Here is a 52,145-nt window from a genome sequence, read left to right on the forward strand (position 1 = left end):
ATCGGTTCCAGAACTTTAAGAACCTGACGGGTATCGACATGCTTGCAACAGCCATTGAATCGATCGAGACGATCATCGTCGATCTGCCGACCATCCGCCCGCACAAGCTGGCGATGCACACCATGCAGAACCAAACGCTGGTGATCATTCGTGTGCGCTGTGCCGATGGCATCGAGGGCATTGGTGAGTCCACTACTATCGGCGGACTGGCTTATGGCAACGAAAGCCCTGACAGCATCAAGACCAACATCGACAGACACTTTGCGCCGCTGCTGTTTGGCCAGGACAGCGCCAATGTGAATGCCGCGATGTTGCGCCTTGAGCGCAGCATCCGTGGCAACACCTTCGCTAAATCAGGTATCGAAACCGCCTTGCTCGACGCTCAGGGCAAACGCCTTGGGTTGCCGGTCAGCGAGCTGCTGGGCGGCCGCGTTCGCGATGCCTTGCCGGTGGCGTGGACCCTGGCCAGTGGCGACACCGACAAGGACATCGCCGAAGCGGAAAAAATGCTCGACCTGCGCCGCCATCGGATCTTCAAACTGAAAATTGGTGCGGGTGAGGTCAACCGCGACCTGGCCCATGTCATCGCGATCAAAAAAGCCCTGGGCGATCGCGCCAGCGTTCGGGTGGATGTCAATCAGGCCTGGGATGAAGCGGTCGCACTGCGCGCCTGCCGGATCCTGGGAACCAACGGCATCGACCTGATCGAACAGCCGATCTCGCGCAACAACCGCGCCGGCATGGCGCGCCTGAACGCGATGAGCCCGGCGCCGATCATGGCCGATGAATCCATCGAATGCGCGGAAGATGCCTTCAACCTGGCGCGGGAAGGCGCGGCCTCGGTGTTCGCCCTGAAAATCGCCAAGAACGGCGGCCCGCGCGCCGTGCTGCGAACCGCTGCCATCGCCGAAGCCGCCGGTATTGGCCTGTATGGCGGCACCATGCTTGAAGGTGGAATCGGCACACTGGCCTCGGCCCATGCCTTTATTACGCTGAATAAATTGGCGTGGGACACCGAGCTGTTCGGCCCATTGCTGCTGACTGAAGACATTCTCAGCGAGCCGCTGGTCTATCGCGATTTTGAGCTGCACGTTCCGAAAACACCGGGCCTGGGTTTGAGCCTGGATGAAGAGCGCCTGGCGTTTTTCCGTCGCGACAAGCCATCCACTTCCGTTCATCAAGCCTGAGGAGAGCATCATGCTATTCCACGTAAAAATGACCGTGGATCTGCCAGTCGACATGAATCCGGAAACGGCCACGCAGCTGAAGACCGACGAGAAAGCCCTGGCCCAGCGCCTGCAAGAGCAAGGCAAGTGGCGTCACCTGTGGCGCATCGCCGGGCACTATGCCAATTACAGCGTTTTCGACGTCGACAGCGTTCAGGAACTGCACGACCTGCTGATGCAATTGCCGCTGTTTCCGTACATGGCGATCAAGGTCGACGCGATGTGCCGGCATCCTTCTTCCATTCGCGAGGATGACCGCTGAATCCAGCCTGTTCAGTTCGCTACGCTAATAATTACAAGATGAGGAACCCACCAAAATGAACGTCAAGATTTCCCACACTGCCAGTGTCCAGAAGTTTCTCGAGGAGGCCAGCGGCCTGCACAACGAGGCTGGGGACCCGCGGGTCAAGGCCCTGGTTTACCGCATCCTGCGTGATTTGGTGAACATCATTGAAGACCTGGCCGTGACCCCGGAAGAGTTCTGGAAAGCCGTCAACTACCTCAACGTGCTGGGTGCGCGTCAAGAGGCCGGGTTGGTGGTGGCCGGGCTCGGCCTGGAACATTACCTCGACCTGCTGATGGACGCCGAAGACGAGCAAGCCGGCAAGGCTGGCGGCACGCCACGGACGATCGAGGGCCCGCTGTATGTGGCGGGTGCGCCGTTGTCGGAGGGTGAGGCGCGACTGGATGACGGTGTCGATCCAGGTGTGGTGCTGTTCATGCAGGGCCAGGTCAAGAACACCGCCGGCGAACCGTTGGCCGGCGCGGTGGTGGATGTCTGGCACGCCAACACGGGCGGCACTTACTCCTACTTTGATACCACCCAGTCGGAATTCAACCTGCGTCGTCGTATCGTCACCGATGCCGAAGGCCGCTATCGCTTTCGCAGCATCGTCCCGTCGGGCTATGGCTGCCCGCCGGACGGTCCGACCCAGCAACTGCTGGATCAACTGGGCCGTCATGGTCAACGGCCGGCGCACGTTCACTTCTTTATTTCCGCGCCAGATCATCGTCACCTGACCACCCAGATCAACCTCGACGGCGATCAATACCTGCACGACGATTTCGCTTATGCCACACGGGATGAGCTGATCGCGAAAATCACCTTCTGCGACGATCAAGCGCGTGCGGCGGCCCATGGTGTGAGCGGTCGCTTTGCCGAAATCGACTTCGATTTCACCTTGCAGGTCTCCGCGCAACCCGACGAGCAGCAACGTCACGAACGGGTCCGCGCACTCGAGGACTGATATCTTCGAACAGCGGAACCGGGCCACGAGAAACCGACCGTTTATCTCGTGGCCTTCTGCGTTTCGATCATTGCCCTGGTATGGCCCGACGCAACCGATAACAACAATGAGAGTGACCCGATGATGCAAGCGCAACTGTTGAGTCAGCGCAGCACCGTATTCGACCACGCCGATCCTTACGCGGTGTCGGGCTACGTCAATCAGCATGTCGGTAACCATTGCATTCTGATGCCCCGGGCCGGGCGACCGCTGGCCAGCCTCAATCACCGCAAGTTTGCCAGCCTCGACCTGTGCCGCATCAGCTATGGCGGCAGCGTACGGGTCACCTCCGGTGCCCTGGAAAGCATCTATCACCTGCAAGTATTGCTGCGCGGCCACTGCCTGTGGCGCGGCCACGGCCAGGAACACTACTTCGCGCCCGGCGAATTGCTGCTGATCAATCCCGACGATCCGGTGGACCTGACCTACTCCGACGATTGCGAAAAAATTCATCCTCAAAATCCCCACCCCGTTGCTGGAGTCCGTGTGCGATGAGCAGCGCTGGCGGTATCCGGGGCAGGGCGTGCGGTTTCTGGAGAACCGCTATCAGCTCGATGACCTGGAAGGCTTTGTCGGTCTGTTGGCGATGATTTGCCAGGAGGCCGAGGCCACCGAGCAGATTCCCAAGGTCCAGGAGCATTACGCACAGATCATCGTCAGCAAGATGCTCAGCCTGATGAAGACCAATGTCAGCCGAATCAGTCTCGGCTCACAGACGGCTACGTTCGAGGTGATTGCGGACTACATCGCAGGCCACCTCAAACAGGACATCGACAGCGAAGAACTGGCACGCCAGGCGCGGATGAGCCTGCGCTCGTTGTATGGATTGTTCGAACGCAATGCCGGCACCACGCCGAAAAGCTACATCCGACAAAAACGCCTTGAGCGTATCAACGCCTGCCTGAGCGACCCGACCTGCAACGTGCGCAACGTCACGGAAGTGGCGATGGATTACGGCTTCCTGCACCTGGGCCGGTTCTCCGACAGCTACCGCAAACAGTTCGGCGAATTACCGTCCGACACCCTCAAACGCCGGCACTGAAACACCGCAAATCACCTGTAGCAGCTGCCGAGCCTGCGAGGCTGCGTTCGAGTGCGAAGCGCTCGCAAAATGGCTCGCACGGTATTTCTGGCAGACCGCATTGATCCTTGGCGAGCGCTACGCACTCGAACGCAGCCTCGCAGGCTCGGCAGCTGCTACAGGTAGTGGGCCGTTTGCAGTAAACGGATACAGGTCTGCACCCATCGGATAGTCCGCCACATCCCCCCGTCCTAGCATGGCCCTGCCTGAATAAAAACAATGGAGGCGGCGGCCATGACCCTGCGACCCGAATACCTTCACTCCCTGCTCGAAGATGACAAAGAACAGGGCATCTATCGCTGCAAGCGCGAGATGTTCACCGACCCGCGGCTGTTCGATCTCGAGATGCAGCACATCTTCGAAGGCAACTGGCTGTACCTGGCCCACGAAAGCCAGATCCCCAACAAAAACGACTTCTACACCACCACCATGGGGCGCCAGTCGATCTTCATTGCGCGCAACAAAGACGGTGAGCTCAATGCGTTCCTGAACGCCTGCAGCCATCGTGGCGCAACGCTGTGCCGGCACAAGTCCGGCAACAAGAGTTCGTACACCTGCCCATTCCACGGCTGGACTTTCAACAACTCCGGCAAGCTGCTCAAGGTCAAGGATCCGGCCGAAGCGGGCTACCCGGCGAGCTTCAACTGCGAAGGCTCCCACGACCTGACCAAGGTTGCGCGTTTCGAATCCTATCGTGGCTTCCTGTTTGGCAGCCTGAAGGCTGATGTTGTGCCGTTGGTAGAACACCTGGGCGAGTCGGCAAAGATCATCGACATGATCGTCGACCAGTCCGCTGATGGCCTGGAAGTGCTGCGCGGTTCTTCCAGCTACATCTACGAAGGCAACTGGAAACTCACCGCCGAAAACGGCGCCGACGGCTATCACGTCAGCTCCGTGCACTGGAACTACGCGGCCACCCAGAACCAGCGCAAGCAGCGCGAGGCCGGCGATTGCAATCCGACCATGAGTGCCGGCAGTTGGGCCAAGCAGGGCGGCGGTTTCTACTCGTTCGACAAGGGCCACATGCTGCTCTGGACCCGTTGGGCCAATCCAGAAGACCGTCCGCTGTACGAGCGTCGCGATGAATTGGCCCAGGATTTTGGCAAGGCTCGCGCCGACTGGATGATCGAGAACTCGCGCAACCTGTGCCTGTACCCGAACGTGTACCTCATGGACCAATTCAGTTCGCAGATCCGTATCGCCCGGCCGATCTCGGTCGACCGCACGGAAATCACCATTTACTGCATCGCCCCCAAAGGCGAAAGCGACACCGCACGTTCGAGCCGGATTCGTCAGTACGAAGACTTCTTCAACGTCAGCGGCATGGCCACGCCGGACGATCTGGAAGAGTTTCGTTCCTGCCAGACCAGTTACCAGGGCAGCGTGACCGCCTGGAACGACATGTCCCGTGGCGCCGAACACTGGGTTGAGGGCGCCGATGAGGCGGCCAAAGAAATCGACCTGCATCCATTACTCAGCGGCGTGCGCACCGAAGACGAAGGCCTGTTCGTGCTGCAACACAAGTATTGGCAGCAGACCATGCTCAAGGCCTTGGCCGCCGAGCAGTCCGAACTGATTCCTGTGGAGGCCGTGCAATGACCATCACTTATGACGCCGTGCGCGATTTTCTCTACCGCGAAGCGCGCTACCTCGATGACCGGCAATGGGACGACTGGCTGGAGTTGTACGCCGCCGATGCGACGTTCTGGATGCCGTCCTGGGACGACAACGACGAGCTGACCGAAGACCCACAACGGGAAATCTCGCTGATCTGGTACGGCAACCGCACCGGTCTGGAAGACCGCGTCTTTCGCATCAAGACCGAACGCTCCAGTGCAAGCATTCCGGACACCCGCACCTCGCACAACATCAGCAACATCGAACTGCTCGAACAGGCCGACGGACTGTGCAAGGTGCGCTTCAACTGGCACACCCTGAGCTTTCGCTACAAGACCGTCGACAGCTATTTCGGCAGCAGTTTCTACACCCTCGATGTGCGCGGTGAGAACCCGCTGATCAAGGCCAAGAAAGTGATCCTGAAGAACGATTACGTTCGCCAGGTCATCGATGTCTACCACCTCTGAGGCAGCGGTCATGACGCATTCCATTGCATTCAATTTCGAAGACGGCGTCACCCGATTCATCGACGCCAACGCCGGCGAAACCGTGGCCGATGCCGCGTACCGCCAGGGCATTAATATTCCGCTGGATTGCCGCGATGGCGCCTGCGGTACCTGCAAATGCTTCGCCGAGGCCGGCCGATATGATTTGGGCGAGGAGTACATCGAAGACGCCCTCAGCCCGGAAGAAGCCGAGCAAGGTTTCGTCCTGACCTGCCAGATGCGCGCCCAGAGCGATTGCGTGATTCGCGTGCCGACCTCCTCGCAGGTTTGCCGTACCCGTCAAGCCAGCTATGACGCCACCATCAGCGCCGTGCGCCAGTTGTCCGACAGCACCATCGCGCTGTCGATCAAGGGCGAGGCGCTGAGCAAACTGGCGTTCCTGCCGGGGCAATACGTGAACCTCGGGATTCCCGGCAGCGAGCAGACCCGCGCTTATTCGTTCAGCTCGTTGCAGCGTGACGGCGAGGTCAGTTTCCTGATCCGCAACGTGCCCGGCGGCTTGATGAGCAGCTTCCTTACCCACATGGCCAAGGCGGGTGACAGCATGAGCCTGGCTGGGCCGTTGGGCAGTTTCTATCTGCGCGATATCCATCGTCCGTTGTTGCTGCTGGCCGGTGGTACGGGGCTGGCACCGATCACGGCGATGCTGGAAAAAATCGCCGAGCAGGGCAGTGAACATCCGCTGCATTTGATCTACGGCGTGACCAACGATTTCGACCTGGTGGAACTCGATCGACTCGAAGCCTTTGCCGCACGAATCCCGAACTTCAGCTTCAGTGCGTGCGTGGCCAACCCAGACAGTCAGCACCCGCTCAAGGGCTACGTGACCCAACACATCGAGCCGCAGCATTTGAACGAAGGTGACGTCGATGTCTACCTGTGCGGCCCGCCGCCGATGGTCGAAGCGGTTAGCCAGTTCATCCGTGAGAAAGGCATCGCGCCGACAAACTTTTACTACGAGAAATTTGCCGCCAGCGCGGCCTGAGCCGCGCTGTTGTGGGAGAGAGACATGAACAGATTTCACGAAAAAGTCGCGCTGATTACCGGCGCCGCCCAAGGCATCGGTCGGCGTGTTGCTGAACGCATGGCGGCAGAAGGTGCTCGGTTGATTCTGGTCGACCGCTCCGAGCGGGTGTTCGACGTACAAAAGCAATTGGGGCAGAGCAGCCAAGTGCTGGCGCTGACCGCTGATCTTGAGCAATACAGCGAATGCAGCCGCGTAATGCAAACCACTATCGAGCGTTTCGATCGTCTCGACATTCTGATCAATAATGTCGGCGGGACGATCTGGGCCAAGCCCTTCGAGCACTACGACGCGGCGCAGATCGAGGCTGAAGTTCGCCGCTCGCTGTTCCCGACGCTGTGGTGCTGTCATGCCGCGCTGCCGTTCATGCTTGAACAGGGCAGCGGCGCCATCGTCAACGTTTCGTCCATCGCTACTCGCAGTGTCAATCGCGTGCCGTACGGTGCGGCGAAGGGGGGGGCAACGCGCTGACTGCTTGCCTGGCCTTCGAAACCGCCGGTCGTGGGATTCGGGTCAATGCCACTGCGCCTGGTGGTACCGAAGCGCCGCCGCGGGTCATTCCGCGCAACAGCGCTGAACAGAGCGCGCAAGAGAAGGTCTGGTATCAGCAGATTGTCGACCAGACGCTCGACAGCAGTTTGATGAAGCGCTACGGCACGCTGGATGAACAGGCGAGCGCTATTCTGTTTCTGGCCAGCGACGAAGCGTCCTATATCACCGGCATGATCATGCCGGTCGGTGGCGGCGACCAGGGTTGACACGCAATCAACCCTACGGACACCATCCGGCGCGACGTCTGGTCGGCACTTCAATGAAGGTCGGGTGTAAGGTATTCAGGTGAATCCAGGATCATCACTGCCGAGATGGAGGTGACTATGAGCGTTCCGATGCTGACCAAAATGCACATGAACGGTTATGACGTACTCAGCGTGAACAATGGCCCGTGGCGGGTGTGCACCAAAGGTGACCGGCTTGGAGCCTTTGGCAGCAGAGAGGAAGCACTGGCCTTTGCGGCCTCTCTTCCCGGCTACAAGGCCAGATCAAGCCGGCCTGCACGCAGCCAGAAGTCAGATTGATAGTGCGCCTGCAGCCCCGGTTCGCCGGGGCTTTTTCGCATGGCGTTAAGGTCTGGGGCTAATAACCGCCACCACCGGAGCTGCGGGAAGGCTCTCGGGCTTTTTGTAGTCAAAGCACGTGCCTGGCTCAGCCGTGCGATCCGTTATCGATAAAGGCTGGCCGCCGATCTGCTGGACTTGATCCTTGCTCATGCCGGTCTCCACCTTTGCGACCAACGGCCGATCCCGATAGATGCGCGACTCAGTGCTGCAGCCACTCGACGCTGCCAGTACGACGACCAGCGCGCCTATCGGCTTGCTCATGGCAGCGCTCCTGCTAATGAGATTTCGTTCGAGTGATGAACTTGGCTTTCACTTCCTCGGCATAACCCTTCAGTCGTTCTTCATCTCCCTGAAACAACTCGCACAGCTTTTGGGCTGCTTGCGCATCCACATCATTGCCGAGCTGGCGTAGCTGCTCTGCGATGCGCAATAGCTCTACCGCTGACCATCTCAAGTCCGACGCAACGCCTTGCAGGTCACGCCGAAGTTCGTTTTCAGATTCGTTGAGCCACATGATGACCTCCTGAGAATCTCTGCTACGAAATTTTAGCCCCATTTCCCACTTCATGGCGTTTTGTTCGTCAGGGCCGTTGGCGTTGCCTTTTGTCGGGAAAATGAACGCGAACGAGCAGATCTGATGTCGTAGTGAGGTAGTGAACTTTCGCGAGGGCGAGGCAACTTCCAATGACGACCACCGATGACTTTCGATCTCATGCCCATGAGCTGATCGTTGACCTGGACGCGGCTACCACGGAGATGATGAAGCTGATTTCCGCACATCAGCTCAGCGGCCCGGAATGGGAGCGGGTCACTCAATGGCAGCATGAAGCGTACGAAAGATGGATGACCTATCTCAACGAGAGGTCATACCCGGGTCCGGGCGATAACAACGCGCCTCGCTGAGTGCAGTTCAGCGGATGGATGTCTGGGCAGCGACGCGCTACATTCCTCTTTTTCGGGATAAGGAAGCGTCATGCGCAAGTTGATTGGGGGAGCAGGGTTGGCGTTGCTGGCGGGCTGTTCGTTGCCCGCGTCCTTGGTGCCGGGTGAGCCCAATGTCAGCAAGTACAGCAACAAGGCGCCAAAAGACTATGCCGCGTGCGTTCTGCCGGCGTGGCAGCAGGAAATACCCAATACAACCCAATCGGCGATTTCCAACGGCTACCGGCTCACGGCGCCGAGCATCATCACGGTCGACGAGATCGTGGATATCGTGAAATCGAAGGAGGGCAGTCACGTATCGCTTTATCAGGGGCCGCCGTGGGCGAAATCAGGGGCGCTGCGCAAGACAGTGCGTGATTGCCTGTAAGGTTTAGCCGGTGATATCGGTCACCTGGATGATGTCGTCGATTGCCTGAGTGCTCGCACTGGTTTTCTTTTCCCGACGTTCGTTCATCCAGTCGTCCACCTGAGCATTGAATTGCGCCGGCGCTTTTCGTCCGACCTTCCTGGCGAGATCAAGAATGGTCTGCTGGGCGAGGGCGTCTTCCATACGTTTCTGCGCGATCATCATGGCGGCATGGACTGAGCAGTGATCAGCCACCGCCCACGCCGGCGCGGAACCTTCGAACAAGGCGCAACGCCCCCGAATCTCTCGGCAATCGAAGATGAGCTTCTGGCCGTCGATGGCATTGACGATATCCAGAAGGCTGATTTCGTCAGAAGGCCGGGCCAGCTTGAACCCCCCGCGCACGCCTTCAGTGGCGACCACCAGTTTTGCCTTGGCCAGTTTGGTGAAGATTTTTGCCAGATAGTCCTGAGGGACGCCTTGCAGTTCAGCAAGGTCGCGCACGCTCGCCTCACGGGTGTCACCGCAATTTCCCACCAAAAAAATCAGGCAATGAATGCCGTACTCAACGCCCGCGCTGTAAAGAGACATATCGATCTCCGACTAAAGTAGTCGTAAATGTTAGCAGTGGAAAGTGAGCTGAGCAATGAATCGATCCCGTATTCACTGCGTCTGCTCAAACTTCATACGCTGGTTGGACGATTTATTGCTCCTCCTGAGGACAAATCAAACTTTTCGATGGTAACCATCAGTAATTTCGTTTGTGCTAAGAAACTGGGATCAATATAGTCGTAGTTATCAGGTCGGCAGCCGCTACCGAAGAGCGTGACCTTTAACGAATTCATCACTTGGTCTTCTCCCCCGGAGTTAAAAATGAAACAGCACATCTTGGTTATCGGCGCAGGTTTCGGTGGCATGTGGACGGCTTTGAGCGCCACGCGCCTGTTCGACATTCATGGTCACAACGACGTTGAAGTGACTGTTCTGGCCCCTCAGGCCGAGTTGCGTGTACGTCCGCGCTTCTACGAGCCGAATGCGCACCAACTGGCCGCGCCGATTGGCGAACTGTTTGATGCGGTCGGCGTGAAGTTCATCAAGGGCGCTGCAGAGAGCATCGACGTCGCGCAAAAACGCGTCGGTTACGTCGATGCATCGGGCAATCAGCAAGTGTGCAGCTACGACAAACTCGTTCTGGCGACCGGCAGCCGTCTGGCACTGCCGAACACTCCAGGTGTGGTGGAACACGCCTTCGACGTCGACCAGATCGAACAGGCCGTACGCCTGGAAAATCACCTCAAATCCCTGGTAAACCTGCCAGAAAGCAAAGCCCGCAACACCGTAGTAGTTGCCGGGGGTGGCTTCACCGGGATTGAAACGGCGACTGAAATGCCTGGGCGTCTGCGTGCCATCCTGGGTGATCGTGCCGGCATCGAAGTGATCATCGTTGATCGTGGCGAGAAAGTTGGCGGGTCCATGGGTGACGAGATTGCCAAGTCGATCGCTGAAGCCAGTATTGAAACCGGCGTGAAATGGCGCTTGAAATCGTCGGTGGTCGCCGTCGACGATAGCGGCGTGACCCTGGCCGATGGTCAGCGCATCGATGCCAAAACCGTGATTTGGACCACCGGTGTGCGCGCCAGCTCGCTGACCGAGCAGATTCCGGCCGAACGCGATCACCTCGGTCGTCTGCACGTCGACGCGCACCTGAAAGTCATTGGTCAGGAAGACATTTTCGCCACCGGCGACGTCGCCTGCGCCGCCAGCGATGACATCGGTAACTTCGCGTTGATGACCTGTCAGCACGCCATCTCGCTGGGTCGTCATGCCGGCAACAACGTTGCCGCACAGATCCTGGGTGTGGATCCGACTCCGTATAGCCAGCCTAAATACGTGACCTGTCTGGATCTAGGCGCCTGGGGAGCGGTCTACACCGAGGGTTGGGACCGTCAGGTGAAGTTGATCAAGGCGGAAGCCAAGGCGCTGAAAACCCAGATCAACACGACGTGGATTTACCCACCTGCGGCTGACCGTGTCACTGCGCTGGCTTCAGCGGATCCGATGATTCCTGTTGCCTGAAGCGTCGGCAGCGTTGCGTCGATAACGCTGTCGGCTTGAAAAAAATCCCGCCCGGGTTCTCTTGCGCGGGATTTTTTTTGCGCCTTGAACGGTTGCGGTCGTGAAATTTAACGTGTACTTTTTCATGAAATTATAAGTATAGAAGTTCACGAGGCCCGCATGTTTCAGCAATCTGCCCAGCACGTCGCCAGCTATTACGCTCACTCCTGTGCGGATCGTCTGTTGGATCGAGCCCCTTTGCAGGGCGAGCAGGACACCGAGGTGTTGATCATCGGGGCTGGCTTCAGTGGATTGCATACGGCGTTGCGTCTGGCCCTGGCTGGCAAACGCGTGACGTTGCTGGAAGCCAGTCGGGTGGCTTGGGCAGCCTCGGGCCGCAATGGTGGTCAGGCCATTCTCGGTTGGTCGTGTGACATGCCGCCATTGGAGGCGGCGCTGGGTTATGAGCGCGCGCGCCGGTTATGGGACGGCATGCGCTGGGCTGCACGAGAGTTGCGAGCGTTGCCTGCACGCCATGATTTCGATTGCGACTATCGGCCCGGCCACCTCTGGACATCGGTGATGCCGCGACGGGTGAGTCTGCTGACAGAATGGCAACACGAGGCCAGCCACAAGTGGGGTCACGATGGTTTGCAGTTCATTGAGCGCGAGGCGTTGCCGGAATGGGTCGCCAGTGAGCGCTACCAGGCGGGCCTGTTTGATCCTGAAGGCGGGCATTTGAATCCGCTGAAACTGGCGCTCGGGCTGGCTGCCGCGATTGAACGTGCCGGTGGATGCATTCATGAACACAGCAAGGCGCTGAGTTATCGCGAAGAAGGCGATCGTTACGTGGTCACCACTGAGCGCGGTCGCATTCAGGCGGACGTGTTGGTGCTGGCGTGCAACGCCTATCTGGATCGGCTTGATCCGAAACTGTCGAGTTGTGTGTTACCGGTCGGCACCTATCAGGTGGCCACCGCGGCACTTTCAGAGGAACAGGCAACCGCATTGCTACCGAGCAATGTGTGCGTCACCGACAATCAGTTTGTCCTCGATTATTTTCGTCGTACGCCGGACAACCGCCTGCTGTTCGGCGGTGGATGCACCTATCTGGGTGGCATGCCGAAGGACATCGCGGCCGCGACGCGGCCTTATCTGGAGCGCGTATTTCCCCAGCTAAAGGACGTCGAGCTGGATTTTGCCTGGGGAGGGCACATCGACCTCACCCTCAAGCGCACGCCAGACATCGGTCGACGTGGCGATCTCTACTGGCTGCAGGGTTACTCAGGCCACGGCGTGCTGCCGACATTGGCCGGGGCCCGCGCCGTGTCCGACGCGATACTTGGCCAGCCGGATGAGTTGGCGTTGTACCAGGGTTTGATCAACGGCAGTTTTCCCGGTGGTAAGTATTTGGCAGCACCGCTGGAAGCCATCGGCAAGGCCTGGTATCGGCTGCGCGACAGTCTTTGAAGCATCAATTTCTGGAAGCCTTTAGATGGACATGCAAGAAGAAATATCGGCGCTGGCGATCCTGATCCAGGACCTGCGCAAGCACAAAAAATACACGCTGAAAGACCTGGCAGACAAAATCGGTCGTTCGGTCGGCTTTCTCTCGCAAGTCGAGCGGGGGCTGTCACGTCCCACGGTGGCGGACTTGACCGCCATCAGCGAAACCCTTGGCGTGCCGACCACTTATTTCTACAGCTTGCCCAAACCCATGGCATTGCCTTGGGTGACCCGACCGGATGAGCGACGCACGCTGTATTACGCCGACGGGATTACCGACATCCTCGTCTCCCCGAAGATGAGGGCGTCCTTTTCAATGCTTGAAAGCCAACTGATGCCCGGCGCCAGCAGTGGTGATCGGCACATGAATGACAGTTCGGAGCAGGGTGGCTATGTCCTCGAGGGGGAGTTGACGCTGTGGCTGGATGACGATCAACCGGTGACATTACGTACCGGCGACAGTTTTCAACTGGCCAGTCACACGCATTGTCGCTACGGCAACCTCACGGATCAGCTCACCCGAGTGCTTTGGGTTTACACCTGATAAAAACAACAAGGAACACTAACGATGGATGCTGTCTGCTCTGATCTGGTTGCTGAGGTTCGCGCGTTTCGTCAGCGCTTCCCGCAGGTACGTTACGTTGACCTGATTTCCCTGGATATTCCCGGGCATTTTTACGGTAAGCGCTACCCGATAGAAATGCTCGAGAAGGTCGCCGCCGGCAGCGTGCTCAAGCTGCCGCAAAACTGTGTGTTGCTGGGCACGCAGGGCGGTCTGTTCAAAATCGGCGACTACTGTTTTAACGACGGTGATCCGGATGCTCCCCGCCGACTGGTGCCCGGTACGCTCAAGCCAGTGAGCTGGGAAAAACAACCGCTGGGGCAGATGCTGATTACCTCAAGCGGTACTGAAAAACCTATCGTCTTCGAGCCGCGAGAAGTGTTGGCGCAGGTGCTCGAGCGCCTTGGCCGAAAAGGGATTTTTCCCGTGGTCGCGTTCGAGTTGGAGTTCTATCTGTTCGATCGCCAGCTGCGTGACGGCTTGCCACAGTTCCCTCGCGATCAGATGACGGACGATGCCGATGATCAGCCGAATATGCACATCGAACGGCTGTCGAGATTTTCACCGGTACTCGATGAAATGGTCGAGACCGCGCGGGCGCAAGGCATCGACGCAACGGTGATCACTGCAGAGCTGGGCCCAGGCCAGTTCGAGATCAATTTTGGTCACCTTGACGACGGCCTGCGCGCGGCCGACTGGGCGGCCCTGTTTTGCCGCAGCACACGGGGGGTGGCCCTCAAGCACAACCACCGCGCCAGCTTCATGGCCAAACCCTACTTGCAGCACCCCGGTAGCGGCATGCATGTGCATGTGAGCCTTTACGACAAGTCGGGGAATAACCTGTTGGCGGCTAACGATCAGCAGGCGCTGCGCCATGCGGTGGCCGGCTGCCTTGAAGTGTTGCCGCATTGCATGCCGATCTTTGCACCAAATCACAACGCAATGCGTCGCTTGAGCGGCACAGTGAACGTCGCGACGCGCGCCAGTTGGGGGTTTGAAGATCGTGACGCCTGCCTGCGGGTGCCTGAGTCGGACGCTAAAAATCTGCGCATCGAACATCGCCTGGCGGGCGCGGATGCCAACCCTTATCTCGTGTTGGCGGCGATTCTGGTAGGGCTGGAGCAAGGGCTGGAAATCGGTCGTGAACCGATTGCATCCCTCAACGAAGATCGTGGCAGCGGTATCGACTTCCCGCTGGAGATGCTGGAGGCCGTGCGTTCGATGCAAAACAATGCGCAGTTGCGCGAAGGTTTGGGGTCGGAATTTGTGGATGTCTACTGCGAAAACAAGCGCCAGGACCATTTGGCATTCCTGCAGGACATCAGTGCGCGGGAGTATCGCTGGTACCTCTAAATTAGGCCTTGTCGACGCTCATCCGTTAAAATTGTGTGGGTATTTAATGGGTTAGACGTTTTAGTAACTCGATAGTGAATCAAAGTATCTTGTTACAGGCAGAAGTATTAAGTAATATTCGCCCCGCGTTCACCACCACGGTTTATGCATTTTGAGTCCCAGGCTTCCATCAGCTGCCTGGGATTTTTTTTGCCTGAAATTCGGCACTTGCTCAATCTAAGTGGACCGCTCGCCGCGCAGGTAAGCCTGCTCGGCGCCCCAGGGAAGGGCAAGTGATGGGAGACGACCGTTCAGCATTGGACTCGACCCTACACGTCAACGGATCACGCTTAAATGATGGGGTGGTAAAAAATGAGACTGGTTGTGGTGGTCTGCGGATTCCACGCCATCCGCAGTGGCCGTTGCAGCGTGAATTTGGTCAATAGGGGCCCTGTATCGGAGATGCCGAGCAGCGCTGGTGGCCTGTTTTACGGCAGTGCCGTCCGAGATCAGCCGAGTCCGCCCCCTGATGCCAACCAAGAATTTTCTGCCGGGTCTCATCCTGGCGTTCTGCGCCGTCGCGTCGCTTTGCTCGGTTGCTGCCGAGCGCAGAGCGCCCTCGCAAAGTAACAGCGCTTCAACCACCCTAATCGAAACCGCCTCGCGGCAGTATGAAGATGGCCAGTTGGACCCAGCCGCTGCCACGCTGGAGCGTGCCCTGCCTATCCAGCCGAACAATCCCGCTACGCTGCATTACCTCGGAGTGTTGCGTCTTCAGCAGGGGCAATACCAGCAGGCTGAAACGTTGGCGGTGCGCTCGAACATGCGGGTTGGTCGTGACGTCGAGTTACGCAACCGCAACTTGCAATTGATCCAGGCAGCGCAGCAGGCCAAGCGCTACAGTCCCTCAGCAAAACTCCCATTGAACATGCACTCGATACTTTGAACGACTATCAAGTACTTGGATGGACTAATAAGGCCCGCACCTCTGACGTCCGTTTTTAAAGGTATTAACTGTTGCGTGTAGTGCCGGCGCCAATAAATAGTTAATAAAAAATTGACATGTTTCATTCGCTTTACACTCTGCGATGAATTTAATGGCTGCGCTTACAATGTTGTAGCGTTGGCGTTGCACCGTGTCAGGGTTTTAGGCATGTCTGTGCAGCAAGTACCGTAAGCGCCTGCTTATTTTTGGTGCGTGGATATATTTTTTGTTCAAGTTGCCAGTCTCGATAACTTTTATATCTGGCTGATTTTAGTAGTGATTTTTCTAAACGTTAACGTGTTGTCGATTTTGGCACTCGCTTTGCTGATCTCACTGCACATGTTGTCGGCGCGAAGTGTTCGAAATATTTTTAAAAAATGACAGTGTCAAAGTGATGTTTGTCTACACTCAAGTTCTTCGAGTGTGGTCAAGAATCAAGTTGTACCTAACTGCCGGCTAGTTGGCGCGGTAGAGCGACTGTCGGTCTGCGTGGCATGCCGATGGCCTTCCTGAATCAGGGTAACGGGGGTATTCACCGATGCGTATCAGCATTTTTGGTTTGGGGTACGTGGGCGCTGTATGTGCGGGCTGTCTCTGTGCTCGCGGACATGACGTAATCGGGGTGGATGTCTCGCAAGTCAAGGTCGACCTGATCAACCAGGGTAAGTCGCCCATCGTTGAGCCGGGCCTGGAGACGCTGCTCGAGCAAGGGGTAAATTTTGGGCGGCTGCGGGGTGGCGGTGATGTGAAGGCCGCAGTGATGGGCACGGATATGTCGTTCATCGCCGTCGGTACGCCCAGCAAGAAGAATGGCGATCTGGATTTGGTCTACATAGAGTCGGTCTGCCGCGAGATCGGCGAAGCCCTGCACGACAAGGACAGTTGGCATACGGTCGTGGTGCGTAGCACGGTGCTGCCGGGCACCGTGAAGAACGTGGTGATCCCGATACTTGAAGACTGTTCCGGCAAGAAGGCCGGGGTCGACTTCGGCGTGGCGATCAACCCGGAGTTCCTGCGCGAAAGTACCGCGATCAAGGATTATAACTGTCCGCCCATGACGGTGATCGGTGAACTCGACCAGCGCAGCGGTGACATGCTCGCCGCGCTCTATCAAGAGCTGGACGCGCCGCTCCTGCGCAGGAGCATCGAAGTGGCGGAGATGATCAAGTACACCTGCAACGTCTGGCACGCGACCAAAGTGACCTTCGCCAATGAGATCGGCAATATCGCAAAGGCCGCCGGCGTCGACGGTCGCGATGTGATGGACGTGATCTGCCAGGACACCAAACTCAACCTGTCGCGTTATTACATGCGCCCCGGCTTCGCGTTCGGCGGTTCCTGCCTGCCCAAGGATGTGCGTGCGCTGAACTATCGCGCCGGGCAAATGGACGTCGAGCACCCGCTGCTCGCCTCGATCATGCGCAGCAATGCGGTGCAGGTACAGAGAGCCTTCGACATTATCAGCAGTTATGGCAAGCGGCGTGTCGCGCTACTCGGCCTGAGCTTTAAGGCGGGCACCGATGACCTGCGCGAAAGCCCGCTGGTGGAGTTGGCCGAGATGTTGATCGGCAAGGGCTACGACCTGCATATCTTCGACCGCAACGTTGAGTACGCGCGTATTTACGGGGCCAACAAGGAATACATCGAGTCGAAGATTCCGCACCTCGCTTCGCTGTTATGCGCTGACCTTGCGAAGGTGATCGAGCAGGCGGACGTGATCGTGCTGGGTAACAGTGACGAGTCCTTCGAAGCCATTGCGCTTCAGGTGCCCGAGGGCAAGCAGGTGGTCGACCTGGTGGGCTTCATGCCGCACGCCAGTGGCGATCGGCTTGAGGGTATCTGCTGGTAAGCGAGGCGCGCGAGCGGGGCGCGGAGCTGGTGCGCCCCGAGCAACATGGGTTTATCGAACAGGGCTCACATCTATGGCTGATTCCAGGGTTTACTTGCGCGAAGCGGCGGGCTGGTTGTTCTACGTCACCGCGCTGATGGGGCTTGCACTGTTGCTGCCGCGCACAGTGCTTGATCCCGAATCCAGGGACTTTCTCCTGTTGCTGGGGGCGGTCGGTATCTGGCGTTATTCGATGGGCGCGATCCATTACCTGCGGGGGGTGCTGTTCCTTTATCTGGTATTCCCTTATTACAGACGCAAAGTCACCAGGCTGGGCAGAAGTGCCGATCCGTCGCAAGTGTTTTTGCTGGTCACCAGTTTTCGTATCGATGCGTTGACCACGGCGCAGGTCTACCGCTCGGTGATCGAAGAGGCCATTGGTTGTGGCTACCCGACCACGGTGGTCTGTTCCATCGTCGAGCTGGCCGATGAACTGCTGATCAAAGCGCTCTGGGACAGCTATACCCCGCCGGAGCAGGTCAAGCTGAGCTTCGTGCGGATTCCCGGCACCGGTAAGCGCGATGGCCTGGCCCATGGTTTTCGGGCGATCTCCCGGCATTTGCCGGATGCCGATGCGGTGGTGGCGGTGGTCGATGGCGACACCGTGCTTTCGCCCGGGCTCGTGCGTCAGACCGTGCCCTGGTTCAAGCTGTTCCCGAAAGTCGGCGGGCTGACCACCAATGAGTTCTGCGAGGTGCGCGGAAGCTACCTGATGAGCCAATGGCACAAGCTGCGGTTCGCCCAGCGGCACATCAATATGTGTTCGATGGCACTGGGCAAGCGAGTGCTGACAATGACCGGGCGGATGTCGGTGTTCCGCGCCCAGGTGGTGACCGACCCCGGCTTTATTCAAGACGTTGAGAGCGATTATCTGCAGCACTGGCGCCTGGGGCGTTTCCGCTTCCTGACCGGTGATGACAAGTCCAGTTGGTACAGTCTGATGCGGCTGGGCTACGACACCTTTTATGTGCCCGATGCGGCGATCAACACGGTTGAGCACCCACCGGAAAAGAGCTTCTTCAAGGCCAGCCGCAAGCTGATGTTCCGCTGGTATGGCAATAACCTGCGGCAGAACTCGCGGGCCCTGCACCTGGGCGTGCAGCGGTTGGGCTGGTTCACCTCGCTGGTGCTGTTCGACCAACGCGTATCGATGTGGGCCAGCCTGCTCGGGCCGTCAATAGCGATCATTGCCAGCCTCAAATACAGCGTGGCCTACCTGCTGATCTATGTGCTCTGGATCGGCGTGACGCGCTTGATCCTGAGTCTGCTGTTGCTGGCTTCGGGGCACCCGGTCGGGCCGGCTTATCCACTGATTATCTATTACAACCAGTTGGTCGGCGCCATGGTGAAGATCTATGTGTTCTTCCGCCTCGACCGGCAATCGTGGACGCGCCAGAAAACCAGACTCGACCGCGGGCTGGCCAGCTATCAGCGCTGGTTCAATACCTGGTCGTCGCGGGCCATGACCTTTTCGGCCGGCAGTGTGTTTTGCGCGCTGCTGATGTGGGTGGTGTAACGCGGGTATCAGGGTAGTCGGCGTGCCGTGTCGGTCTGCTCGACGGTAAAAAATAGAGGTGAGCACCGGCACTGACCTGCCGGATCGGTCTGAATCGTGGATGGGAAGGGACGCGTTATGAACACAGCCGTTTTTGCTGTTGATGACAATGTCGTGCATGAGTCAGAGGTGCAGCGTCAGCATGCGCGGCTGAATCTACCGGCACGGATCAAGTTTAATGGGCCGGACCGGGAGAAGTTCGATTGCGAACTGATCGACTTGTCGGCCGGTGGCTTCAGCCTGAGTCAGCCGGACACTCCACTGATCGCGGGCCGCCATCACAAAGGCAAACTGGTGTTCCAGGTCGATGCGCTGGGGTTTGCCATCGACGTGGAATTTGTCGTGCGCTCGGTCAGCAGCGAGGGACTGCGGGTGGGTTGCGAGTTCCACAACCTGCCTCCGCGCGCGATCTCCGCATTGCGTTATCTGATCACCTCCTACCTCTCGGGAGGGGTGATCAGCCTGGGTGACATGCTCGCGACCCAACAACGCGACAACTTCACCAAGCCGCGAAAGCACGAAAGCGGCAATGGCATGGGCTTTTTCGCACGATTGCGGGCGACCACGGTGAGCCTGCTGATGTTTCTGGTGGGACTGGTTGCCTTTGGTTATGTGCTGAACCAGTTGTATGGCATTTATTTCGTCACTCACGCCGAATCGGCGCGGGTCAATGTGCCCGGTCAGTTGATCGGCCTGCCGCGCGACGGCAGCGTCAATTCGTTGGTCAAGGTGGGCGCGGTGGTGTCCAAGGGAGCCCCACTGGCGACCTTTTCTGCCTCGCTGCTGGATGTGATGAAAGGCAATCTGCCGCCCGGGCAGGCGACCCCGGAAAACCTTGAGCGCCTGTTCAGCCGCACCCTGCAAGGTTCGCTGACCAGCCCTTGCGATTGCCGGGTGGTGGCGCAGTTGGTGCCGGACGGGCAGGTCGTCGGCAAGGGCACCACGGTGTACGAGTTGATGCCGATCGACGGTGTGGCAACCATCGAAGCGCGCTTCCCCTATAAGAATTTTGCCAAGATCCAGCCTGGCAAGTCAGTGAGCTTTCAACTGATCGGAGAAGAACAGCCACGCACGGGCAAAATCGCCGCCGTGGCGCTGGACAACGGTGGCCTGGCCTCCGACCTGCGGGTGACCATTGAGCCTGACAGCCCGTTGCGGACCGAACTGGGCGGGCGTCCGGTGGAGGTCAGTGTCGAAGATCTGCAGGACAATGTCTGGGTGCAGAATGCCGTGGCGGCCAACACCTGGGTGAAGAGCGCCTGGGAGAATAAAGTCATGGCGGCCGGAAAATGAACGGCGTATGGCGATCGGGGCTGCGGTTTTCTGCGCTGGCCGCTGCTCTGACGATGAGTCATGGGTGTGGCACCCTGCCGGATCAGGGGGTGGCGCGCGAGGCCATGTTGCGCGGCGATTATGAAACAGCACGCAAGCACTACGCGGCGCTGGCGGAAGACGGCTATGCCGATGCCCAGGCCGGGATGGGCGACTTGACGGCGTCGGCGGGTGACCCGACAAGCCTGAAAGAGGCGGAAGTCTTGTACCGGCAGGCCGCGCCGGAATCGGTCAAGGCGCAGTCACGTCTGGGCCGTCTGTTGCTGCGTCAGAGCCCGAGTGATCCCCAGCAAGTGCACGAGGCCCGGCAATTGTTGGAAGGCGCGCTGGATAAAGGCGAGTTCACTGCGGTGGTGCCGCTGACGTTGTTGTACCTGGGCTACCCGCGAATGGCGCCTGTGGTGGAACCGCAGCAGAAGGTCGACAGTTGGCGCGCCCAGGGCATTGTCGAGGCGGACCTGGCGCAGATTCTGATATACCGCAATCAGGGCACTTATAAGGCTCACCTGCCGCAGATCGAGCAGATGTGCCGGGCGCGGCTGGCGGTACTCGATGCCTGTTATGTGGAGCTGGCCACCATCAACCGAATGCGCGCCCAGCCCAAGGCGCAAGCGGACTTGCTGGCGCAGTTGCGCCAGGGTTGGCGCGAGGGACGAGTAGCGCCCTTGCGGGTCGAGTCGGTGGCGCGCGTTCTGTCCTCGCCAGCCCTCGAAGGCCCGGCCGACCCGCAAAGCGCCCAGCGCCTGCTCGAGGAACTGGCACCGGTCTATGCGCCGGCCTGGACCAGCCTCGCACGGTTGATCAACGACTATCCCGTGCAAGGCGATGCGCCGCAATTGCTTTCGGCCTTGCAACGCGGACGCGAGGCGGGCGACCCACGGGCGGAACTGCTGACCGGGCGGCTGTATTACCTCGGCAAATGGTTGCCACAGGATCCGCGCCTGGCTGAAGAGCATTTGCTCAAGGCGACCGCGGCCGGTGAAGTCGGGGCGCATTACTACCTGGGCCAGTTGTACCGGCGCGGTTATCTGGGCCAGGTCGAACCACAGAAAGCGCTGCTACATTTGTTGCTGGCAGCCCGCAACGGCTCAACCAACGCCGACCTGGCCCTGGCCCACATGTTTTCCGACTCCCGTGGGATCAAGGTCAATCGGGTCAATGCTTTTGTCTTTGCGCAACTCGCGCAACGCCAGGGCGTGGTAAATGCAGAGCCAGTACTGTCGGCCCTGCAGTCGGGGCTGACCCCGGCAGAAAGGAAAATCGCGCAGCCCTTGCTTGAGGAAGAAGCCCAGGCCCGTCTGACGGGCGCGGCTTTAGCCAGGTTGCAAACTCCGGAAAATGGACAGGACTTACTATGAAGCAAGCATTGTTGGCAGGATGTGGTCTTGGGGTTTCGCTGATGTGCAGCGTCGGTCTGGTGCTGGCGGCGGAAGTGGCACCGAAGAACTTCGGTCTGGATGTGAAGATTACCGCTGAGTCGCAGGAGGACCGTGACCTGGGCACCGCGTCCGGTGGCACGGTCAACGGTATCGGCATCGACGTGCGCCCTTGGGCCTTTGGCCAGTGGGGAAACTGGAGTGCCTATGCGATGGGGCAGGCGGTAGCCGCGACCGATACCATCGATACCGATACGATCAACAACGGTGTCGACGCCACTAACGCCCGTGAGACGGATGACAGCTACCTCGCGATGCGCGAGTTCTGGGTCGATTATGCGGGCATCACCGCTTATCCGGGCGAGCATCTGCGTCTGGGGCGCCAGCGTCTGCGTGAGGACAGTGGCGAGTGGATGGACACCAACATCGAAGCGCTCAACTGGACCTTCGAAACCACTCTGCTGCGCTCCCACCTTGGCGCTGCTCAACGCTTTTCCGACTACCGCACCGATGTGGACGACCTGTCGCCCGAAGACGAAGATCGTTCCCATGCCTTCGCCGACATCTCTACGCAATGGACGCCCAATAATTGGGTAGGCCTGCGGGTACATCACTCAGAGGACAGCGGCAATCTGCCCGACGCCGGCGAGCAGATCGATGCACTTGACAAGACCAACACCGGCAGCCTGACCTGGGTCGGCCTCGAAGCGAACGGTGACGGCTACAACTATCGCTCGACGATGCCGGTCAATTACTGGCTCAACGCAACCTGGCTGACCGGCGATCGCGACACCCTCACCACCGTGGTGGGCCCTGACGGCGATCGGGTCGCGACGGGCCACACCAGTGGCGACGTCAACGCCTGGGCCGCAGACTTGGGTTTGCGCTGGAACATCGATGAGAGCTGGCGCCTCGGTGCGGCCGCGGCCCGCGGCGACGGCGGTGGTCGCGACCAGGAGAATCAGTTCCAGCAAACCGGCCTGCAGAGCAACCGCTCGAACTACACCGGCACGCGTTCGCGCGTACACCGCTTCGGTGAAGCCTTTCGCGGTGAACTGAGCAACCTCCAGGTGGCTACCGTGTTCGGCTCCTGGCAGTTGCGCGAGGACTATGACGCCAGCCTCGTCTACCACCGCTTCTGGCGGGTCGACGACCAGCAGGACACTGGCGACGACGGGATCATCAATGCGGCTCTGGTGGACGGTGAGAAGGACTTGGGCCAGGAAGTCGACCTGGTCATGACCAAGTACTTCAAGCAGGGTCTGTTGCCCGCGAGCATGGTGGATTGGGTTGACGAACCCTCGGCACTGGTCCGCTTGCGCCTCGGCGTGTTCTTCACGGGCGACGCTTACGCCAGCGACACCGATTCGAGCATGCACCGGGCGTTCATTGATTTCGTTTGGAAAATCTAGGTCCGGGTTGTTGCCCGCAGTGATGCCATTGTGGGCAACAACGCCTTTATCACACCAGATTGCATTTATTTTGATGGGTGAGACTTATGGACAGTGTCGTCAAGATCACGCTGTTGCTCGCCGGACTGCTGTTGGTGCAGGCCGCGGGTGTCAGCGCGGCGGGTCTCGTCGAACCGCCGCGCTATACCATCAGCGAGGCTCCGGGAAAGCCTTTGCTGATCAGCGAGCCGAAGATCCCCGACCTGTCCGGCTATACGGCCGAGGCAGCCATGGCGAAGATTTCCTACAAGCCCGCCGGCCGTGCCTTGATCCAGCCGATGCTCAAGGAAAACTCGCTCGACGAGTTCATCGGCGGCAAGGAGCGACTCAAGGAGTGGGTGGTGCGCCAGCAGCGAATGCCGGTGGCGATCTTCATCGACCGTGGCTACATGAGCCTGACGCAACTGGCGCGCAGCCTGCCACCGACGGCCTTGCGCGAAACTGCGCCGGGGGTGTTTCTGGCACGCTTGCCAATCGTCATACGTCCCGGCGGGACCCTGCATATCGACAAGTCGGTCAAGGAATTGCGATTGTCCCAGGAGGGCGGTTCCTTCCTGGTCAATGACGGCAAGCTGTTTATCACCGACACCAAGGTCAGCGCCTGGAGCGAGAAGAACAACAGCCCGGCCTGGTACAAGAAAGAGGGCGAGTTCCGACCCTTCCTGGTGTCTTGGGGTGGCACCGAGACCTACATCGTCAACAGCACCATCGCCAGCTTCGGCTACACCGCGAGCAAAAGTTATGGGGTGAGTATTTCCCAGTACAGCCCGAGCATGGCGCCGAAGATGAAACGTAAACGACCGACCGGCTGGCTGCTCAATTCGGAGTTCGTCGACAACTGGTACGGCTTCTATTGCTATGAGGCCGACGACGTGGTGATTCTCGGCAATGCCTATCGCGACAACATCGTCTATGGCATCGACCCGCACGATCGTTCGCGCCGGTTGATCATTGCCCACAACGATGCCTTCGGTACCCGCAAGAAGCACGGCATTATCCTCTCGCGCGAGGTCAATGACAGTTGGATCATCTACAACCGCGCCTACAACAATCACCTGTCGGGCATTGTCCTGGACCGTTCCAGCGTCAATAACCTGCTGGCCTACAACGAATCCTACAAAAACCACTCCGACGGCATAACCCTGTATGAGAGCGGCAATAACCTGCTCTGGCGCAACCGCGCAATCGACAATAACCGCCATGGGATTCGGGTGCGTAACAGTACCGGTGTGCGGCTGTATGAAAACGAGCTGATGGCCAATGCCCTGACCGGCATCTACGGCCACATCAAGGATTTGCGCGGCACCGACCGCGATCTCAAGGAAGACCCCTTCGACGCCAAGCTGTCGCTCACCGTGGTCGGCGGCAAGCTGATCGGCAACGGTTCCAGTCCTATCACGGTGTTTTCACCCTCGCGTCTGGAACTCTACGACTTGACCTTTCTGGCGCCGCAGAAACAGGACGGCCTTGCCTTCACCGGTTTGTTGGGGGAAGTGCAGGGCGACTTGATGGACATTCTCCTGCGCCGCCGTGAAGCCGCATTGATTCTGCCGGTGAAACTTTGAGGAGCCTGCTGATGAAGACAATCCATGGGTATGCCGCGCTATGCATGCTGTCTGTGCCGGCGTGGGTCCAGGCGCAGCCGGAGTACACGGCCGAGGCCTGCTGCAAACTGTGCCCGCAAGCGGCGCAGGCGGCACTTTACGAGCAGCCGACGCTGAAAAACTACGCGACCCTGGTGGAGGCCAAGGACCAGTGGCTCTTTCGCACCCAAAGCGATTTCCGCACTGACTTCGGCCTCGATGAGAGCGGTTACAAGGCCCTCAAGCGCTTGCGCGACGGGCTGGCCCAGCGCGGGGTCGAGCTGGTGCTGGTGATGCCACCCAGCCGCGGCTTGCTGCATGCCGACCGCCTGACGCCGCAGGAACTGGCCAGATTCGATCAGGCCAAGGCCCGGCAGAACTACGTGCAAACGCTGGTCCGGGTGCGTGACTTGGGCGTTCAGGTCCCCGACTTTACCAACCTGCTGAGTGCGCCACAGCCAGCGGGGCAGCCCTTCTACTTCAAGGGCGATCACAATTGGACGCCCTATGGCGCCGAACGCAGCGCACAGTTGGTGGCCCAGGCGCTCAGGGGCAACGATGTGCTCAAGGCATTGCCGCATCAGGTCTTTGCCAGCCAGCCAGCCGGCCTGCTGGGACGCTCTGGCACGTTGCAAAAAGTCGCCGCACAGATCTGCGGCAACGGTTATGCGGCGCAGTTTGTCACCCGTTATCAAACCCGGGCCCAAGGCGATTCCAAGCTTCCCGCCAAAGTCGCATTGATCGGTACCAGCGCCAGCGGCGAGGCGTTCAACTTTGCCGGTTTCCTCGAACAGTATCTACAGACGCCGGTCAGCAACTTCAGTGTTCCGGGCGGTGGCTACGATGATTCGTTGATCGCCTACCTGCTCGGCGACGACTTTCAGAAGCGCCCGCCGACGGTGCTGGTGTGGGAAACCGATAATCTCGACAGCATCCAGAAATCCAGCTTCTACCGGCAGGCGATGGCGGCGCTGAGCGATGGCTGCGACAACCAGGCGCCGCTGCTCAAAAGTCATTCGACCTTGCACAGCGGGCGCAATCAAGTGTTGTTCAACGGCGGTGGCGGCACGGTGTATCCGATCAAGGGCAATCGCTATCAGGTCGACCTTCAGTTCGCCGATCCTGGCGTGCACCTGATGAGCGCGACCCTGACCTACATGAACGGTCGCCAGGAAAACATCAGCTTGAGCCGTGCGCCGACGGTCAATACCCAGGGCCGCTTCGCCTTTGAGCTGCGAGCCGATGCAGACTGGGACGAACTGACTTTTCTTTCAATGGATGTGCAGCCACCGCCTGGAACGGCCTCCATGGAACTCTCGGCCCGCTTGTGTGCCAAGCCAGTCATCTCTGCGGCACCATCCCTGCGCACCGCGCAGATGGAGGGGCACTGATGCGTCAGGCGCACTGGGCCGCCGTTGGCGTGGCCTTCATTTTGATGGGGCCGATCGTGCAGGCGGCGGCCGCTCAACTCCGCCCGCCGCAGGGCTATTACGCGCCGGCCGTGGACAAAGATGGCGACGCTCCGAGCTGTCCGGCGGCACCCAAACCTTATACCGGTGACCTGTTGATCCCCAGCAAGTACGAGGGCTCTGGCAAGGCACGTGATCAGTTCAACGCGCAATCCAACCAACGCTACAAGCAAATGTCAGCCGATATCAACGAACTGGAGAAGGGCGTCAACAAACACGTCGCAGCCTATTTACGGCTCGGCCGCGCAGGCCATGTGGAATGCACCCTGAGCTGGCTGGGCGAATGGGCCAAGACGCAGGCGCTGCTGAGTACCACCTACACCCATACCGGCAAGTCGATGCGCAAATGGGCGCTGGGCAGTATTTCTTCAGCCTATCTGCGGCTCAAGTATTCGCGTTCGCAGCCATTGAAGGGCCGCGAGGCGCAGACCCGGCCGATCGAGGCCTGGATCGGCCAAGTCGCCGATCAGGTGGTACGGGACTGGCGCGACCAGCCGCTGGACCGGCTGAACAATCACCAGTATTGGGCGGCCTGGGCCGTCATGGCGGCCTCGGTGGTGGTCGACCGGCGCGATCTGCTCGATTGGTCGGTAGCGCAGTTCCGCATCGGCGCTTCCCAGGTCGATGCAGACGGTTATCTGCCCAACGAACTGAGCCGCGAAACCCGCGCACTGGCTTACCACAACTACGCGATGGGGCCGCTGATGATGATCGCTGCCTTTGCCCGAGCCAATGACATCGACCTGCGCGAAGAAAACCACGGCGCCATGCGGCGTCTGGCGGCGCGGGTGGAGGAAGGGATCAAGGATCCACGCTCGTTTGAACGCAAGACCGGCTACAAGCAAGAACTCGAGGACCTCAACGAGGACGGCAAGTTTGCCTGGCTGGAACCTTACTGCGCGCTGTACGACTGCTCGGTGCAAACCAACCGCTGGCGCCAATCGATCGAACCGATGAAAACCTATCGCCTGGGCGGCGATATCACCCAGCTATTTGCTGGTCAGAAAGAATAAATGCAACAGCCAATACGCACTGGATACCCGGTGGGGCCATTCGTAAATGGGCTTGTGTTGCAAAAGGGAAGGCAATCCTTCGCTGTTCGAAGAGCCTTCATGTCGAGTGATGAAGGTGCGGGAGGAAAGTGAAAATGATTCCAGTCATTCTGTCCGGTGGCACTGGTTCGCGGTTGTGGCCGTTGTCGCGCAAATTGTATCCCAAGCAATTCCTGAGTCTGGCAGGCGAGGGGTCGCTGTTTCAGCAGACCCTGCAGCGCCTGGCGTTCGAGGGTGTCGGCAAGCCGATCGTGGTCTGTAATCAGGAGCATCGCTTTATCGTCAATGAACAACTCGCCGCCATCGGCTGTACGCCTCAGGCGATACTGCTCGAACCCTTCGGCCGCAATACCGCACCGGCGGTGGCGCTGGCGGCCCTCAAGCTGATCGCCGAGGGTCGCGATGAGCTGCTGCTAGTGCTTCCGGCTGACCATGTGATCAGTGACGTGCCCGCCTTGCGCGCCACGCTGTCACATGCGCAGGAAGAGGCGCTCAAAGGCAATATGGTGCTGTTCGGCATTCCAGCGACGCGTCCGGAAACCGGCTTTGGGTATATCAAGGCCGCCTGCGGTGATGCTGGCGCCGGCGCCTTCAAGGTCGAGAAGTTTATCGAGAAACCCGACCAGCAAACCGCCACCGAACTTGTCCGGTCCGGCGAGTACTTCTGGAACAGCGGCATGTTCTTGTTCCGTGCCAGCCGCTATCTCGACGAGTTGCGCACTCACGAACCCGACATGTACGACACCTGCGTGCTGGCCCTTGAGCGCAGCCGCAGCAGCGAAGGCGTGACCAGTATCGATCGGGTCACCTTTGAATGCTGCCCGGACAACTCCATCGACTATGCGGTAATGGAGCGCACCAGCCGCGCCTGCGTCGTCCCGCTAAGCGCTGGCTGGAGTGATGTCGGTTGTTGGTCTTCGCTGTGGGATGTGCATGACAAGGACGCCGATGGCAATGTGCTCAAGGGCGATGTGGTCAGCTACAACAGCCGCAATTGCTTCGTGCATGGCAGTAGCAAGCTGGTGACCCTGCTAGGGCTGGACGATTTGGTTGTGATAGAAACCAAGGATGCATTGATGGTCGCGCACCGCGATGCCGTGCAGGACGTGAAAAAACTGGTCAATGCGCTCGATGCCAAAGGCCGCTCGGAAACCCAGAGCCATTGCGCGGTGTATCGCCCCTGGGGCAGTTACGATTCGGTGGACAGCGGCACCCGTCACCAAGTCAAGCACATCACCGTGAAACCTGGCGCGCAGCTTTCCCTGCAGATGCATCACCACCGTGCCGAACACTGGATCGTGGTGTCCGGCACCGCCCAGGTGACGTGCAACGAAAAGGTCTTCCTGCTCACTGAAAACCAGTCCACCTACATCCCGATCGCTTCGGTGCATCGCCTGTCCAACCCCGGCAAGATCCCGCTGGAAATCATCGAGGTGCAGTCCGGCAGTTACCTGGGTGAGGACGATATCGAGCGCCTGGAAGATGTCTACGGCAGGAACCAACAGGTCAAGAGTTGAGCCCGTCGCACCTCGTACCTCGCCGGGTTGTTGAAAAGCCTAGTGAGCAGCCACCGAATCCGCCCTCTACGACCGGGGGCGGGTTAGGGCTGACTGCTTATTTCTTATGCACGTCCAGGTAGTCCCTGTGCCAGGAGAGTGGCCTATTTCTGCGTGAATGACATATTTATTACAAAAACCATATATACTTCCCCTCAAATATTATGAAGCGCCCCCCCCCAAGCAATTTACGTATATCACGCCATTGCGCGTGGCTTTAAGTGCAGGCGAATGGCGGCGTCCTATCGCTTCAATGGATTAATTTACCGCTGAGTGTTTATCTTGCATGCGGAAAAACATATATTCGTTAAACCGCATGAGCTGAGATTTCACTATGACCAGCAAAGCCCGTGTCCTGTTTGTCTGTACCGCCAATGCTGCACGCTCCCAGTTGGCCCAAGCGTTGCTGCGGCATACCGATTCGGAGCATTTCGAGGCGTTCAGCGCCGGCACCGTTCCGACTCAGGTAGATCCGCGCACCTTTGAGGCGCTTTCACACATCGGTGTGAGCACCGAAGGATTACGTAGCAAGTCGATAGACGAGTTCCGTGGTGAGCGTTTTGATTACGTCATCACCTTGTGTGATAAATCCGCAGCGCAATGCCTGTCTTTACCTGGAGCCGGTGAGGCCTTGGCCTGGAGTTTTGAAGACCCGGTGACCAGCATCAAACCCGATGCCTTCCGTCACACCCTTCACGAAATTCATGAGCGCATCAAGATGTTCGTCTTGGTCAAAAACAAACACTGAGAACCGATATGGCTGACCACCTGACACCGACCACTGTTTTCAAATGCCTGGCCGACGACACTCGGGTCCGCACGATGATGCTTATCACCCGTGAAGGAGAGCTTTGTGTTTGCGAGCTGACCTGCGCGTTGAATGAGAGTCAGCCAAAAATATCCAGGCACCTCGCGCAGCTGCGCGGTTGCGGTTTGCTGTCGGACCGTCGGCAAGGCCAATGGGTGTATTACCGACTGCACCCGAATCTCCCTGATTGGGTTCATCAAGTACTGACCACCGTGCTCGAAAGCAACAAGCACTGGTTAAGCCCTGATGCCAAACGGCTAGATGAGATGGGTGACCGTCCCGAGCGGGCACTCGCCTGCTGTGAAAGCTAAATCGCCTGATTCCGCCTTCGACTACGAGATCGCTCGATGAAAATCCTGTTCCTCTGCACTGCCAATAGCTGCCGCAGCATCCTTTGTGAAGCAGTCTTCAATCACTTGGCACCGGAAGGCATGAAAGCCTACAGCGCTGGCAGTCAACCCAAAGGCGAAGTGCATCCGTTGAGTCTCAAGACTTTGGAAAGCGCTGGTATTTCGACGCTTGGGCTGTTCAGTAAGTCCAGCGATGCCCATGTGAATTTGGCACCTGATTTCGTCATCACGGTATGCGACAAGGCTGCCGGTGAGGCCTGTCCGGTATTTTTCGGGCCGGCCACCAAGGCCCACTGGGGACTGGCTGACCCTTCGGAATACCACGGTACTCAAGAAGAAATCGAGGCGGCTTTTGAAGCCACTTTGGAGCAGATCAAAATCCGTATTGAAGCCTTCCTGGCTTTACCGCTATCCCAACTGAGTGCCGAACAGCTCAAGGCAGAGCTGGCCCTGATTGGCACGCTGTAATCACAGGAGCAATGATCATGAGTAAAAGCCGCCTTTCCTTCCTGGACCGTTACCTGACCCTGTGGATTTTTTTCGCCATGGCCTTGGGCATCGGTTTGGGGAGCCTGTTCGAAGGCTGGCCGCAGTGGCTCAACAGTCTTTCTGTGGGCACAACCAACATCCCCATCGCTATCGGCTTGATCGTGATGATGTATCCGCCTCTGGCCAAGGTTCGTTATGAGGAGCTGCCGGAAGTCTTCAAGGACAAGCGCATCCTTGTTTTGTCTTTGGTGCAGAACTGGGTAATCGGACCGGTATTAATGTTCGCGCTGGCGATCATCTTCTTGCGGGACCAGCCGGAATACATGACGGGCCTGATCCTGATTGGCTTGGCTCGTTGCATCGCGATGGTGCTGGTCTGGAATCAGATCGCGGGTGGCAACAATCAGTACGTCGCCGGGCTGGTGGCATTCAACAGCATCTTCCAGATCCTGTTTTTCAGCGTGTATGCCTGGATCTTTCTGGGGCTGTTACCGCCGCTGTTCGGGCTGGAAGGCAGTGTGATTGAAACCAGCTTCGTCAGCATTGCCGAGTCGGTCCTGATCTACCTGGGTGTGCCGTTCCTGGCGGGCTTCCTGACCCGCAAGATCCTCATCGCCCGTAAAGGTGAAGCTTGGTTTCAGGAGCGCTTCATTCCAAAGATCAGCCCGCTGACGCTGGTGGCACTGCTGTTGACCATCGTGGCCATGTTCAGCCTCAAGGGTGACGTGGTGCTGCAATTGCCATTGGATGTATTGCGCATCGCGATCCCTCTGACGATCTACTTCGTGGTGATGTTCTTCATCAGCTTCTGGATGGGCAAGCTGCTCAAGGCTGACTATCCGCGCACCACCGCACTGGCTTTTACAGCCGCAAGCAACAACTTCGAACTGGCGATTGCCGTGGCCATTGCCACCTTCGGCCTGGCTTCTCCGGTCGCTTTCGCCACGGTGATTGGCCCGTTGGTAGAAGTGCCGGTACTGATTTCTCTGGTCGGTGTGGCCCTCTGGTTGAAACGCCGCTGGTTCGATGAATCCAATAGCGCCGTTGCGCAGGACAAAGACTATGTTTGATGACCCTATCCCCCAACTCGATACTGAACTGGTTGATCTCCCATCGACAGACAAACTCGGTATCGAAAAGACCTCCATCCATAAGCCGCGCATTTTGCTGCTGTACGGATCGACCCGTGAGCGCTCCTTCAGTCGCCTGATGGTCGAGGAGGCCGCTCGACTGCTGGAACACTTCGGCGCCGAGGCGCGGATTTTCAATCCGTCAGGTTTGCCGCTACCCGATGACGCTCCCGACGATCATCCACGTGTGAAGGAACTGCGCGAGCTGATGCTGTGGTCCGAGGGGCAGGTTTGGTGTTCTCCAGAACGTCACGGCTCCATGAGCGCAGTGTTCAAAGCGCAGATCGACTGGGTGCCACTGGCCATGGGCGCGGTACGTCCGACCCAGGGCAAAACCCTCGCCGTCATGCAGGTGTGCGGTGGCTCGCAGTCGTTCAACGTGGTCAATCAGCTGCGAGTGCTGGGACGGTGGATGCGCATGTTCACCATCCCCAACCAATCCTCCGTACCGAAGGCCTACATGGAATTCGATGACAACGGCCGAATGAAACCTTCTCCGTTCTACGACCGTGTAGTGGATGTGATGGAAGAGTTGGTGAAATTCACGCTGCTGCTTCGCGACCGTCAGGACTATCTGGTGGATCGTTATTCCGAGCGCAAGGAATCGGCCGAAGAACTCATGAAACGTGTCAATCAGCGCTCCATTTGAAAGGGGGAAACATGACTATCAAAGTTGGCATCAATGGTTTCGGTCGGATCGGTCGCCTCGCGCTGCGAGCAGCCTGGAACTGGCCAGAGTTCGAATTCGTGCAGATCAATGATCCGGCAGGTGACGCGGCGACTCATGCGCACCTGCTGAACTTCGACTCGGTGCATGGCCGTTGGAATTACCAGGCCGACTCCGAAGCCGACAGCATCGTCATCGACGGCAAACGAATCAAGGTAACGACCAACAAGGCGATTGCCGACACCGATTGGTCGGGCTGCGACCTGGTGATTGAAGCCAGCGGCAAGATGAAGACCGTCGCTGTGCTTCAGGCTTACCTCGACCAAGGTGTGAAACGTGTGGTGGTCAGCGCCCCGGTAAAGGAAAAAGGCGCGCTGAACATCGTCATGGGCGTCAACCATCAGCTGTTCAAGCCGGCTGAGCATCGAATCGTCACTGCCGCTTCGTGCACCACTAACTGTCTGGCGCCCGTGGTGAAAGTCATCCACGAGAAACTGGGCATTCGCCACGGATCGATCACCACTATCCATGACCTGACCAACACCCAAAGCATTCTCGATCAACCGCACAAGGATCTGCGGCGTGCGCGTGCTTCAGGCATGAGCCTGATTCCAACCAGTACCGGCTCGGCCACCGCCATTGCCGAAATTTTCCCGGAGCTGCGTGGGCGCCTGAATGGTCACGCCGTACGCGTGCCGCTGGCCAACGCTTCGCTGACGGACTGCGTCTTCGAAGTCGAGCGTGCCACCACTGTCGAAGAGGTGAATCAACTCCTCAAGGACGCTTCCGAGAACGAGCTAAAGGACATCCTCGGTTTCGAGACGCGTCCACTGGTGTCCATCGACTACCGTACCGACCCGCGCTCATCGATCATCGATGCGCTGTCGACCATGGTCATCAACGGCACTCAGGTTAAACTCTATGCCTGGTACGACAACGAATGGGGCTATGCCAACCGCACCGTCGAACTGGCCAAAATGGTCGGTCTTGCTGTCTAAGGAGCGGTCATGAAAGCGTTGTCAGCCCTCGCTCCGGAAGTGCGGCAGTACCTGCTCGTGACGGGCAACTACTGGGCCTTCACCCTTACCGACGGCGCCTTGCGCATGTTGGTGGTGCTGCACTTTCACGCGTTGGGCTACAGCCCACTTCAAATCGCGGCGTTGTTTCTGTTCTACGAACTCTTCGGCGTTATCACCAACCTGGTGGGTGGCTACCTCGGCGCCCGGCTGGGTCTGAACCGGACCATGAACATCGGGCTGGGCATCCAGGTCGCGGCGCTGCTGATGTTGACGGTTCCGATAGCTTGGCTGACCATTCCATGGGTGATGGGCGCTCAGGCACTGTCGGGGATTGCCAAAGACCTGAACAAGATGAGTGCCAAAAGCTCCATCAAGCTTCTGGTCCCCGATGGGCAGCAGGGCAAGCTCTACCAGTGGGTGGCCATCCTCACCGGCTCGAAGAACGCCCTCAAGGGTGTTGGCTTCTTTCTCGGTGGAGCCTTGCTGGCATTGATCGGCTTCAAAGGTGCATTGCTGGCCATGGCGGGTGTTCTGGCGCTGATCTGGATCAGCAGCTTGATCCTGTTGAAGAAGGACCTGGGTAAAGCGAAAGCCAAGCCAAAGTTTCGAGACATCTTGTCCAAGAGTCGGGCAATCAACATCCTTTCAGCGGCGCGGATGTTCCTCTTCGGTGCCCGCGACGTCTGGTTTGTGGTGGCCTTGCCGGTCTACCTCAGCAGCGTGTTCGGTTGGGACTTCTGGAAGGTTGGCGGCTTCCTTGCGGCCTGGGTGATTGGCTACGGCATCGTGCAGTCCTTCGCACCCAACATCACCGGAAAGAAACGTGGGCACGTACCGGATGGTCGAGCGGCGTTTCTGTGGGCACTTGCACTGGCGGGTCTGCCGGCGGCAATCGCTCTCGGGCTCAACACCGAATTGTCACAGCAGGTGGTACTGCTCGGGGGATTGATGGTCTTTGGTGCGCTGTTCGCGGTGAACTCCTCGCTGCACAGCTACCTGATCGTGTCCTACGCCAAGGAAGATGGCGTGTCATTGGATGTGGGGTTTTATTACATGTCCAACGCCATGGGACGGTTGATAGGCACGGTGCTCTCCGGCTGGGTTTATCAGGTGTATGGGCTGGGGGCGTGTTTATGGATATCGAGCGCCTTCGTGCTGCTCGCAGCACTGATTTCCATCGGGTTGCCGAGGCATACCGAGACGATGTGAAGTCACACTGAAAGTGGTTTGCAGCCCATCGCTCTCAGCAGTCAGGCAATTGATGTAAGGCAGGCAGTGTGGGAGGCAAGTTGTAAGTCCGCCGTAATTTTTTTACGCTTTCTTTACGGTAGGTGTTTTTGCCCGCAACGATACTGGCCGCGATTTTTTTTAGATCGTCCATGCGCCTCGCTTTTCCGTGGCCCTGGAAAAATGTATTGCCCAAGGATGGCGTGCAGTTACTTCCCGCTAATTGAGAGAAGCGCCCCTTGAGTGAGAAAGCGACCGTTGCAAACGAAGACTCCCAATCCAAAACCTCAGGAGTAGGCTTGCTCGTCGCTGCCGTCGGGGTGGTTTACGGGGACATTGGCACCAGCCCCCTCTACACACTGAAAGAAGTATTTTCCGGCCATTACGGCGTTCAAGTAAATCACGACGGCGTGCTGGGCATTCTGTCGTTGATCTTCTGGTCACTGATCTGGGTAGTTTCGATCAAATACGTGCTGTTCATCCTGCGTGCCAACAACCAGGGCGAAGGCGGCATCATGGCGTTGACGGCGTTAGCCCGCCGCGCAGCAGCACCTTATCCGCACATGAGCAAGGTACTGGTGCTGCTCGGCCTGTTCGGTGCGGCACTTTTTTACGGGGACAGCATGATCACCCCGGCCATTTCGGTGCTCTCTGCGGTTGAAGGATTACAGCTGGCGTTTGACGGAATAGAGCACTGGGTGGTGCCCTTGTCAGTGATCGTGCTGGTGGCGCTGTTCTTGATACAGAAACATGGCACGGCTCGAATCGGCATCCTGTTTGGCCCGGTCATGGTGCTGTGGTTTGTGGTGTTGGGTGCCCTTGGGATCTACGGTATTTTGCAGCGTCCCGAAGTGCTGCAAGCGCTTAACCCTGCTTGGGCAGTGCAGTTCTTTGTGGTTCATCCGGGAATGGGTGTAGCGATTTTGGGCGCTGTCGTGTTGGCATTGACTGGTGCTGAAGCACTGTATGCCGACATGGGCCACTTTGGTCGCAAACCGATTTCTCGTGCATGGTTCATTTTGGTGTTGCCGGGGCTGGTACTCAATTATTTTGGCCAGGGTGCCTTGATCCTGGAGAACCCGGAGGCTGTGCGTAATCCGTTCTATCTGCTTGCGCCGAGCTGGGCACTGCTGCCAATGGTCGCGCTCTCCACCCTGGCCACCATCATCGCCTCTCAAGCGGTGATCTCCGGTGCTTTCTCCCTGACTCGCCAGGCCATTCAGCTGGGTTACGTTCCTCGCATGTTTATCCAGCACACCTCCAGCCAGGAGCAGGGGCAGATCTACATCGGCACGGTTAACTGGGCGTTGATGGTCGGTGTCGTGCTGCTGGTGATCGGTTTCGAGTCATCCAGTGCCTTGGCCGCCGCTTATGGAGTCGCGGTGACGGGAACCATGTTGGTCACGACAATCTTATCCTCGGCCGTCGTCCTGCTCCTTTGGAAAACCCCGCGCTGGCTGGCCATCCCGATGCTGCTAGGATTTTTGCTGGTGGACGGTCTGTATTTCGCGGCCAATGCGCCGAAGATTTTTCAGGGCGGTGCGTTCCCGGTGATCGCTGGCATTGGTCTGTTCATCTTGATGACGACCTGGAAGCGGGGCAGGAAGATTATTGTTGAGCGGCTGGATGAAACCGCGCTTCCACTACCGCTATTCATCGCCAGCATCCGTACGCAGCCTCCCCATCGCGTACAAGGCACGGCGGTTTTTCTGACGGCCAGGGCAGATGCTGTTCCGCATGCACTACTGCACAATCTCCTGCATAACCAGGTTTTGCATGAGCAAGTGGTACTGCTCACCGTGGTGTCCGAAGACAGTCCTCGCGTGAGTGCTGACCGGCGGTTTGAGGTTGAAGCCTATGGGGAAGGCTTCTTCCGGGTCAGTCTGCACTTTGGTTTTATCGAGGAGCCCGATGTACCCCAAGCGTTGAGTCTCTGTCACTTGTCTGAGCTGGATTTCAGCCCGATGCGCACGACCTATTTCCTGAGCCGAGAGACGGTGATCCCAACCAAGCGCATTGGTATGGCACGCTGGCGGGAGAGTCTTTTCGCGTTTCTGCTGAAGAACGCCAACAGCAACCTGAAGTATTTCAAATTGCCACTGAACAGGGTGATTGAGCTGGGGACTCAGGTGGAGATGTAAGGATGAGCAAGGACGCCTCTGCCAGTCGCCTGAGGTTCGGCATATCCGAATACCCCAGAGCAAGTCAAACAGAGCGAAATCGCAGAATCTGCGCGCCGTCGAAAGGATCGACAAGGTAATGCCCGTGTACGCCGAACGTATCCTGCAAGCATTGCGGGGTCAGCACCTCAAGTGGTTTGCCGAGGGCCACTAATCGCCCCCGATCCAGTACCGCCAAACGATCACAGATCAGCGCCTGATTCAAGTCATGCAGGGCTATCAATGTCGTCACCGACAGAGCCTGTACAACTTTTAGAATGGCGAGTTGATGCTGGATATCCAAGTGATTGGTCGGTCCGTCCAGCAACAGAATCTGCGGGCGCTGGGCCAAAGCGCGAGCGATGTGGACACGCTGACGTTCACCGCCGGACAGACTGTGCCAGTTTCGGTTTTTCAGGTGCGCCACATCGACGTCGCGCAGCGCCTGCAGGACGATGGCATCGTCCTCGCTCGACCACGGGCTCAAGGCCGACAGCCACGGCGCTCGACCCAGGGCTACGGCGTCAAACACACTGATGGCATCCAAGGTGTCGGCCTGTTGCTCTACCACCGCCAGGGTTTGCGCGATGGTTCGCCGTGACAGCGCCTTGAGGCACTGGCCGTTGAGGTGGATGTCTCCCCGGCTGGGGACGCGCACGCCGGCCAGCAGTTTGAGCAGCGTGGATTTTCCTGAACCGTTGGGTCCGACGAGGCCCAGGGTTTCACCACGACGGATGTCCAGGTGGATGCCGTGCAGCAACTCAGCGTCGCGGACATGGAACCCGAGGCCGGAGCAACGCAGTACGGAGTCGCCGATAACAGGCGAGGCAGCATTCATCGGGCATTCCTCCGACCGATCAGGATCAACGCGAACACCGGCGCGCCAACCAGTGCGGTGATGACGTCGACCGGGATCACCTGGCCTTTGATCAGCGTTCGGGAGAGCACATCGGCGGCGATCAGAAACACAAAAATGAAGGCATCCAGCGCCCGACGGTGCCACAGGCACACCGCGAGACCGGTCAATGCCACGGGCACCGACAGCCACACCGATGGCCAGCGCACGCCGCTGAGATTACCCAGCAACCAGAACATGATGCCGCGGGCTTGTTCGGAACTGGCCGACTTGGTGATCAGAAACGCGGTGAACGCATTGAACAATTGCGAACCGGCAATCCCCGCGAGGATGATCTGCCCGGTACCGCCGATTGAACCACTGGCGCGGGCCAGCAGAACAACCACGGCGAAGGCGGCAACGGCGCCGACAAACGCCCCGGCCGACAGCGAAATCAGCCCCGCCCCGAGGCCCAGCAATGCCAGCAGCGTACGAATCAGCGTCGTGGTCATTTCGGCAGGTCGTAGCCGCTGATGGCTGATGCCAGGGCTTCAAGGCCGTCGAACATTCTCACGCTGGCCTGCATGGCCATGGCGTCGAGGATGATGATGCGGTTGTATTTCACGGCGTCCATGTTGCGGGTCACCGGGTCGCTGCGCAGGAACTCCAGTTTCTTTTGATCGTCGTCAGCCGGGAAGCGACGGCGATCCATGCGTGCGATGACCAGGAAGGTCGGGTTGGCCTTGGCGATGGTTTCCCAGCCGACGGTTGGCCATTCTTCGTCGGACTCCACAACGTTACGCACGCCCAAGGTGTTGAGCATGAAGTCGGGAATGCCCTTGTGCCCGGCGACATAGGGGTCGATATCCAGACTGGCGCTGGAGAACCAGAACAGCGCACTGGTGTGCTTCAGATCCTTGTGCTGTACGGTGGCAATGGACTTGGCCAGACTGGCCTTGAGTTGGGCGTTCAACTGCTGGCCACGTTCCTGCACATCGAAGATTTCAGCCAATTGGCTGATGCTTTTGTAGAGGCTGTCGATGCGAAACGCCTCCAGACGTGTGCCGTCGGCACCGACCAGGTTGTCCTTGGCTTCGCAGTCGGTCGGCATCAAGTAGGTCGGGATTTTCAGTTCGTGAAACTGGTCGCGAGTACCGACCGCGCCTTGCGGACCGACCATCCACTCCAGCTCCACGGCCACCAGCTGTGGACGCTTGCCGATCACCGCCTCGAAACTTGGCTCGTTATCGGCCAGGCGTTCAATCGTGTCGTTCTCTGTCCTGTACTTGGCCAGCACCTCGTTGAACCACAGCGAAGTGCCGACCAGCGTGTTGCCAAGGCCCATGGCGTAAAGCATTTCGGTGCCCGCCTGGCCGATGGTCACGGCACGGCTGGGTGCCTGCTGAAAGGTCAACGTGCTGCCACAGTTCTCGACAGTCAGGGGGTAGTGGGTCGGGGCCGCATGGGCGAGGGTGGACAGACCCAGGGTGGTGACGAGGGTGGCAAGGCGGGACAGCAGCATGACGCAATCTCCATTTGACCGTACAAGAGCAGGGGTACGGACTGGAAACACATCATCGAACGCTGCCATTAAAGCAGTGAAGTGCCGACTATCTCCACTGACCGACACTTTGTGTCTGGCGCATCCGTGCGCCAAACGGTCGGCTTTAGCGCTTGATCAGGGAAATCTTGGTTCCTTCGATGCTGACCCCGGCCATTAACCCCTGCTGGTCGAAAATGAACGCGTAGGCATCGTCCTTCAGCGTCGAGCTGGACAAATTCTTCGACACCCCTTCATCAACCACAACAACAGTGGGTCCTACGCCGATTTCCCAGCCCTTGGTTTCGCGTACATAGTTCACGGCTTTGTCGGTCATCAGGAAAACCACATAGCCATACGACTGGGCGCCTGCCTGTAGCCCCCATGACCCGGTTACGGAGTTGTAATAACCCTCTACTGTCTTGCCCTTCATCAATACGCCTTCGCCATAGCTGCCGCCAAACACAAGGCCCGCCTTGATGATTTTCGGGAAGACAAGTATCGCTTTGGCGTTGTGCGAAATGGTTTCGGCAAAGGGCGTGGCCTTGTAGAGAGACTGCAACGCTTGTCGAGAGTCGACATCCAGATCCTCGGCGGTTGCTGCACCTGCAGTGTTCAAGAAGCTCGCCGATGCCAGTGAGGCTGTCGCAAGGATGATCGATAGGAAGAACCGCATTGACTGAGTCATTTTCGAACTCCGATACGGGAGCATTGGATGTGAGCAGCAGTCAGCGCCTGCCCCTGGCAGAGTCCGAGCCTACTGAAATTATCCGGCGCACCCTAAAGTGTGTGAACCACTGGCTTCGCCCTTGGATGAAACAGGCCAGAGGCAGTTGATCATTGGCGATGCCATCACCTGCTTTGACCTCTGCGCAGAGGCCGGGTTCGTCGTCAGAGACCTCAGTTTTACTGACGGACTCGGTCAAGCTACCAAAACCTGCAGCTTCGACGGGTACGGCATCGCCGTAGTCCGGGGAGTTGAGTGCGCGGATACCGATCAGCGACGGATCGCCGATGTGCTCGGGGGCGCCGTGAACGTTGGGCATGTGTGCGGTGATTAGAATGGCCTGGATGGCCGCCGCCGCTTTCATCGGTCGCATGCTGACCACCAGTTTGCCACTCAGTCGAGCGGTGGGGCGCGTGTCTATGCTGGTCTGGTACATCCCGAGATTGCGTAAGTACGGATCACCCCGCATCGGACAGGCTGTCCGCCTGCCGGCATACGTCGAGTACGGCTTTGAGTTGCAGGCGATCGAACAGGTCCATCACGAGGTTTTCACCGAGCAACCTGTTCAGGCCGTCGTCTGGCTGAGCCAGGCCCCAGGCATAGCGCAGGCGGTCAATTTCCTCCTCGACCTGAGCTTCATCGATCCGCCCGCTGTCGGCCAATGTCGCCATGCGGGTGATGGAGGCCGACAGCTCTCGAAAGTTGCCCAGCCAGGCCGCTTCACTTGAGCTGGCGAATGCCAGATAACGACGCCGCGCTTCGAGGTTGAAACGCACCATTTGACCGTGTTCCCGGGCATGGCGCTCGAGTTCGAAATCGATATTCGGCTCGATGTCTTCGCGTCGGCCGACCAGACCGGGAAGGTCGAACGTCCACAGATTGATTCGCGCATACAAATCTTCGCGAAACAGCCCTTCGGCCACGCGGCTGCGCAGGTCGCGGTGGGTGCCGGCGATGATCAGGAAGTCGCTTTCCACTTCCTTGTCCGACCCCAGTGGAAAGAAGCGTTTTTCCTCAATGGCTTTGAGCAGCATGGCTTGCTCATCCGCGCCCAACTCCCCTATTTCATCGAGAAACAGCATGCCTCCATCGGCCGCTCGCAACAGGCCGTCGCGGGCGTTCTGCGCGCCGGTGAAAGCACCCTTGATGTGGCCGAAGAGGGTCGACATGGCGCCATCACCCCGCAACGTGGCGCAGTTCACTTCGACAAAGCGACCCTGCATCTGATGCCGACTGCGCTTGAGTTCATAGATGCGCCGGGCCAGAAAGGATTTGCCGGCACCGGTCGGGCCGATCAGCAGCATGGGCGCTTGTGAACGCACCGCCACGCGCTCGATCTGCTCGATGGAGCGGTTAAGCGCTGCGTTTCGAGTGGCAATCCCGGACTTGAGAAAGGCCAGGCCTTCCAGGCGTTTATGGGCGAACCGCGTGGCGATGCGGTCGTAGCGCGACAGGTCAAGATCGATCAGGGCATGGGTGCCGATGGCGCGCTCTTGCTCCTCAAGCCGGCGGGGAGTTCAGCTTTGCTATTGGCACCGCTGGAAGCTGCACGCTGGTGTTACAGACGCTGTTGCCTGCCTTGCTGTTGGCACCTGAAGCCAGTCGCGTGCGGATTTCGGGTGGTACTCATAATTCGATGGCGCCGCCCACTGACTTTCTGCAACTGGCCTGGTTGCCCCAACTGCGGCGCATGGGCGCGAAGGTTGAATTGCAGCTGGTGCGCCATGGGTTTGTGCCGGCCGGGGGCGGCGAGATCGAGGCGTTTATTCAGCCGTCGACCCTGACTCCGTTGCACCTGCTGGAGCGTGGTGCCTTGCTCTCGAAACGCGCTTGTGCGCTGATCGTGGGCATTGCGCCCAATGTGGCCGAGCGTGAATTGAGTCAGGTGGCCAAACGGTTGGAGATGGCGCAGGACGAATTGCAGTGTGTCGCCCTCGATCAGGACCGTGGCCCCGGTAACGTCCTGCTGCTGGAATATGCTTTTGAACACGTCACTGAAATGTTCAGCGCATTCGGTCAGGCGGCCCTTCGTGCAGAACAGGTCGCCGATGGCGCAATCAATCAGGCGGCGGCCTGGCTGAACAGCGAGGCAGCCGTGGCCGAACACCTTGCCGATCAATTGCTGTTGCCCATGGCGCTGGCGGGAGGCGGAAGCTTTACCACACCGCGAATGACTGAGCATCTGCAAAGCAATATCGCGGTGATTGAACGCTTCCTGCCAATGACAATCGATTGCCAGGAAGAGGGGGCAAACAGGATCAGGCTTGAGTGCAAGCGCTCTACGCCATGATCCACTTTATTCAGATTCGATCACGAGGCCTTCGAGCTTCCTGCGCTGTATTTAGCCTTCGTGCACTTTTATAAGGCCGCGCAACACGCCTCTGCACTATGCGAAGGCAAATATCGGGCATTCATGGGCCCCCGTGGTCAACGTTTACTGGCGCAAGGACTGCCAATGGCAGACTGGCACAAAGTCTGCAAGACACTGTTCAGGCCCACTGTGAACGCAGTCGAGTGGGCAGCCCCCTCGGTCAACGACGATCGATTGGCCGAACAGGTCGTGGGCAACATCGGTGGATCCGGCATAGATGCCTGACTTAGCACCGTAAATGAACAGGCAAAGACGCCTGGAACCGCAAGGTTTCAGGCGTTTTTTTTGCTTTTTGAACAGCTATAGACGGGTGTCTCTTATGAATTCCAATGTTGCCACTTTGAACAAGCTGCAATCGCTGATCGTGATCGGCAATGGCATGGTCGGACATCATTGTGTCGAACAGCTGATCGAACGCGGTGCCCTTGATCACTATCAGCTGCACGTCTTCAGCGAGGAGCCGATGCGTGCCTACGACCGCGTGCACCTGTCCGAGTACTTCTCCGGTCGCGATGCCGAGTCGCTGGCCCTCGGTGCAGCCTCGCTGTACCAGACCCCGGGCGTCACCCTGCATTTGGGTGTGCCGGTATTGGAAATCGACCGCGTCCGTCGCCAAGTGATCACCGCGCAAGGGTGTGTCCCATTCGACAAATTGGTGCTGGCCACCGGGTCCTATCCGTTTGTGCCGCCAATCGACGGCGCCGAAGGCGATTCGCGCCTGGTGTATCGCACCCTTGAAGACCTCGACGCCATCCGTGCCGCGGCGACCAATGCCCGACGCGGTGTGGTGGTCGGCGGTGGCTTGCTGGGCCTGGAAGCCGCCAACGCCCTGAAAACCCTGGGGCTGGAAGCTCATGTGGTGGAATTCGCCCCGCGCCTGATGCCGGTGCAGCTGGACGAGTACGGTGGCCTGGCGCTCAAGGCGCAGATCGAACGGCTCGGCGTCGGTGTACACCTGTCGCGCGGAACGCAATCGATCAGCGCAGGCGAGGAATACCGCTACCGGATGAATTTCGCCAATGACGAATTTCTTGAAACCGACCTGATCGTGTTCTCCGCCGGTATCCGTGCGCAAGACGCACTGGCCCGTCAATGCTCGCTGGAAGTCGGCCCGCGCGGCGGCGTCGTGATTGACGACCAATGCCTGAGCAGCGATCCGAACATCTATGCCATCGGCGAGTGTGCCGCCTGGAATGGCAGCATTTTTGGTCTGGTTGCACCCGGTTACCAGATGGCGCGCGGCGTCGCTGCACTGTTGTGCAACGAGACGGCCGAGCCGTTCATGGGCTCGGACATGTCGACCAAGCTCAAGCTGCTGGGCGTCGATGTCGGTTCCATCGGTGACGCGCACGGCAGCACGCCGGGCGCGCGCAGTTATCAGTTCATCGACGAAACCACGGCGAGCTATCGACGCCTGGTGGTGGATGCCACGGGCAAGCACGTACTCGGCGCGGTGCTGGTGGGTGACAACAGCTATTACGACACGCTGCTGCAATACATGCAGAACGCGATTGCGCTGCCGGCGGAACCCGCCAGCCTGATTCTGCCGTCGTCCGAAGGCGCGCCGACCCTGGGCCCGGGCGCCTTGCCCGAGTCGGCAACCGTCTGCTCGTGCCACAACGTCACCAAGGGTTCCATTTGTTCGGCCATTGACGGTGGCTGCACTGACCTCGGCCTGCTCAAATCGCAGACCAAAGCCTGCACCGGTTGCGGTGGTTGTGCCGGGCTGCTCAAACAGGTCTTCGAGCATGAGTTGATTGCCCGTGGCGTCAGCGTCGACAAAAGCCTGTGCGAACACTTTGCCTATACCCGTCAGGAGCTCTATGCGCTGGTGCGGGTAGAGGGGGTGATCACCTTCGAAGAGCTGCTGGCCAAGCATGGCCGTGGCCACACCGGTTGCGACGTCTGCAAGCCGGCGGTGGGCTCGATCCTCGCGTCGTGCTGGAATCAGCCGATCATGGACGCGTCGCTGGTGCCGCTGCAGGATACCAACGACACCTTCATGGCCAACATGCAGAAAAACGGCACCTATTCGGTGGTGCCACGCATCCCCGGTGGCGAGATCACCGCCGACAAACTGATTGCGATCGGTGTGGTGGCGAAGAAATACGACCTCTACACCAAAATCACCGGCGGCCAGCGTATCGACCTGTTTGGCGCGCAGTTGCATGAATTGCCGGACATCTGGGCCGAGCTGATCGAAGCCGGTTTTGAAACCGGGCACGCCTACGGTAAATCCACCCGCACGGTGAAGTCCTGTGTCGGCAGTACCTGGTGCCGTTATGGCGTGCAGGACAGCGTGCAAATGGCCCTGACCATCGAGGAACGCTACAAAGGCCTGCGCTCGCCGCACAAACTCAAGTTCGCGGTGTCCGGTTGCACCCGCGAGTGCGCCGAAGCACAGAGCAAAGACGTGGGCGTGATCGCCACCGAGAAGGGCTGGAACCTTTACATCGCCGGCAACGGCGGCATGCGACCGCGCCATGCCGAGCTGTTCGCTACCGACCTCGACGATGAAACCCTGATTCGCTACATCGACCGCTTCCTGATGTTCTACATCCGCACCGCCGACAAATTGCAGCGTACATCGGTCTGGCGCGAAAGCCTGGAGGGCGGCCTCGATTACCTCAAAGAAGTGGTCATCAACGACAGCCTCGGGCTGGGTGAAGAGCTCGAGTCGCAGATGCAGTTGGTGGTCAACCGCTATGAGTGCGAGTGGGCCAACGCCCTCAAAGACCCGGAAAAACTCAAGCGCTTCCGTACCTTCGTCAACGATAAACGCCCGGATCCGGACATCCACTTTGTCCAGGAACGTGGCCAGCGGCGCCCAATCATGGCCGCCGAACTCAACCTTATCCCCGTCACCGAGGAGATTGCCTGATGAGCCAGTCCAATACCCAACGCATCGATTCCCTGGAAAACACCGATGCCTGGCAAACGGTGTGTGACCAACAGGATCTGGTCAGCAACTCCGGCGTCGTCGTCTGGCTTGACGGCGCGCAAGTGGCGCTGTTCTACCTGCCGGATGCCGAGGGTCGGACCCTCTACGCCATCGATAACCATGACCCGCAATCCGGTGCGAATGTCATCGGTCGCGGTTTGGTCGGCAGCATCAAGGGTGATCTGGTCGTTGCATCGCCGATTTACAAACAGCATTTCCGTCTTGAGGACGGTAGCTGCCTGGAGTACCCGCAACAGCGTCTGCGTGTCTGGCCCGTGCGGTTGAACAGCGGCGTGGTGGAAGTCGGGGTGGCTTGAGCCTGTTCAACAGCATCGCGTATCCGCATCGGAGGCATTTATGAAAACAGCCGCACAATTGCTGAAACTCAAGGTCGTGCAAAACCGCCAGGTGCATAGCATCGCGCCCGATGAGATGGTGCTTGAAGCTCTGAGGATCATGGCCGAAAAGAACGTGGGCGCGCTTCCGGTGATCGAGGCCGGGCAGGTGGTCGGCGTGATCAGCGAGCGCGACTATGCGCGCAAGGTCGTTCTGCAGGGGCGTTCCTCGGTCGGTACGCCGGTGCGCGACATCATGAGCGCGCCCGTGGTGACCGCCGACAGTCAGCAGAGTATCGAGCGTTGCATGGCAGTGATGACCGACAGCCATCTGCGTCACCTGCCGGTGGTGGACGGTGGCGAACTGATTGGTCTGTTATCGATTGGGGATCTGGTCAAGGAAGCCATCGTCGAACAGGCTGATCTGATTCGGCAGCTGGAGCATTACATTCGCGGGCACTGAACAGGTCGGCGCCTCGGTGAGTGGTAATGCTGTTCACTTAAGGTTGGGGTACATATCCGTTTCTGCGGTAACGGCGGCTTAGGGTTCCGCCCTTACGGCGGGTCACTTGGAAAAGCGCCAAGTAACTCGCTGTAAAAGCGAAACCAATAGCGGCCATTACCACATAAACGGATATGCACACGATCAACAAAGCACAGGTCGGCCGCTCTTGATCCACCGCCCCCTCGCTACGCATGTGTGTGCCTGGAAACACCAAGCTTGGGGGTTTTGCGGCTTTCTTGATCGGTGTCAACCGCATGGATCGGCGGGCTCTGTAGTCTCCAGAGACCGACAGCCAGTGCGCTCACCCCAATGTTCGCCGTAGCGCGGGTTGCCTTGACTCAAGGCGAAAACTCCATGATCTATCCGCTGATTCTGACCTTGCATCTGTTTGCCGCGCTGATCTTCATCGGCACGGTGTTCTTCGAAGTCCTGTTCCTGGAAAGCATCCGCAAACAGTTACCCGGCAAAGTGATGCTACTGGTCGAGCAGGGCATCGGCCGCCGAGCCCGCTCGCTGATGCCGTGGGTGCTGCTGGTGTTGTTCGGTGCGGGACTGGGCATGGTCTGGTTGCGTTACTTGCCAGCCCTTGCCTCACCATTGGCCTCATCGTTCGGCACATTGCTGGCGTTGAAAATCGCAGTGGCCGTGAGTGTGCTGCTGCATTTTCTGGGCGCTATGTTTTTGTTCAAAAGCGGCCGAATGAGCCCGCGCTACCTGCACTTCATCCATGGCAGCCTGTTTTGCCACATGGTCGTTATCGTGCTGCTGGCCAAGGGAATGTTTTACTTGACGTGGTAATCGGGGCTGACCGGTGGTCCGTTGTGCAGACACTTCGCTTGCGCTTGATGCAAATCAAGGCGCATTGATGGTCAGCCCCGCAGACTGAAAATCCGCAGCCAGTCTCTCGGAGACCGTCATGCCCGATTTATTTCACAACCCCGGCGAGTTGATCGCTCGGTGCGATCAAGGCGTGCTTGACCCCAACTGTCATGCCGACACGCAAAAATTTCATGACGGTATTGGCTCTCTGGATCTGCTTCGTGCACTGCGCGTCAGCCGCCAGAAGTGCCATCCGCTGTCCCTGAACGTGCAGCTGCCTTCCAGCCTCAAGCCGTCTTCCTGTGCCCCGCGCGATATCGCCGGCGAGCACAGCGGTATCGAGCAGTACCTTCAGCGCCTGGAGCGTGAAATCGACCTCGTCGGTTGTCACCTGGGTGCGGAGCAACGGATCGAGCAGTTTCATTTGGGGGGCGGAACGCCCATGGCTGCGCATTTGGAGCGGCTGATGAATCATCTGCGTGGCCGGTTCAACTTTCTTGAACATGAGTGCGGCGACTACAGCGTCGAGGTGGACCTTCACCATACCGACTGGTCAACCATGGGCTTGCTGCGCGACCAGGGGTTCAATCATGTGAGCATTGGCGTTCCGGACATCGACTCCGACTGTGATATGTCGGTGGCCTGCTACCAGAACCCGGCACCGATCCACTCGCTCATGGATGCCGCGCGCACCTTTGGCTTTCGATCAATCAACGTCGATCTGGGTTTTGGCCATGCCTGGCAGACACCCGGCAGTTTTGCGCTGAAACTGGCGACCATTATCGAGCTGGAGCCGGACAGGCTGTTGGTGTTCGACTATGCCCGGCCACCACGCCGCTATCGGCCGGTACTCGGTGACAACATCAGAGAGCTGTGCAGCCAGGACGATAAAGGCGCGATGCGCCAGATCTGCTTTGAGCAACTGATGTGCGCGGGTTATCACTACATTGGTCTGGGGCAGTTTGTCCGGCCTGATGATGATCTGGCGGTCGCCCAGGAGCGAGGCCGGTTACGCCGTACCTGTGAGGGTTTCTCCCGTCACGGCTATTGCGATCATGTCGGATTCGGTTTGGGTGCCATCAGCCAGATCGACGATTTGTACACGCAAAACACCGATGAGATTGAACGTTATCAGCAGCAGCTGGACATAAGACAATTGCCGACGTGTCGAGGCTGGCGCTTCGAGGCAGGGGATCAGATCAGGCAAATGGTCATGGAGCGTCTGGCCTGTGATCAGGAACTGGATATCCGCGCCATCGAGAGGCGCTATGGGCTGGTTTTTTCAAAGTACTTCTGCGCTGTCTGGCCGTTGCTGGAGCAATTGAGCCGGGATGGGTTGATTGAGTTGTCAGACCGTTTCATCAGCATTCTTCCCGCCGGTCGGCCGGAAGTGGATGCCATCTGCAGCCTGTTCGAAAAGGATTTGGCCGGTGCAAGGCATTAACCCACCTGCGAGTTGATTGATCATGAAACCTTCATTCGATTTCAATCGAACCCTGGTCGAAAAGTATGACCGCCCCGGGCCGCGCTATACCTCTTACCCCACGGCGCCGCAGTTTCATCAGGCGTTTGCCGTCGACGACTATCAGCGTGCCGCCCGCGACAGCAATCAGGTGGCCGCGCCAAAACCGCTGTCGGTGTACATCCACATTCCGTTCTGCAAAAGCCTTTGTTACTACTGCGCCTGCAACAAAATCATTACCCAGAAAACCCATCGCGCCGTTGAGTACCTGAAGTATCTCAAGCGCGAAATCGCGATGCAGGCGGCCTTGTTCGACAACACGCGCAAACTCACTCAGTTGCACCTGGGTGGCGGCACACCGACCTATTTGACCAGCGAACAGCTGGCGGACCTGATGGACTGCCTGCACCAGGCGTTCAACATGGATGACAGCGATGACCATGAGTTTTCCATCGAGGTCGACCCGCGCACCATCAGTACCGAACAGATCCAGTCGTTGCGCCAACTGGGCTTCAATCGCCTGAGCTTTGGCGTGCAGGATTTCGACCCCGACGTGCAGGCAGCGGTCAATCGCCAGCAAAGTGAAGAGCAGATTTATCGGCTGGTGGCGGCGGCGCGCGAGGCGCAATTCAAGTCGATCAGCGTCGACCTTATCTACGGTCTGCCACTGCAAACCGTGCAGAGTTTCGACGTCACCCTCAGCAAGATCATCGCGCTGCGCCCGGACCGGATTGCCGCCTACAGCTACGCGCATTTGCCGGAGCTGGTGCGCGCGCAGCGGCTGATTCGACCCGCCGACATGCCGCCACCGGAGCGCAAGCTGGAACTGCTCGAGCTGACCATTCGCCGACTGACCGAGGCCGGTTACGTCTATATCGGCATGGATCACTTCGCCTTGCCGGATGACGAGCTGGCGCTGGCCCGGGCCAATGGCACCCTGCAGCGCAATTTTCAGGGCTACTCCACCCATGCCGACTGCGATTTGATCGGCCTTGGGGTGTCGTCGATCGGCAAGGTCGGCGACAGCTATAGCCAGAGCGTCAAGGAGCTTTCGCAGTATTACAGCCGTATCGATCAAGGGATGTTGCCGGTGCATCGGGGTTACCGCTTGAATGCTGACGACCTGCTGCGCCGCGAGGTGATCAGCGACCTGATGTGCCATGGCCGTATCGAGTTCGACAAGTATGAAGTGCGTCATGGCATTCGCTTCACCGAGTATTTTGCCGAGGCGCTGGCGCAGCTGGACGAGCACGTGCGCGATGGATTGCTGCAGATTCATCGCGACGAATTGGTGCTGTTGCCACAAGGGCATTTGATGATGCGCAGTGCCGCGATGGCGTTTGACGCCTATCTGGGTGGTGAACAAAAAGGGCAGTTTTCCCGCACCGTCTGAGACATTGGAGCGTGTCCTCTAATGACTTTTGTTGATTTCAATCAAGGGCCGGGGGCGCAACGCTCCCTAACATGACCGCAAGCCCTTTTGAAATCAGCGAGCCCATGACAATCCATCAGCCTTCGATACACGGCAACCTGCGCGTCTGGGGCGTCGGGCTGGTGGTTCTGCTGATGCTGATGCTCGCCACCTTTGAGGTCGTTCAGGCCAAGCAATACGGTGACATCGAGCAGCAGCGCATCGAAAAAACCTTCCCTCAGACTGACTCGGTTTCCGCCCCCGAAGGCCCGTTCAAGGTGCGCACGCTGTCCGCCGCCGGCAAGGTGCTCGGCTATGTGTTCCAGAGCCTGGACGTGGTGGATATTCCGGCCTACTCGGGCAAACCGATCAACACCCAGGTGATCCTCGACACCGCCGGCATGATTCAGGATGCCTATGTGCTGGAGCACCACGAGCCGATTTTGCTGATTGGCATCCCTGAGGCAAAACTTCACGGCTTCAGCGCCAAATACAAAGGCATCAAGGTCAGTCAGCGGGTCGTCGTCGGCCATTCCAGTGACCCGAACGCGGTCACCGTCGATGCGATTGCAGGGGCCACCGTTACGGCGATGGTGGTCAACGAGGTCATCATGCGCGCCGCCCATGAGGTGGCCGTATCGCTCAAGCTGGTCGAGGACACGGGCGCTGTGGCGCGCAAGCCCGCCACCGTGCGCCAGGACTTTTTCGAGCCCGCGACCTGGGAACAACTGACCGGCAATGGCGCTATCCGCCGGTTGAACCTGACCCGTGGCCAGGTCGACACCGCCTTCAAGGGCACCGAAGCCGAAGGCGTCGACAACGCCAGCGCCGATCAGGTTGATGAGACCTTTATCGAGCTGTACACCGCCGACTTGAACCCGCCGACCATTGGCCGCGCGCTGTTGGGCGACAATCAATATCGCTTCCTCATGCAAGACCTCAAGCCTGGCGAGCAGGCCATCGCAGTGCTGGGTCGTGGGCTGTTTTCCTATAAAGGCTCGGGGTATGTGCGCGGCGGTATTTTCGATCGGGTGCAACTGCGTCAGTTCGGCAACGTCATCAGTTTTCGCGACATGGACCACCAGCGGCTCTCGGATGTGTTTGCCAAAGGTATGCCCGAGTTCACTGAGATGTCGATTTTCATTGTGCGCGAACCGGTCCGGTTCGATCCGGGATCGCCCTGGTCCCTGGAACTGCTGGTGCGTCGCCAGACCGGTCCGGTCAGTGGCACCTTCAGCAGCTTCGAATTGCCTTATCAACTGCCCGAGCCGTACCTTGAACGGCCACTGCCCAGCGCCGAAGAACTGGCCGCCCTCGAGGAAGCCAGTCGGCCGATGTGGTTGACCCTCTGGTACCAGAAACACTTCCAGATCGCCGTACTCGGGACCGCGTTGCTACTGCTGACGGCGATCCTGTTTTTGCAGGACACATTCACTCGCCGGCCACATTTTCTGCACTGGCTGCGTCGGGGTTACCTGATCTTTACCGTGGTGTTTCTCGGCTGGTATGCGCTGGGGCAGCTGTCGGTAGTCAACGTCCTGACGTTTGTGCATGCGCTGTTCGAGCACTTTCGCTGGGAGTTGTTTCTCACCGATCCGCTGATCTTCATGCTCTGGGTCTTCGCCGCCGCCAGCATTTTGCTGTGGGGCCGTGGCGTGTTCTGCGGCTGGCTGTGCCCATTCGGCGCTTTGCAAGAGTTGATCAACGAAGCCGCGCGCAAGCTGAAAATCCCCCAGTACGAACTGCCGTTCGCGGTCCATGAACGGCTGTGGGCGATCAAGTACATCATTTTGCTGCTGCTGTTCGGTATCTCCCTGGAGTCGATGTCCACCGCCGAGCTGTTCGCCGAGGTGGAACCGTTCAAGACCGCTATCACCCTCAGGTTCGACCGCCAGTGGTGGTTCGTGGCCTATGCGGTGGCGCTGCTGGTCATCAATATCTTCACGCGCAAAGTTTATTGCCGCTACATCTGCCCCTTGGGCGCGGCGCTGGCGATTCCGACCAAGTTGCGCCTGTTCGACTGGCTCAAACGCCGCAAGGATTGCGGCACGCCCTGCCAACTGTGCGCCAAGGAATGCGAGATCCAGGCGATTCATCCCGATGGCCGGATCAATGCCAACGAGTGCCACTACTGCCTCGATTGCCAGATGACTTACCAGAACGAGAACAAATGTCCGCCGCTGATCAACAAACGCAAGAAGCGCGGCAAACCGGCACCCGCCGCGGTGCAACTGATACCTGTCGTGGAAGTCACCGCTCTGGAATGAACCCCGCGAGCGCCTGTGCGCAGCGACCGTTTTTATCCCTTCAAGGAACACACCTCATGAACGACACAGAATCCAAAAAAACCACTGAAGTGCCGGAGTCGACCGGCCTCAGTCGTCGCGGCTTCCTGGGCACCAGCGCGGTGACCGGCGCGGTACTGGCTGGTGCCACGGCCATCGGTGGCGCGGTCTTCACCCGTGAGACATGGGCGGCAGCGGCCAAGGACGCGCAACTGAA

Annotated in this window: 44 protein-coding genes and 8 pseudogenes; 43 read left to right on the forward strand and 9 right to left on the reverse strand. The window is 58.8% G+C overall.

What is annotated here, in order from left to right:
- Positions 1-38: 38 nt before the first annotated feature.
- The 9 genes and pseudogenes from QK293_RS14090 to QK293_RS14130 all read left to right on the forward strand — a co-directional run bounded on the left by QK293_RS14090 (position 39) and on the right by QK293_RS14130 (position 7,816).
- Entirely contained in the window at positions 39-1,187 is a 1,149-nt protein-coding gene (locus QK293_RS14090; RefSeq protein ID WP_282377863.1) for a muconate cycloisomerase family protein, read from the forward strand.
- Positions 1,188-1,197: 10 nt separating this feature from the next.
- Positions 1,198-1,488: a muconolactone Delta-isomerase gene (catC, locus tag QK293_RS14095; RefSeq protein WP_282377864.1), complete on the forward strand. Its 291-nt coding sequence runs from the start codon at positions 1,198-1,200 to the stop codon at positions 1,486-1,488.
- Between the two features lie 55 nt (positions 1,489-1,543).
- Positions 1,544-2,473 carry a catechol 1,2-dioxygenase gene (gene catA, locus QK293_RS14100; RefSeq protein ID WP_282377865.1) on the forward strand — a complete coding sequence of 310 codons (930 nt, stop codon included), beginning with the start codon at positions 1,544-1,546 and terminating at the stop codon, positions 2,471-2,473.
- Positions 2,474-2,596: 123 nt separating this feature from the next.
- Positions 2,597-3,554 (forward strand): annotated as a pseudogene (locus tag QK293_RS14105) (AraC family transcriptional regulator).
- A 273-nt stretch (positions 3,555-3,827) separates the two neighbouring features.
- Positions 3,828-5,192: a benzoate 1,2-dioxygenase large subunit gene (gene benA / locus QK293_RS14110; RefSeq protein WP_282377866.1), complete on the forward strand. Its 1,365-nt coding sequence runs from the start codon at positions 3,828-3,830 to the stop codon at positions 5,190-5,192.
- The gene (gene benB / locus QK293_RS14115) at positions 5,189-5,677 is read left to right on the forward strand and encodes a benzoate 1,2-dioxygenase small subunit (RefSeq protein WP_282377867.1); all 489 of its coding nucleotides are present in this window, start codon (positions 5,189-5,191) and stop codon (positions 5,675-5,677) included. Before benA ends, benB begins: the two co-directional genes overlap by 4 nt.
- A 10-nt stretch (positions 5,678-5,687) precedes the next feature.
- Positions 5,688-6,701, forward strand: coding sequence for a benzoate 1,2-dioxygenase electron transfer component BenC (gene benC / locus QK293_RS14120; RefSeq protein WP_282377868.1), 1,014 nt, complete (start codon positions 5,688-5,690; stop codon positions 6,699-6,701).
- Positions 6,702-6,725: 24 nt separating this feature from the next.
- Positions 6,726-7,498, forward strand: a pseudogene (locus tag QK293_RS14125) (1,6-dihydroxycyclohexa-2,4-diene-1-carboxylate dehydrogenase).
- Positions 7,499-7,615: 117 nt separating this feature from the next.
- Entirely contained in the window at positions 7,616-7,816 is a 201-nt protein-coding gene (locus tag QK293_RS14130; RefSeq protein WP_282377869.1) for a DUF2188 domain-containing protein, read from the forward strand.
- Between the two features lie 58 nt (positions 7,817-7,874).
- Here QK293_RS14130 and bamE read toward each other — a convergent pair.
- Positions 7,875-8,119: pseudogene (gene bamE / locus QK293_RS14135) on the reverse strand (outer membrane protein assembly factor BamE).
- A gap of 13 nt (positions 8,120-8,132) precedes the next feature.
- Positions 8,133-8,372: a hypothetical protein gene (locus QK293_RS14140; protein WP_282377872.1), complete on the reverse strand. Its 240-nt coding sequence runs from the start codon at positions 8,370-8,372 to the stop codon at positions 8,133-8,135.
- A gap of 170 nt (positions 8,373-8,542) precedes the next feature.
- On the opposite strand from QK293_RS14140, the gene QK293_RS14145 reads away from it, so the two are divergent.
- Both QK293_RS14145 and QK293_RS14150 read left to right on the forward strand, forming a co-directional pair.
- Positions 8,543-8,761: a hypothetical protein gene (locus QK293_RS14145; protein WP_282377873.1), complete on the forward strand. Its 219-nt coding sequence runs from the start codon at positions 8,543-8,545 to the stop codon at positions 8,759-8,761.
- 70 nt (positions 8,762-8,831) lie between these two features.
- Entirely contained in the window at positions 8,832-9,167 is a 336-nt protein-coding gene (locus QK293_RS14150; protein WP_282377874.1) for a hypothetical protein, read from the forward strand.
- Between the two features lie 3 nt (positions 9,168-9,170).
- Here QK293_RS14150 and QK293_RS14155 read toward each other — a convergent pair whose 3' ends face one another.
- The gene (locus QK293_RS14155; RefSeq protein WP_282377875.1) at positions 9,171-9,737 is read right to left on the reverse strand and encodes an Rrf2 family transcriptional regulator; all 567 of its coding nucleotides are present in this window, start codon (positions 9,735-9,737) and stop codon (positions 9,171-9,173) included.
- Between the two features lie 282 nt (positions 9,738-10,019).
- Between QK293_RS14155 and QK293_RS14160 the strand changes: the two genes are divergently transcribed.
- The 22 genes and pseudogenes from QK293_RS14160 (at position 10,020) to QK293_RS14265 (ending at position 36,679) form a co-directional block, all read left to right on the forward strand.
- The gene (locus QK293_RS14160) at positions 10,020-11,222 is read left to right on the forward strand and encodes an NAD(P)/FAD-dependent oxidoreductase (protein ID WP_282377876.1); all 1,203 of its coding nucleotides are present in this window, start codon (positions 10,020-10,022) and stop codon (positions 11,220-11,222) included.
- A gap of 159 nt (positions 11,223-11,381) precedes the next feature.
- Positions 11,382-12,671, forward strand: coding sequence for an FAD-binding oxidoreductase (locus tag QK293_RS14165; RefSeq protein WP_282377877.1), 1,290 nt, complete (start codon positions 11,382-11,384; stop codon positions 12,669-12,671).
- A gap of 25 nt (positions 12,672-12,696) precedes the next feature.
- Positions 12,697-13,251: an XRE family transcriptional regulator gene (locus tag QK293_RS14170; protein ID WP_282377878.1), complete on the forward strand. Its 555-nt coding sequence runs from the start codon at positions 12,697-12,699 to the stop codon at positions 13,249-13,251.
- A 24-nt stretch (positions 13,252-13,275) separates the two neighbouring features.
- Positions 13,276-14,622, forward strand: coding sequence for a glutamine synthetase family protein (locus QK293_RS14175; RefSeq protein WP_282377879.1), 1,347 nt, complete (start codon positions 13,276-13,278; stop codon positions 14,620-14,622).
- Between the two features lie 508 nt (positions 14,623-15,130).
- Positions 15,131-15,496: pseudogene (locus QK293_RS14180) on the forward strand (tetratricopeptide repeat protein); the annotation flags it as partial.
- Between the two features lie 628 nt (positions 15,497-16,124).
- The gene (locus tag QK293_RS14185) at positions 16,125-17,435 is read left to right on the forward strand and encodes a UDP-glucose/GDP-mannose dehydrogenase family protein (RefSeq protein WP_282377881.1); all 1,311 of its coding nucleotides are present in this window, start codon (positions 16,125-16,127) and stop codon (positions 17,433-17,435) included.
- A 73-nt stretch (positions 17,436-17,508) separates the two neighbouring features.
- Complete coding sequence (locus tag QK293_RS14190; RefSeq protein ID WP_282377882.1) at positions 17,509-18,990, forward strand: glycosyltransferase family 2 protein; 1,482 nt, start codon at positions 17,509-17,511, stop codon at positions 18,988-18,990.
- A gap of 117 nt (positions 18,991-19,107) precedes the next feature.
- Complete coding sequence (locus QK293_RS14195; RefSeq protein WP_282377883.1) at positions 19,108-20,322, forward strand: alginate biosynthesis protein Alg44; 1,215 nt, start codon at positions 19,108-19,110, stop codon at positions 20,320-20,322.
- Entirely contained in the window at positions 20,319-21,719 is a 1,401-nt protein-coding gene (locus QK293_RS14200; RefSeq protein ID WP_282377884.1) for an alginate biosynthesis protein AlgK, read from the forward strand. The genes QK293_RS14195 and QK293_RS14200 overlap by 4 nt, the downstream gene beginning before the upstream one ends.
- A 41-nt stretch (positions 21,720-21,760) precedes the next feature.
- Positions 21,761-23,149 (forward strand): alginate export family protein, encoded by a 1,389-nt coding sequence (locus QK293_RS14205; RefSeq protein ID WP_282377913.1) that lies wholly within the window; start codon positions 21,761-21,763, stop codon positions 23,147-23,149.
- A gap of 86 nt (positions 23,150-23,235) precedes the next feature.
- Positions 23,236-24,753: a mannuronan 5-epimerase AlgG gene (gene algG, locus QK293_RS14210; RefSeq protein ID WP_282377885.1), complete on the forward strand. Its 1,518-nt coding sequence runs from the start codon at positions 23,236-23,238 to the stop codon at positions 24,751-24,753.
- Between the two features lie 11 nt (positions 24,754-24,764).
- On the forward strand, positions 24,765-26,162 hold the full coding sequence (locus QK293_RS14215) for an alginate biosynthesis protein AlgX (RefSeq protein WP_282377886.1): 1,398 nt from the start codon (positions 24,765-24,767) through the stop codon (positions 26,160-26,162).
- Entirely contained in the window at positions 26,162-27,253 is a 1,092-nt protein-coding gene (locus tag QK293_RS14220) for a mannuronate-specific alginate lyase (RefSeq protein ID WP_282377887.1), read from the forward strand. Before QK293_RS14215 ends, QK293_RS14220 begins: the two co-directional genes overlap by 1 nt.
- Before the next feature lie 134 nt (positions 27,254-27,387).
- Positions 27,388-28,809 (forward strand): mannose-1-phosphate guanylyltransferase/mannose-6-phosphate isomerase, encoded by a 1,422-nt coding sequence (locus QK293_RS14225; RefSeq protein WP_282377888.1) that lies wholly within the window; start codon positions 27,388-27,390, stop codon positions 28,807-28,809.
- Between the two features lie 373 nt (positions 28,810-29,182).
- Positions 29,183-29,596 (forward strand): arsenate reductase ArsC, encoded by a 414-nt coding sequence (locus tag QK293_RS14230; RefSeq protein ID WP_282377890.1) that lies wholly within the window; start codon positions 29,183-29,185, stop codon positions 29,594-29,596.
- Between the two features lie 8 nt (positions 29,597-29,604).
- Positions 29,605-29,967: a metalloregulator ArsR/SmtB family transcription factor gene (locus tag QK293_RS14235; RefSeq protein ID WP_282377891.1), complete on the forward strand. Its 363-nt coding sequence runs from the start codon at positions 29,605-29,607 to the stop codon at positions 29,965-29,967.
- A gap of 36 nt (positions 29,968-30,003) precedes the next feature.
- Positions 30,004-30,474, forward strand: coding sequence for an arsenate reductase ArsC (locus QK293_RS14240; protein WP_282377892.1), 471 nt, complete (start codon positions 30,004-30,006; stop codon positions 30,472-30,474).
- Positions 30,475-30,491: 17 nt separating this feature from the next.
- Positions 30,492-31,565: an ACR3 family arsenite efflux transporter gene (gene arsB, locus QK293_RS14245; RefSeq protein WP_282377893.1), complete on the forward strand. Its 1,074-nt coding sequence runs from the start codon at positions 30,492-30,494 to the stop codon at positions 31,563-31,565.
- A complete protein-coding gene (gene arsH, locus QK293_RS14250; RefSeq protein ID WP_282377894.1) occupies positions 31,558-32,274 on the forward strand; it encodes an arsenical resistance protein ArsH in 717 nt (238 codons plus the stop codon). The genes arsB and arsH overlap by 8 nt, the downstream gene beginning before the upstream one ends.
- Before the next feature lie 11 nt (positions 32,275-32,285).
- Positions 32,286-33,290: an ArsJ-associated glyceraldehyde-3-phosphate dehydrogenase gene (locus tag QK293_RS14255; RefSeq protein ID WP_282377895.1), complete on the forward strand. Its 1,005-nt coding sequence runs from the start codon at positions 32,286-32,288 to the stop codon at positions 33,288-33,290.
- Positions 33,291-33,299: 9 nt separating this feature from the next.
- Positions 33,300-34,520 carry an organoarsenical effux MFS transporter ArsJ gene (gene arsJ, locus QK293_RS14260; protein ID WP_282377896.1) on the forward strand — a complete coding sequence of 407 codons (1,221 nt, stop codon included), beginning with the start codon at positions 33,300-33,302 and terminating at the stop codon, positions 34,518-34,520.
- A gap of 257 nt (positions 34,521-34,777) precedes the next feature.
- Positions 34,778-36,679: a potassium transporter Kup gene (locus QK293_RS14265; protein ID WP_282377897.1), complete on the forward strand. Its 1,902-nt coding sequence runs from the start codon at positions 34,778-34,780 to the stop codon at positions 36,677-36,679.
- Positions 36,680-36,743: 64 nt separating this feature from the next.
- Here QK293_RS14265 and QK293_RS14270 read toward each other — a convergent pair whose 3' ends face one another.
- The 6 genes and pseudogenes from QK293_RS14270 to QK293_RS14295 all read right to left on the reverse strand — a co-directional run.
- Complete coding sequence (locus tag QK293_RS14270) at positions 36,744-37,535, reverse strand: ABC transporter ATP-binding protein (RefSeq protein ID WP_282377898.1); 792 nt, start codon at positions 37,533-37,535, stop codon at positions 36,744-36,746.
- A pseudogene (locus QK293_RS14275) lies at positions 37,532-38,020 on the reverse strand (iron chelate uptake ABC transporter family permease subunit); the annotation flags it as partial. The pseudogene QK293_RS14275 and the gene QK293_RS14270, both read right to left, overlap by 4 nt.
- 20 nt (positions 38,021-38,040) lie before the next feature.
- Positions 38,041-39,054: an ABC transporter substrate-binding protein gene (locus tag QK293_RS14280; protein WP_282377899.1), complete on the reverse strand. Its 1,014-nt coding sequence runs from the start codon at positions 39,052-39,054 to the stop codon at positions 38,041-38,043.
- 145 nt (positions 39,055-39,199) lie between these two features.
- On the reverse strand, positions 39,200-39,760 hold the full coding sequence (locus tag QK293_RS14285; RefSeq protein WP_282377900.1) for a lipid-binding SYLF domain-containing protein: 561 nt from the start codon (positions 39,758-39,760) through the stop codon (positions 39,200-39,202).
- A gap of 253 nt (positions 39,761-40,013) precedes the next feature.
- A pseudogene (locus tag QK293_RS14290) lies at positions 40,014-40,247 on the reverse strand (DUF1445 domain-containing protein); the annotation flags it as partial.
- Between the two features lie 13 nt (positions 40,248-40,260).
- Positions 40,261-41,280: pseudogene (locus QK293_RS14295) on the reverse strand (RNA repair transcriptional activator RtcR family protein); the annotation flags it as partial.
- A 26-nt stretch (positions 41,281-41,306) separates the two neighbouring features.
- Here QK293_RS14295 and QK293_RS14300 point away from each other — a divergent pair.
- The 10 genes and pseudogenes from QK293_RS14300 to QK293_RS14345 all read left to right on the forward strand — a co-directional run.
- A pseudogene (locus QK293_RS14300) lies at positions 41,307-42,089 on the forward strand (RNA 3'-terminal phosphate cyclase); the annotation flags it as partial.
- 165 nt (positions 42,090-42,254) lie between these two features.
- A complete protein-coding gene (locus tag QK293_RS14305; protein WP_282377901.1) occupies positions 42,255-42,395 on the forward strand; it encodes a hypothetical protein in 141 nt (46 codons plus the stop codon).
- A 94-nt stretch (positions 42,396-42,489) separates the two neighbouring features.
- Complete coding sequence (nirB, locus tag QK293_RS14310; RefSeq protein ID WP_282377902.1) at positions 42,490-45,051, forward strand: nitrite reductase large subunit NirB; 2,562 nt, start codon at positions 42,490-42,492, stop codon at positions 45,049-45,051.
- Positions 45,051-45,428: a nitrite reductase small subunit NirD gene (gene nirD, locus QK293_RS14315; protein ID WP_282377903.1), complete on the forward strand. Its 378-nt coding sequence runs from the start codon at positions 45,051-45,053 to the stop codon at positions 45,426-45,428. The genes nirB and nirD overlap by 1 nt, the downstream gene beginning before the upstream one ends.
- Positions 45,429-45,468: 40 nt before the next feature.
- The gene (locus tag QK293_RS14320; protein ID WP_129444742.1) at positions 45,469-45,909 is read left to right on the forward strand and encodes a CBS domain-containing protein; all 441 of its coding nucleotides are present in this window, start codon (positions 45,469-45,471) and stop codon (positions 45,907-45,909) included.
- Between the two features lie 396 nt (positions 45,910-46,305).
- Entirely contained in the window at positions 46,306-46,749 is a 444-nt protein-coding gene (locus tag QK293_RS14325) for a hypothetical protein (RefSeq protein WP_282377906.1), read from the forward strand.
- A gap of 118 nt (positions 46,750-46,867) precedes the next feature.
- Complete coding sequence (locus tag QK293_RS14330; protein WP_282377907.1) at positions 46,868-48,214, forward strand: coproporphyrinogen III oxidase; 1,347 nt, start codon at positions 46,868-46,870, stop codon at positions 48,212-48,214.
- A 22-nt stretch (positions 48,215-48,236) separates the two neighbouring features.
- Positions 48,237-49,625: an oxygen-independent coproporphyrinogen III oxidase gene (hemN, locus tag QK293_RS14335; protein WP_282377908.1), complete on the forward strand. Its 1,389-nt coding sequence runs from the start codon at positions 48,237-48,239 to the stop codon at positions 49,623-49,625.
- Between the two features lie 104 nt (positions 49,626-49,729).
- Positions 49,730-51,910 carry a NosR/NirI family protein gene (locus tag QK293_RS14340; RefSeq protein ID WP_282377909.1) on the forward strand — a complete coding sequence of 727 codons (2,181 nt, stop codon included), beginning with the start codon at positions 49,730-49,732 and terminating at the stop codon, positions 51,908-51,910.
- A 56-nt stretch (positions 51,911-51,966) separates the two neighbouring features.
- Positions 51,967-52,145: twin-arginine translocation signal domain-containing protein (locus QK293_RS14345; protein WP_282377914.1), on the forward strand; the 179-nt coding region annotated here is incomplete at its 3' end.

It is taken from the genome of Pseudomonas sp. AL03, assembly GCF_029960815.1.
Lineage (GTDB): Bacteria > Pseudomonadota > Gammaproteobacteria > Pseudomonadales > Pseudomonadaceae > Aquipseudomonas.

Excerpts from the sequence above, each read along its gene's own strand:
- QK293_RS14090 (WP_282377863.1), top strand. The coding sequence starts at position 39 with ATGCTTGCAACAGCCATTGAATCGATCGAGACGATCATCGTCGATCTG.
- catC (WP_282377864.1), top strand. The coding sequence starts at position 1,198 with ATGCTATTCCACGTAAAAATGACCGTGGATCTGCCAGTCGACATGAAT.
- catA (WP_282377865.1), top strand. The coding sequence starts at position 1,544 with ATGAACGTCAAGATTTCCCACACTGCCAGTGTCCAGAAGTTTCTCGAG.
- benA (WP_282377866.1), top strand. The coding sequence starts at position 3,828 with ATGACCCTGCGACCCGAATACCTTCACTCCCTGCTCGAAGATGACAAA.
- benB (WP_282377867.1), top strand. The coding sequence starts at position 5,189 with ATGACCATCACTTATGACGCCGTGCGCGATTTTCTCTACCGCGAAGCG.
- benC (WP_282377868.1), top strand. The coding sequence starts at position 5,688 with ATGACGCATTCCATTGCATTCAATTTCGAAGACGGCGTCACCCGATTC.
- QK293_RS14130 (WP_282377869.1), top strand. The coding sequence starts at position 7,616 with ATGAGCGTTCCGATGCTGACCAAAATGCACATGAACGGTTATGACGTA.
- QK293_RS14140 (WP_282377872.1), bottom strand. The coding sequence starts at position 8,372 with ATGTGGCTCAACGAATCTGAAAACGAACTTCGGCGTGACCTGCAAGGC.
- QK293_RS14145 (WP_282377873.1), top strand. The coding sequence starts at position 8,543 with ATGACGACCACCGATGACTTTCGATCTCATGCCCATGAGCTGATCGTT.
- QK293_RS14150 (WP_282377874.1), top strand. The coding sequence starts at position 8,832 with ATGCGCAAGTTGATTGGGGGAGCAGGGTTGGCGTTGCTGGCGGGCTGT.
- QK293_RS14155 (WP_282377875.1), bottom strand. The coding sequence starts at position 9,737 with ATGTCTCTTTACAGCGCGGGCGTTGAGTACGGCATTCATTGCCTGATT.
- QK293_RS14160 (WP_282377876.1), top strand. The coding sequence starts at position 10,020 with ATGAAACAGCACATCTTGGTTATCGGCGCAGGTTTCGGTGGCATGTGG.
- QK293_RS14165 (WP_282377877.1), top strand. The coding sequence starts at position 11,382 with ATGTTTCAGCAATCTGCCCAGCACGTCGCCAGCTATTACGCTCACTCC.
- QK293_RS14170 (WP_282377878.1), top strand. The coding sequence starts at position 12,697 with ATGGACATGCAAGAAGAAATATCGGCGCTGGCGATCCTGATCCAGGAC.
- QK293_RS14175 (WP_282377879.1), top strand. The coding sequence starts at position 13,276 with ATGGATGCTGTCTGCTCTGATCTGGTTGCTGAGGTTCGCGCGTTTCGT.
- QK293_RS14185 (WP_282377881.1), top strand. The coding sequence starts at position 16,125 with ATGCGTATCAGCATTTTTGGTTTGGGGTACGTGGGCGCTGTATGTGCG.
- QK293_RS14190 (WP_282377882.1), top strand. The coding sequence starts at position 17,509 with ATGGCTGATTCCAGGGTTTACTTGCGCGAAGCGGCGGGCTGGTTGTTC.
- QK293_RS14195 (WP_282377883.1), top strand. The coding sequence starts at position 19,108 with ATGAACACAGCCGTTTTTGCTGTTGATGACAATGTCGTGCATGAGTCA.
- QK293_RS14200 (WP_282377884.1), top strand. The coding sequence starts at position 20,319 with ATGAACGGCGTATGGCGATCGGGGCTGCGGTTTTCTGCGCTGGCCGCT.
- QK293_RS14205 (WP_282377913.1), top strand. The coding sequence starts at position 21,761 with ATGTGCAGCGTCGGTCTGGTGCTGGCGGCGGAAGTGGCACCGAAGAAC.
- algG (WP_282377885.1), top strand. The coding sequence starts at position 23,236 with ATGGACAGTGTCGTCAAGATCACGCTGTTGCTCGCCGGACTGCTGTTG.
- QK293_RS14215 (WP_282377886.1), top strand. The coding sequence starts at position 24,765 with ATGAAGACAATCCATGGGTATGCCGCGCTATGCATGCTGTCTGTGCCG.
- QK293_RS14220 (WP_282377887.1), top strand. The coding sequence starts at position 26,162 with ATGCGTCAGGCGCACTGGGCCGCCGTTGGCGTGGCCTTCATTTTGATG.
- QK293_RS14225 (WP_282377888.1), top strand. The coding sequence starts at position 27,388 with ATGATTCCAGTCATTCTGTCCGGTGGCACTGGTTCGCGGTTGTGGCCG.
- QK293_RS14230 (WP_282377890.1), top strand. The coding sequence starts at position 29,183 with ATGACCAGCAAAGCCCGTGTCCTGTTTGTCTGTACCGCCAATGCTGCA.
- QK293_RS14235 (WP_282377891.1), top strand. The coding sequence starts at position 29,605 with ATGGCTGACCACCTGACACCGACCACTGTTTTCAAATGCCTGGCCGAC.
- QK293_RS14240 (WP_282377892.1), top strand. The coding sequence starts at position 30,004 with ATGAAAATCCTGTTCCTCTGCACTGCCAATAGCTGCCGCAGCATCCTT.
- arsB (WP_282377893.1), top strand. The coding sequence starts at position 30,492 with ATGAGTAAAAGCCGCCTTTCCTTCCTGGACCGTTACCTGACCCTGTGG.
- arsH (WP_282377894.1), top strand. The coding sequence starts at position 31,558 with ATGTTTGATGACCCTATCCCCCAACTCGATACTGAACTGGTTGATCTC.
- QK293_RS14255 (WP_282377895.1), top strand. The coding sequence starts at position 32,286 with ATGACTATCAAAGTTGGCATCAATGGTTTCGGTCGGATCGGTCGCCTC.
- arsJ (WP_282377896.1), top strand. The coding sequence starts at position 33,300 with ATGAAAGCGTTGTCAGCCCTCGCTCCGGAAGTGCGGCAGTACCTGCTC.
- QK293_RS14270 (WP_282377898.1), bottom strand. The coding sequence starts at position 37,535 with ATGAATGCTGCCTCGCCTGTTATCGGCGACTCCGTACTGCGTTGCTCC.
- QK293_RS14280 (WP_282377899.1), bottom strand. The coding sequence starts at position 39,054 with ATGCTGCTGTCCCGCCTTGCCACCCTCGTCACCACCCTGGGTCTGTCC.
- QK293_RS14285 (WP_282377900.1), bottom strand. The coding sequence starts at position 39,760 with ATGACTCAGTCAATGCGGTTCTTCCTATCGATCATCCTTGCGACAGCC.
- QK293_RS14305 (WP_282377901.1), top strand. The coding sequence starts at position 42,255 with ATGGCAGACTGGCACAAAGTCTGCAAGACACTGTTCAGGCCCACTGTG.
- nirB (WP_282377902.1), top strand. The coding sequence starts at position 42,490 with ATGAATTCCAATGTTGCCACTTTGAACAAGCTGCAATCGCTGATCGTG.
- nirD (WP_282377903.1), top strand. The coding sequence starts at position 45,051 with ATGAGCCAGTCCAATACCCAACGCATCGATTCCCTGGAAAACACCGAT.
- QK293_RS14320 (WP_129444742.1), top strand. The coding sequence starts at position 45,469 with ATGAAAACAGCCGCACAATTGCTGAAACTCAAGGTCGTGCAAAACCGC.
- QK293_RS14325 (WP_282377906.1), top strand. The coding sequence starts at position 46,306 with ATGATCTATCCGCTGATTCTGACCTTGCATCTGTTTGCCGCGCTGATC.
- QK293_RS14330 (WP_282377907.1), top strand. The coding sequence starts at position 46,868 with ATGCCCGATTTATTTCACAACCCCGGCGAGTTGATCGCTCGGTGCGAT.
- hemN (WP_282377908.1), top strand. The coding sequence starts at position 48,237 with ATGAAACCTTCATTCGATTTCAATCGAACCCTGGTCGAAAAGTATGAC.
- QK293_RS14340 (WP_282377909.1), top strand. The coding sequence starts at position 49,730 with ATGACAATCCATCAGCCTTCGATACACGGCAACCTGCGCGTCTGGGGC.